Below are 57,671 nucleotides of genomic sequence, written 5' to 3'. Positions count from 1 at the left end.
TCCATGGCAGCTTGCTAAAGAAGTTCCAGATTGGGCCATGTGCAATGGTGTTGGCCTGCTGTGTTTCTTGCTGAACGGCTGGCAGTGCATTGGTAATGGTTGAGATTTGCGAAATGTCTGTTGTGGAGCCTGCAACGGCGCTCAGTGAAGAGAGCGCTTTTTTCTTCGTGAGCTTTCACCTGTTTGGCTTGAGAATAGAGCTGGGCACCAAGAATACCAAGCACAATGGCGAGCACGGCAATAATGCCAATGATTATGCCAATGACTTTGGGCCATACGGAATATTGTTTGGGTGCGCGGTGCGCGTGGCGACTGCTGTGTTGTGGCATGAGCAAGTCCTTAGAGTATTACGTATGAGGGGATAGATGTGAGAGGTATGAATGAGTGAGGAGTGACGAGCAGACGAGCACGTTAACGCATTAGTGCGTTACATGAGAAAACGGGCCGCTTGAGTGTAAGCGACCCGTATTCATGCACGTTTAGTGCTTATCTTTACTGTGTGAGGAGTGGCGTTCCTTGGATTGTGAATCGCTGGAACTTGTGTAGTAGTAATAGCTGCTGCCAGCCAGCTTCTTGTCTAGCTTTGCGCCGTTGAACACAAAGCCCGTAACGTCTACGTGCAGGTTGGCAAGTTCTGCTGCGGTTTCCGAAAGCTGCTTCTTGAGCGTTACACCGCGGCGAGAGACCATAACGAGGCCGCCACCCTGCTTAGCGAACAGAGCGCCATCGTTAGCTACCACGAGTGGAGCCGTATCAATAATCACGTAATCGTACTGATGCAGTGCATTATTAATAAGCTCAGACATTACTGGAGAGTTCAGAAGCTGTGCAGCGTTCGGTGGCTTAGGACCAGCAGGCATAATATGCAGGTTTGCCTTCCAGAAGCGCTGAACTACGTCCTTAACAGAAGCCTGACCGGAAAGTACGTGAGCAAGACCGGCCGAGCCATCAATGTCCAGCTTCTTAGCAACCGATGGGTTACGCAAATCGGCATCAATAAGCAATACAGCAGAACCGGTTTCAGCAAGGGCCGTGGCAACATTCACAGCCGTAGTGGTCTTGCCTTCATTAGCACCAACAGCGGAGACAACAACCAAGCGAGAATTGGTTCCAGAGATTGGAGCAATGAACGAGAGGTTTGTGCAGATACGGCGATAGTCTTCAGCAACCGAGCTGCCTGGTTCACTGATAATGACGGAGGTGTTAGAGTTCACTGCTTCGTCTTCAGGTATACGGCCAAGGGTCGGAGCATTGATATATGTAGTGAGCTCGGAATCATCTTGAATCTTGCGAGACAGTACATCTTTAAGAAGTGCAGCAATGATACCTACAATAAGACCACCAACAATACCAATAAGAAGGACTAATGGAGTCTTTGGAGCACTAGGAGATTCCGGGACCATTGCCTTTTGAACCACCGTAATCTTAACAGGTGATTGCTTATTATCCATATACAGCGAAGACTGCACCACATTCTGGAAAGAGTCTGTCACCGCATTGGCAATTTTGGCTGCTTCATGCGGATCTTCGGAAGAAGCAGAAATATTAATAAATGCTGTATTAGTTGGATTTACCGCAGTAATAGTTTTAGCTAGTGTAGCTATCGACTCATCAAGATGCATCTGGTCAATAACTGGCTGAAGTACCACATCTGTTGTAATCAACGTAGGATACGATTTCACCTGAGTACTAATGTATGAGGCGGCACTACCTAATGAAGAATAATTCTCGTTTACATTTGAGGTATCACTATATGTAGTAAAAGCTTGAGCAGTTGCAGTATATTCCGGAGTCTTAACTAGAAGATAAACACAAGACAATCCAAATACCACAATAAAACCAATTACCACTGTAATTAGATGCTTTAAAACTATATGGAATAAATCAATAAAGGTTAGATCATTATGATGATTGTCTCGACCTACCATATATGATTTCTCCTCATTTGGCGCTTGTGCCACAACGACTCCTCACAACATCAACCACAATCTGTTCTTCATATATAGAACTATGCATTAGTCTACATTGGATTGCCAACTATTTAAGAAAAATAAATATTATGCAGAATAATATATTTACATAATTATTTTTAATAAGGCGATATGAAGACTCTCGATTATTTTAGTTCTAGATTAAAAAATTTCTTCTCAAGCACATTTAATAAGTGCTTTCCATAAGCACTCTTACCATAACGTTCTGCAGTCTCAGCAAGCTGTTCTTTACTAATCCATCCATTATCGTAGGCAATCTCTTCAATAACAGAGATTGGTAAGCCTTGCGCCTTTTCTACAGTACGCACGAATTCCCCAGCCTCATATAGTGAATCCATTGTACCCGTATCAAGCCATGCATAACCGCGGCCCAATGTCTGAACATTCAATGAACCATCTTCAAGATACATGCGGTTTAGATCTGTAATCTCTAACTCCCCACGAGGAGATGGCTTAATTTGCTTAGCAAAGTCACACACACGATTGTCATAGAAATACAGACCGGTTACTGCATAATTTGATGCAGGATGTTCCGGTTTTTCTACAATATCAATAGCTTTTTTATTCTCATCAAATTCAACTACGCCATAACGTTCAGGATCATCAACATAATAGCCGAATACGGTAGCACCATGATGCACAGAAGCAGCCTTGCGTAATAATTGTCCTAGCCCATTGCCATAGAAAATATTGTCACCAAGGACTAGAGCACACGGATCTCCATCGATAAACTCTTCGCCTAAGATAAAAGCCTGAGCTAAACCATCTGGACTTGGCTGTACCTTGTAGGAAAGATTAATACCATAATGCGAGCCATCACCAAGCAATTTTTCGAAGTTCGGAAGATCTGTTGGCGTAGAGATAATAAGGATATCGCGTATTCCTGCCATCATGAGTACGCTCAATGGGTAGAAGATCATAGGCTTATCGTATACAGGTAACAGCTGCTTAGACGTCACAGTCGTTAACGGATACAAGCGAGTTCCTGAACCGCCCGCTAAAATAATCCCCTTCATACGTAATATCCTTACTCTCACAAATTAATTCTTATAAAATAATAATAAAATGATTTATTTTCACCTTATAGTAATTAATTCTTTTTCAATATAGGTATGAAGATCTCGCTCCCAATCAGATGGCATAAAACCTGTCTCCTCAATCCTGGCAAGATTTAAATCGCTATTCACTGGACGCGGACTAATCGGATTTGTAGCATGTGCAAAGTATTCAGCAGTAGAGATTGGTTTTACTGCTTCGCCATTGCCATTCGTTTGATTAAATACGTCTCGGGCAATATCTGCCCAGCTCTTCACTTCACCAGAGCCAGTGAGATTGTATGTTCCATATGGCACATGAGAATCAAGCATATAGAAAATAGCTCGAGCCATATCATCAGTAAACGTGAGACGCCCAAATTGATCATTAACCACAGTTACTTCGTTAAGATTATCTTCCGGATCCGTAACACGGTTAGACAGATTCATCATGGTCTTAACAAAGTTATGGCCATTTCCAATAACCCAGCTTGAGCGAAGAATGTAATGTTCTGGAGCATTAGCTACTGCAATATCACCGGCAGCCTTAGTCTGACCATATACACCAAGCGGAGAGAACTCCTCTTCCTCAGTGTGCTCCTTCTGAGTACCGTCGAATACATAATCAGAGCTAATATGAACGAGTGTAATGTGATGCTGAGCTGCTACACGAGCCAGTAGCGCAGGGCCTTGAGCATTGGCTTTCCACGCAATCTTACGGCCTTCTTCAGTTTCAGCCTTATCAACTGCAGTAAATGCACCCGCATTAATAATGGTGCCATAAAGGCTCCAGTCAAACTTTTCATATGCTGCAGGATTTGAGAAATCAAACTCATCAATATCCGTGAATTCAAAGCCTTGCAAATCATGCTCTTCAACATATGCGCGAATCGAATGGCCAAGTTGGCCATTGCATCCAGTTACCAAAGTACGCTTTGGTTCCATTGGCTTAGCGTCTTTCAGCATGGGATGATGCAAATCCGCTTCACTCAATTCACATTCGCTTAACGGAATTGGCCATTGAATATTAAGTTCTGGATCAGCAAGATTCACAAATGTATAGTTCTTCTTCTGGTCTAGTGACCAATGAGCATTGACTAAATACGTATAGGCAGTACCATCTTCAAGCGCTTGGAAGCTATTGCCTACTCCACGAGGCACGAAAATAGCCTTTGAAGGATCCAGATGGGTGGTAAATACTTGGCCGAAAGTCTTACCTGGGCGTAGATCAACCCAAGCTCCAAAGATTTCACCGGTTGCTAGAGAAATAAACTTATCCCATGGCTCTGCATGGATACCACGAGTCACACCCTTGGTAGCATTGAAGCTAATATTATTTTGGACAGGACCGAAATCAGGCAGTCCTAAATCCATCATTTTTGCACGCTGCCAGTTCTCTTTGAACCAACCACGATTATCGCCATGTACCGGCAAATCAAAAACAACTAATCCCGGAATATTAGTCTCATGAGCAACGAGTTCTTTTTCAAATTCCACGGTAAATACGCTCTCTTTATAAGAGGTCTGCTATTCCAAGGATTTATTAGCAATAACAGACCATCATCAGATCAATCTATTAAAGTCGGTCTTCTCACTGGCCTTGGGCTTTATAACGAGCCTCAGTCGCAGCCTTCGCAGGTTCCCACCATTGCGGATTATCTACATACCATTGAATCGTTTGACGCAAACCGGATTCGAAGTCAGTATGCGTTGGACGCCAACCCAATTCAGTTTGAAGCTTTGTAGAATCAATGGCATAACGGCGATCATGACCAGGACGATCTTTTACCCAATCAAACGCATCCTCCGGTTGTCCCATAACACGCAAAATGTCTTGCAAAACAGTCAAATTATTACGCTCACCATTAGCACCGATTAGATAAGTCTCACCAATCTTGCCACGAGTCAGAATGGTCCAAACTGCAGAAGAATGGTCCTCCGTATGGATCCAGTCTCGAACATTCTTGCCATTGCCGTACAGCTTTGGACGGATGCCTTCAATAATGTTCGTAATCTGACGAGGAATAAACTTCTCTACGTGCTGGTACGGACCGTAATTATTGCTGCAGTTAGAAATGGTCATGCGCAAACCATACGTACGGAACCATGCGCGAACCAGCATATCCGAGCTAGCTTTAGTAGAGGAATAAGGGCTAGACGGATGATACGGAGTTTCTTCAGTGAACTTGTTTGGATCATCAAGAGCAAGGTCACCATAGACCTCATCCGTACTTACATGATGGTAACGAACATCATATTTACGAGCAGCTTCAATAAGACGGAATGTTCCTTCTACATTCGTCTTAAGAAATGGCTCTGGATCTGCAATGCTGTTATCATTATGCGATTCCGCCGCATAATGCACTATTGCATCATGCCCAGGAACAATTTCATCAAGCAAAGCAGCATCACAGATATCGCCATGAACAAACTCGACCTGGTCACCGAGCAGCGGACGAATATTCTCTAAATTCCCCGCATACGTAAGCTTATCTAAAACTGTTACATGCGTTTCAGGATGGTTCTTAACAATGTAATGAACGAAGTTAGAACCAATAAAGCCACAGCCACCTGTAACGATTATATTTTTAGGCATAAATAATTCCATTGTTAAGACCCTTGGATAATTCTTTGTAGACCTATCTTAAATAGTATCCATAATAGTATAAATTAAAGAATGAAAATAAAAAATATTTGTCCTAGTAGCCTACTCAGATTCCCCTTGAAGATTTTATATTTGAAAAGGGTTAAGACCCGACATAGCCTATTCCTTTCTGGAATGGAAACATATTCTTCAAGCATCGATATCTGTTCGGCAGTCATCCGTTCGTGGAAGTTATCCAATAAAATTTTTGCTTGAGAGATAGATCCTTCAATAGATCTACGGTTATCTTTTAATAAAAGTGATATTATGTTGTACTTTGATGCACCTACTGAGTTATCACCGTGTTGCCTATATAAGTTATATGGCTTTCTAACATACTCTATACATCCACAGGTAGAGGCTACAAGAGCGAGCATCCAATCATGCATTACAATTCTCTTTGGATCAATACGCCCCCTAACTAATTGTATTAAGGCTTGATTGACCATCATAGCGCACCCAGTTACAACATTTTGTGCCAGCAACTGATTAAGATCCGTCTGCGCATAATCAATTTTCATATAGTCGTAGTATGAAGGAGATATTTCATTAAGCGACTCATCAGTTACTATTAAATCCGAATAAAGAAGAAGTGGTTTATCGCTATTATTTTCTTGGGCCTTCGCAATGAAAGAAGAGATCTTATCTGGCAGCCATACATCATCTTGATCACAAAAGAAAACAAATTTATTCTTAGCATATTTCAACATAGAAATAAAATTGCTACAGGCCGACCCGAATTTTTTACCGGATGATACTATTACTATTCGATCGTCATCCTCAGAATATTTTTTTATTATATTGAGAGTATCATCTGATGAGCAGTCATCACTAATTAATAGTCGCCAGTTCTTATAATCTTGCCTCTGAATAGATTGTATTTGCGCGGCTATATAGTCTGCGCCATTATAAGAGGCCAATAGAATATCAACAGTGTCCCCATACATAAAGTTATCCACTTAGCTATTCTCATTTCATAATCTAATTTGTACGCTACTAAGACGAAGACATTAGAGTAGGATCTGGAACGTTTTCTGTTGATGTCTGCTCACAACAATTCTTGTCCCACTATTTCAACTCGCACCTTACCAGCATTCAATCGCCTCCTTATAAGCATAGATAAAATGACTAAGAAATAAATATCTAACGATAAAGCGGCAGTTCTCAAAGGATTAAAAAAGAGAGTTGCCATTGTTAGGAATGAAAGTACTGCATCGCATAATGGGAGAATAACCCCTTGTCTCTTAATAAAAGTTCTAACTAGCAAGAAAATTAAAAATTCTCCTATAAAGAATACATACATCCCTATAATGCCATCAGCACAGGCAGAGCTTATAAACCCAGTCGATGCATTTAGATATTCACGAATATATACAGCATTTATAACTGTTCCAGAACTACCAAACATCTGTGGAATGAACTCATAGAATACTGAAGCTAGGGAATTTGCTGAATTTCCTAATACAATATTGAAATTAAGGTTTGCCAAAGGGCTCGTTACATAAGTATATGCCCACATAAATAGTTTTGGCAATATTTCAGGATATTTATTATATAATCCTATCCTCTGTATATAAGAGCTATCATTCCAGCTATATCCTGAACGGATATTCCCTAGCACACCAATAAAAAGTAAAACTCCTATAGCAAAAACAAAACTTAATAAAAGTACTCTTACAGAGGCACCCTTGCTTGTTTTTTTTAAAGAATAAGAATAATAATATAAAAATCAATAACAAAAATGTGCAGTATCCCCTGCTATTATTAAATATAAACAATATAAAAATTGTTAGAAATTCAATAAACAACCTTAGTTGTCTATTGGAAAAATAAAGATATATAAGATAAAAACCATAGAATAAAGTAAATGATATCAGAAAAACATGAAATCCTGGGATTCCTACCGATACTTTAGTTTGCTGATCTCCTACTTGAAAACCAGAATAACTTTGTGTAACAGGTACTGCTCCCTGATAAGCCCAATCTAGAAAAAATCCAAGCGCAATCAAAATTGTTACGACTGGGTTATGTTTTCTTGTGAGTACTATACGCGTTTTAATTGTAGGACTACTTAGAATTCCTAAAATTAAAGAAATTGTACACGTAACGAAAAAGAACCACAAAAGCGGCGCAGTCATTGTCTGATTTAGAGCGGACCAATGTAATGAATAAAGCACTAGGACAAGTACCCACGTAGCAAAGTACCAGTTTCCGAATTTTAACATATACTAGCCTACCTAGAAATAAAAATTAAGGCAATCAATTATTTTGAATATATCCAGATTCGTAGTGATTATCGAAAACCTCTAGAATTTTTTTACGCCACACTAAAATTAATCTTGAATTAAGTAGCTTTTCTAACATCTTAACCTTATTATCTAAACCGAGTAAATGGAAGATAAATTGTCTTAATAAATCTAGCAAAGATGCAATAATAAACGTAATAACTATCGCGGCAATGGAATAGATTACCGCAAAACGAGAATTATATATCGTACCAATATTAAACATATGCGCAAATAACTGCACCGACAGTGGATATTCTGTCGCCATATAAACACCAAGAGTTGTCGAAGCCAGCAAATTAATAAAACTGTTATGGAATTCGAAAGTTGTAGCTAGTTGCACCATTCCAAATCCTATAAGAACCACAGGAAGCTTTGCACCAATCTCGTATATATTTTGTAGTGCCTTAAATATAGAATCTCCGGTCAGTGAATATAACATACCACCAGAAACATCCACCAAAATAATCAATGAAAAGCCGATAGCAATCATACTACATGCAATTTTATTGGAGATTTTATTCATATACCATCGATAGTAGGATATTAAGATAAATAGATAAATAAATTCTCCAATATTATTTGAGGGGAAACCAAATAGATTTTTAGGAAATAATCCATATATCATTCCCCATACTACAAACAGAATAGAACATAATGCTAAATGCATTTTTTGTCCTATTTTTCTTAATCCTGTTAATAGGAATGGAAGTATAAGCAAAAAAAGTATATAGCTAGTTATATACCACCATACGCCCGTTATAATAGGGAAAAGGGATTTAATAATTACTGCACCCGATACCTCAAGTTGTGTATTTCCAGGATAAAAGCAATCAAAGATTGTATAACCACATAAAAGCGTAATTCCATAGAAAATTCCCTCTCGCTCTAATTTCCACGCCCGTTTAATAGACGTTCGAACGCTAGGATTCCTATCCATGCATAAAAACCAAGCAGATATTCCAAAAAATATAACAACTCCGATTTTCCTCAACGATGCCAAGAAAACATAAGCCATTTGTTTTAGCGAAGGATCTTGTTCTAGTGGGTTAAAAGGATTATGAAGGATATGATGATGCGCAATAATCATCAACATCGCAACAACTCTTAATAATTCTATACTTGAGTTATCGTTTTCTTAAATTTTTATTCTGTCGAATTTTTTCTTCAACCGGCATAAGAATCCTTTTATAAAATATAAGCAATTACTAATTGCTTTGTCCTTACCTCATCAGTAGGGTAATTAAGGAGAACAACTTAATCTTAAATAATAAGATTTTTATATTTTCTTTAAACCTGAGAATATTCCTAATATGAGCATTTTTCCTTGCCCATATAAACATCCCGTTATTAAAGCATAACCGTAAAATTCTAGTCCGATTTTCCCAAGTAGGATCTTTACAAGAACGAATACTCGCCTGAATAGCTAGATTCAATATGAAAATCGCAAAATCGTTATTAACCAGACTTGAATCAAGGGGAGATATGTCTTTATTTACGGCATTAATAAATTGGTTATAGTCTGCCAATAATTTTGGATTATATCTGTGACTATGAGATCCTTCTATTACATTGTATGTGTACACTGTTTTCTTTAGATAGCCTATACAATGCGATGCTAAGAGACAGCGAATATTAAATTCAATATCTTGAGATCTCGGTAAATTGGTATTAAAAAGCAGATTATTTTGCTTCAAAAATTGAGAATTGTAAGCCTTCGCCCAAACCGACCCTGATAATCGCAAGGTGTCATGTCCTCTATTAAAACCTTGACCTTCCAAGCAACAAGATACCAATGGAATTAGGTCTTTGGGTGCATAATATAAGGATCTATCACTATTAAGTGCATCACAACGATAATTTGTATCCGCACTTTTTATTATTGAATTAGCAAAAATAATTTCTGCATCTTCATGTTGCGTGAGAAAATTATGAAAATCTCGCAGTGCTGATTTTTGAAGATAATCGTCCGCATCAACAAAGAGAATATACTCGCCGTTGGATTCGCGCAAACCATGATTTCTCGCTGCGGAAGGTCCAGCGTTTGCTTGGCAAATATATTTAATACGTTGGTCATTCTCTGCTATTTTTCGACAAATATTTCCTGTCGAATCTGTACTTCCATCATCTACAATGATAATCTCAAAATCTGCATAATCTTGATTTTGAACTGAGCTAATAGTGTCCTGAATCTGCTGCTCACAATTAAATGCTGTCACAATTACAGAAAATTCCATTTTATCTCTCTCTTAAATAATTATTTATTCTTCAAAAAACGGTATTTTTTCCATAACTGGATTTTCCAATATAAAATTTGTATCTCGCAAAATAACCGCTCTTTAATATTCTTAGAATAATAAACTCGATTATCCCGCGAGGAAAGTTCGAGTCGTTTATATTGTCGTTCCTTATCAAAAATATCTTTTGAATAATTTTGCGAAAGGACGATATCTTGCATAATTGATATCTTCATGTGATTCTTGCGTGCGGAATCCATGAAAGCATGATCCACCATATCCACTTTTAAGCGCTCATCATATGAAATAGAGCTAAATATCGAACGCCTTATAATCATGCCTGAATTGATGGCGCTAATGTTCTCTGAATTAATTTGCGAGAGATCTTTAATAGATTTAAAATGCAACCCATTTTTTTTTGCAAGGACTTAGAGTACCATGCAGTGATTGCACGATGGGAAGATATATATCAGAAGAAGGGTGAGATAGTATAAAATCAGTTGATAACTGGAAGAAATCTTCAGGCAATGGAGTATCATCATCGAGAATTACTATGAAGTCAGATGTCGATTCTGATACGGCTCTATTATAAGCTTTAGATAGACCCACGTTCCCATGCATTTGTATATATTTAATTTTTACCTTAGATTCAGAGGTCTCTACATTATCCCTAATAATGCCAGCATCTGTACTGTTATCACAAATAATAATACGATTAATATAATCACTTTTTTGTAAAAGAGCGAGTGAAGGAATATCTTTTATCTCATGGTTATAAACCACTATTACAGCATCATATATTTTAGAACTATTCATCGCTATTTATTTCCTATCTGACATTTTGTCTTATATTATCCGTTCCTTCTCCCTAATCTATTCCCCATAAATCGGAAGCCACATTCACCGATAAAACGCACTGCCTCTATAGGATGGCCTTCTTTTAGAAGATTACCAACAACATATTTAACCAATGAAAATCCTTGGCCTGTCTCTGAAGTATTCATGAGCAGTTCTTTATGGCGTTCGATTTCCATTCCTACCACGTAATTTCTACGATACTGCTGCATATATGTGAAATTGTGAGAATGAAATACTTCAGCATCTCCTTCATAGGCGACTGCATAGCCTTCTTTCAAAAACTTCGCCGCAATAAACATATCCTCATTAGTCAGAACATCTCGTTCAAAACCGCCTACAGCTAGATACGCAGACCTTCTGTATGCAGAACAAGTATCACTTGCAAAAAATGCATCCATCCCTAATCGCTCAATGTCAGCAAAAGTAGTCACTCGGGAATTCGGTGTATATCTTTTCAACCGCACAAGCCGTTCAGAAGGCCTAGCATCGTCTCGAGGGTATTGACGTCCTGTTACCATCGCCACTTTGGTATTCCTGAATGGTTTTAGCATATTTTCAACATAGTGATCTGACTTTGGAAGAGCATCTTGTGTTAGGAAAAAGACGAAATCTCCCTTTGATTTACGTAAAGCCCAATCCCTAGTTCCACCGTGATTAAAGTCTTTGCGATCAATTTTCAGCACTGAAACATTGGGATAGTTTTGCGCAATCTCACGAGTTTTATCTGTAGAATCTGAATCAATAACGATTATCTCTGATAATTCAATCGACTGGGATTGTAATGATTCAAGTTGCTTCTCAATATACTTTTCTGCGTTAAGGGTTGGAATAATAATAGAAATATTATTAAAAGAATCCGTCATAACATATCCTTATAAGAAAACGAGGAGTTCACGGTATGTATGGCCGTATAGCTCCTCGTCAGCAATAAATCTTCTAGTCTCGCTTAAACAGATCCCTTGTAAAGACCTTATCTTCTACATCTGCAAGATCATTATTCCAGCGGTTAGCAACAATCACGTTCACGTTCTTCTTGAAGTCTTCAAGATCATGCGTCACTGGGCTTCCAAAGAACTCTTTCTCATCTAATGTTGGTTCATATACAATAACCGGAATGCCATTAGCCTTAATGCGCTTCATAATGCCCTGGATAGAGGACTGACGGAAGTTATCCGAACCACTCTTCATAGTCAAGCGGTAAATGCCAACTGTTGGGTGATCTTCATTAGCAATACGGTCAACAATCTGCTCAGCAATAAAGTCTTTACGAGTACGATTAGACTCTACAATTGCCTCAATAAGATTCTGCGGTACATCAGCATAGTTAGCAAGCAGCTGCTTCGTATCCTTAGGCAAGCAATAACCACCATAACCGAAGGATGGATTGTTATAATGTCCACCAATACGTGGATCAAGGCAAACACCACGAATAATCTCAGAAGCATCAAGATTACGAGATTCTGCATACGTATCAAGCTCATTGAAATAAGCCACACGTAGCGCAAGGAACGTATTAGCAAACAGCTTGATTGCCTCTGCCTCAGTCAGACCGCAAATCAGCTCCGGGATTCCAGTACTACCATCAGGATTCACACGATCATGTTCTGCAGGATCAGCACCCTGAGCAAGCAAATGAGCAAAAGTACGAGCAGCCTCTACCGCTTCCTCATCATTCATCGGCGCACCAACAACAATACGAGATGGATGCAGATTATCGTACAGTGCTTTACCTTCACGGAGGAATTCAGGAGAGAAAATAATACGATCGTCATTCAGTTTGGCACGCAAACGTTCCGTATAGCCAACTGGAATCGTGGACTTAATAACGATCCAAGCAGTAGGGCTATATTCACGAATAGCAGCAATAGCAGCCTCGACACTAGAAGTATCGAAATAATTCTTCTTCGGGTCATAGTTAGTCGGCGTTGCCACTACAGCAAAGTCGGCACCAGTATATGCTTGAGCTGGATCAATAGTAGCCTGGAAATTAAGATCCATGGTCCCATCGCGCTTACCGTCTAGAAACCGAGTGATCTCTGCATCTACAATCGGACTGACATTATTGTTCAACAGCTCAACTTTTTCAGGAACAATATCTAAAGCATGCACTTCATTATGCTGCGACAATAACAATGCAACAGACAAACCTACATAGCCAGTACCGGCAACCGCAATCTTCATAAAAAAACTCTTCCATCTAAAATTTATAATATCTAAAAAATAATTATAAAACTCACCCTGCTAATATAAGGAAGATACCCTTATAAAGAAAAGATTTTCCAGAACTTCCCCTAAGATATTCACTTGTCATACGGAGTTTATTGGATTGCGTTTGTGGAGTAGGGATGAAACATAAGGAAATACAACAGCCAAAAATCCGATCCGTAAAATTCAATGTCGTTATGAATATGATATTAACGACCTCATCATTTCTATTCCCTTTAATCACTGTTCCATATGTATCCCGAGTACTTGGACCATCGGGAATGGGTATTGTCTCATGGGTACAAACGCTTATCACATATTTCTCGCTCATTGCAATGCTAGGTATGACATCGTATGGGACACGAGCTTGTGCCGAGGTACGTGATGATAGAGAGAAACTTAGCCAAGTAACTCAAGAATTAATTCTTATTCTTGTAATTTCCACAACAATTACCTATTGCATATATCTTGTAGCAATTTTCCTAATTCCAAAAACACGAAATAACCTACTACTTGCATTTATTTTCAGCCTTGGCATCTGGCTTACATCATGTGGATGCAATTGGTTCTATCAAGCTATTGAGCAATACGGATATATCACTGTACGAAACATTGCATCGAAATTTGTTGGACTACTTTTAATGTTCATCCTTGTTCGTACGGTACACGATTACGTCTGGTATGCTGTCACCATTGTCGTAGGAAGTTACGGATCGAATATATTCAACTTAATAAGGTTACATAAATTCGTAGATTTTAAACGACACCGAAAATATAATTTGAGACGGCATTTCAAACCTATGGTGTCTTTTACCATCTCAAGTATTTCCGCAGGAATGTATGCTCAAATAGACATGTTATTATCAGGCTTTTTCTTATCTAATACCCTTGTAGGCGTCTACCAAATGGTGGTGAAAATAAAATCTATTTGTAGTTCCGCGGTCAATTCAGTAGGAGCAGTGATGCTCCCACGCTTAACTTATTATGAAGCAAAACAAGGTCATGAAAAAACTCGTCAGCTAATTGGCAAAAATATCAATTTTATTATGATTCTTAGCCTAGGCATGATGATTATACTTTGTATCTGTGGCGATTCAATTATTCAAATCCTAGGTGGTTCTCAATACCTCAATGGTGTAGTCCCCCTTGCATTAACATCCCCTGTTCTACTATTCTCCGCCACGAATGGCATGTTAACGCAATATCTTAATGCCACTAAACGAGAAAAAGAGAGTGCATCAGTTAATCTTTTTGGACTTATTGTAGGAGTGATTTTCGGTTGTATTTTAATTCCAAAATATAATATTATTGGTGCTGCACTAAGCGTCCTTCTTTGTGAGGGATGTGCTCTAATCGTTAGAGTTTACCTACTCCGAGATTTTATAAGGACTTTACGAGGTCAAACAGATATCTGGAAAATTGTTATTGCTGCAATATTTGCTGGAGTAGCAGTAGGAATCTGCAAACAGCTTTCACCTGCAAATCCCCTTATTCTGTTGATTATCTGTGGCACAGTCCTTGTTATAGTTTATTTACTAGCCCTACTAATATTGAAGGAAAAGTTTATTCGCCAAATACTCCATAAACAATGATATGCGGGTAAATATTTATATGCATCTGCTTCTAAATACTTGTGTGGAGAGTAGAATATCAGGCCTCTCCACACTGATAGATCCAGTATCCTTTGATTGGTTTTGTATGAAAATAAACAGTCAACTAGCGAATAATAGCTTTGACTAAATTTTTAATACCTCGTATGCCTTTCTTGATATGATACCTTCTCAGTCCACCTCTAGTAAACCGCTCAGTTAATCCTTCTTCGATAGTGTAGGTACATGGATTGCATTTTCCACACGGTTCTCCATTAATAGGTGAGTAGCAGAACCATGTTAAATTCATTACATCTTCATAATGATGCGTCCTATACCACTCTCGCATTTGAATCTTAGTTATCATGGCTAATGGCAAATGATAATTCCTGAAGAGAGTATTAAGATCTTCTGGCGACTTATCTTGGTCGAGTATATAATTCGTACCAATTGTAGGGATCTCTATCTTCTTGATCGCACCATATTTATTAATTAATTCTATAGCCTTATCATCATGATGAATCGAAAGTTCAATACCCTTATGTTCTGTTGCAAACCGACCAAGCCAGTCATACTGAGAGCCAAAGAAATCCGTTGCACGAGTTCGTTTATATGCAGCACTAATCAAGTTATCCTGCACTCGTTCTGCTTTACTAATAATTATAAGAGGGCGGAAAACCGCTTTTGTTGCTGACCGAGTACAAAGATTCTTAGTTATTTGTTTAATTGCATTTAGTTCATTTGGCTCAGACTGACGATTATCTGAAAGATAATAAGGCTGGATTACTACTGGTAATAACGAAAGTTCCGTTACTCGAAACGTTGAATCAAAACCACCGGTCCATAAGATCTCAACCACAGGAAAATTATTTACTTTATTGTTCATGCCATACACCCTAAATCCTGTATAGTGTCAAATATAATTAATATTCTACCGGTAGAATTATTCTTGAGCCAAGCCACCTGTCATATTTTTCATCCTCAAATTTAAAGATCCCGGCAGCAGGAGTAAAAGTCATTTCACCAAAATAAAGCTTATTATTTGTTTCATACCAATCTACGCGAACAAATGAGAATTCCTCAGCGAGCTTGGCCGAATAATCAAGCATCTCTTGAAGGAAATGTGGACGCGGACAATCGAAAGTTCGCGGCTGATCATTCCTATGTAGATCTACCGGTTCCCAGTTCTCGTCATAATATGCGACTTTAAGACGTCCACTAGAACGATCACGCATTACTTCAATGATATCTGGACCATTATTGAAGTGAAATACCTTGTAATCAATCAGATCGCCAGATTCAAAGCCATCTAAATATGGCTCGGCAAAAACTCGTGGATGATTATATTGATAGTGCATTTCAAATGCTTCATACGAGAAATCTAAGGAAAGCCAGAACTTTAGCTTTTCAATTATCTCTTTCCGATTAATCCTGCTCTTATCGGTAACAATAATATTGAAACCGGAACCGTGTGATGCCTTTAAAGCGAACTTCTCAGGAAGAGCATCAAAATCAATATCTTCGGGATTATCCCAAATTCCGAGTACAGGGAGAAGAACCTGATCCCCTACCCTCTCCTCAACATAATCTCGTACTAATAATTTATCGGAAAGTTGACCTTTTAGTGGGGTGGAGTCATTCAACTTCATCCACTGAATTTTTTCATTAAAAGACTGCGGATCCTCCAAATTAAGATCCTGATGCATCGCCCTTCTAAACCATATTTTTAAAGCCATCTCAGGTTTTACATTCCACAAGATTTTATTCGCTTGATAACGTGCTTGTTTTTTTTATACGCTGATAATCCATTAGCTCTCCTCCAATACCCAATTCAGAATACTCCCATGTATCTCATTAAAAGAGTGTAATATTAGCTATTTATATCTGAAAATTAGTTTAAACGCTCTTTTTGAGAGTAAATATTTCATTAAATACAATACGTAAGTGATTATTTTAATGTGGCATTTATTCAGAGCTTTATATTATAAATATAACTAATTAGAATCAGGCGTGTTAAATAAACACTAGACAAGACTTTGTTTTACTAAATAAATCGGCTCAAGTTATCCTTCTGGAATATATAATTTATGGAAGTAAATATAATTTTACTATGAAAGTAAATCAATTAAAATCCATAAAACAATTACTCTAAGCAAAAATTGTCAGACGCTAGTATATTACAATTTATTATCAATAGTATTTTTTTTGGATTTCGCTATCCTGCTACTTAACTAATTCAGTGAATAATAATAAACAATGCAACTAGTAATCATACTGAATGTACATTGATACTAGATAACCACACTCTAATACAGAGCTTAATCTATATAAATCTTTCAAGGAGCATATGATTACAAGATACTGCCTCTATTGAATACACTACTCAGGTGGTGTATGCCTAATATAACTAAAGAGATTAACCATACGGAATTTATTATGATAGAGAAGATTTTTACCAGTAAGAGAGAATCTACAATTGAAATATTGAGAATACTCTCCATGCTAATGATTTTGATTCAGCATATCGTTGTAAATAATCGCGATTTTTTATACACTCAAGAAATATCGATTAAAAAAAATTGCATTCTTATTCCCAGGATCTTTCGGTAATATAGGCGTTGGTATTTTCTTCATCATTACTGCATGGTTCCTTAGTATGGATAATACTTCCTCGCTAAAGAAAAGCTTTTCTCGAATATGGACATTAGAACGAGAAGTGCTCTTTTATAGTCTATTTCTTTGCATTATATCTTTTATTTTTTTGCGAAGCGATCTTAGTCCAGCGACTATATTCAAGTCAATTCTTCCTACAATGTCAGGCTTGTGGTGGTACATCACAGCATATGTAATTACTCTTATTTTTATGCCATTTTTAACAAAGGCGTTAAAACTATTAGGACGAGATATGCATAGGAAGCTTTGCATAACAATATTAATTATGTGGGGCTTATGTTATGGAGTGGCGCCATTTTTAGGCTTATGGGGTCGGTTAGGTCTTAATGCCGTCGAACTTATCTTCCTTTATATCTTAATTTCCTATTACCGTTGGTATATAAATTCTTGGACCCGAAAGACCGGGTGGACGCTATTTGCTATCGGTGTTATATGGATATTTGCCGTTATGATAATCGCCTGTATTCTGACAGATGTTACAGGACATGTGCTTTTTATGAATGTTTACCATAGCTATACACGTACATTCACATTGCCATCTCTACTAGTTGAATTCGGATTAATTCTTGTCTGCACGAATCCTAAAAGGGAGCATCATAGCCGTATAGTGAATGCAATAGCTGGGTCCGCATTAAGCGCTTATTTAGTCACTGAGTATCCTGCGACTAGAACTTAGCTTTGGCATTTCCTTGATTTACATAAGTTTTATAATGAAAGCTGCGCTTGGTTCTATGCCATCGCATGTATCCTAGTGGTCTTTATTGGCTGTATTGTATTTGATCTTATTCGTCGTCTTCTTTTTGGTTTAACGATAGATAAGAATCTACATACATCATTTGAAAAAGTATGGTGTAAAATCAGTCAGCTATGTCGTCAGCCACAGGGGTCGCACAAGGCCCACTAAATTCTGAGTATTTCCGAGGCTTGCTAATTACTTCTTTGTGGGTCTCGGAAAATATTTTCTGATTACTTGGAGTCGTTGTCTGTCTGAGCCAAAACCTTCGCAAATGGCATTATCTTTTGCCGTTGCCTCCACACCTCATTGAATAGGTAATGGAAAACAGACCAACGTAAAATATTAGTTCCATAAGTGACCGTATGAATTATCCATTGTGTTTATTTTGACTAATTGGAAATGAACACTCTAGATCATGCTCGTTACTAGTATATATCCCTATGTCTCTTGTCACTGATTAGAACGCAAGTACATACATAAATATCTTTAATATGCAAAATATTGCCATTATTGACTGATTCAAAGTAGTACTTGACTGCATTAACTAGTAAAGCACGAGTATATAAATCAAATTTTGTTGATACTGTTTAGATAATTAATTTTCCCATTGCAATCCTGTATTCTTAATAAATCACATAGCCTATTCACCGTTGAAAGAGCCGTATATGGTTGATGTCAATTTCTCAGAGAATCCAGAAAAGCAAACTTCTGCATCTCTCATAAAGAAAATCGACATTTCTGAAACTATTCTGAAAGCATGTCAAGTTCCTGGAGTGAAAATTAATCGCGCTAGCTTCCTCCGAGGGGCATTTCGTAACCATTTTGATGAAGAAACTATTGAACGTGCTATAGAGTCGACACCAGCTAAAGCTGGAATTCATGTTGATGAGTTAGATCCCATTGCAAAAGGCGCAATTAATTACGAAGCTCTAAAGACCATATCACTCTCAGCCGCAGCAGGCATTCCCGGAGGGTTAGCCATGATTGGCACAGTCCCAGGAGACGTCTTACAGTATTTTGCTCATGTCCTTCGTATTGTTCAGAAACTAGCCTATCTTTATGGTTGGCCGGATTTCTTTGAACTCAATGAGGACAGAATCGAATTCAATGAAGATAAAATTGACGATGCCACAAAGAATGAAATCATACTTTTCCTCGGTGTAATGTTCAGTACTGTTGGAGCAGAAAACGGCCTTGCTAAAGTTGCAGAGATGCTTGCCAAAAATGCGGCAAAGAAACTGCCGCAGCAAGCATTAACCAAAGGCGTGGTCTATCCGATTGTTAAGAAGGTGGCCGGAATGCTTGGCAAGCAAATGACGAAACAAATTTTTGCTCGTAGTGTCTCTAAGGCGATTCCATTAATCGGCGCTGCAGTTTCCGGAGGTATGACAGCAGCAACTTATACGCCTATGAGTTACAAACTTAAGAACTACTTAGCGGAATTGAAGATTGCAACGCAAGTAGATGAATCATGGCCAAGGTGAAGCTTGTGAAGGAGAATCATAATAATGCAAGTATCCTATTAATAAGAGTCAAGAATATATAAATATCTTATGAGGTAAGATATCATCACCTTTAAAAGTAATATTCCATGAATCTTTTTTAATGGCAACCCATATTTTTCTGCCTACACAAGGCACTTTCAATAACTATATTTCCTAGTATTTTGGGCCTCCATCGAATAGAGACCCAAAATACTAAAAAACTAAACAATAATCTTATTTACCTTGTAGTATTCACAGATATCTTGTTTAGGAATGACTATATTACAAGAATCATAGGGGCTGAGTCCTTTACGCGCATCTTTCCACGGATTCTCCATATGTATGCGCTCACTCAGCTCGTTTCCTGTCAAATCACCTAGATATTTACAAATCCTTTCAATAGTTGTCTTCTCAACTCCATTTAGACGAGTAATATCCGGTTCACCTGCAAGTTCCCCATCATGAATTAGAAACATACCACGATGTCTATTAAAAAGTTCCGGAGCCACAGGCCCATTCTTCCAAGCTTCAAAATTCTCATCGAACAGAGGGGTTTCGTACAGACTTAGGTAAAGAGCTTGCGAATAATAAGTAAGCTTCTGCAGCTTCATTGTAGTCATAGTAGAACGTTGCTTAAGAATATATGCAGCGACATCAATAATCCTAGCCATATACCTCACCACCTTCCAGTAAAATGAGTATATTATTGTCTCATGACCCAGACATATGATTTATCTCACCCGCTTAGTCGAACACAGGCAAATAAAATCGGAAAGCTTCTTAAAGAGGTAAATCAAGGGGATGTGGCCTATTCCGAAATACGAGAGCAAGTAAGTCAATGGAGAGCCCAGCATACATATTCCACTGAATGTTGCTTTAAGCAGCTCATAGATTGTTCTCAGAGTATACACGGCGCTGTTGCTTCGTATCGTCTTAAACGATTGGTTTCCATAGAGAAAAAGATATGCCGTCCTCATACAAATCTCCGTCTAGGAGAGCTAGATGATATAGGTGGATGCCGTCTCATAGTGCCAAAAGTAGAAGATGTCTTTAATATCGCACATAAGCTAAAGGAAAGGCTAACTTTTAAGAACGGCAAAAGTATAAAGGATTATATACATAAACCACCTCAAAGTGGATATCGATCTCTTCATCTACTTGCCCGCATGCCGGATAGTACTGGTAAATCTTATAGGGTCGAAATCCAGTTAAGGACGCAATTAGAGCATCTATGGTCTACTGCAATAGAAGCAGTTGGAGAAATATATGGAACTGAATATAAAAGCCCAGAAACTCTTATAAATGCTGCAGGAAAAGACCAAGAACGTCTCCGATTCTTTCTTATTATTTCTGATCTCTTTGCATTAGAAGAAGGAACCCCGCGATGCTTAGCAGAATACGCTACATATGACGATCTTATTTTTGCACTACGTAATATAAATTGTTTAAACCGTCTTATTGATGACTTAGAAGCCGCATCTGAAGGAGTATGGGACATCTTCGAATCAGATAGCCAGAAAGAACTCCATTTATTAGAGTTTAACCGCGATCAGCAAACTCTTGAAATTCGTTCCTATACTATGAAAGATGTCGGAGTAGCACTTGATGAGTACAAGCAAATGGAGAACCAGATAATTAGTCCTAAATCCACTGCAGGAATCTCTCCAGAATCACAATTGAATACGGTACTGGCATTTGCTCATTCTAATGAAGAACTACAGCTGGCCTATCCAAATTATTCTGCTAACGTTCGAAAATTCTTAGATAAGATTAAAACTTATCTATAACAAAAGATTCTTATACCTTACAGAATTAAGAAATTTCTATATATCTATTTATGAAACTCTTAATAGATAATTAGGTAAAGAAGGCAAGTGGGTTCAAAGCCCGCATCTATATATCTCAGTATTTTCTATAGAGAACAGAATGCTGATGTCTCCTCTATTGCATATTTATGAGGCAAAGGGACAATATATCTAACCGTTCTTAATATAAATACGTATTAAATGAGATCCCTACCCTTTGTTATAGAAGAGCAATACTGCCTTCAACCAATATCTAATTCTAATAAATTCCCCTATTATGCCTACACACGCAAATATAGAAAGAAAAAGACATACTCTTCGTGTAGGGGAAACTGGTGCCAGTAATGGAACAAGCGCATATATAATTAAGTACGAGATTATTCCTATCCAATTCTTCGATAATGTGGTTCCATATCGTTTTCGAGCTTCTTTACAAAGAGGATGATCGGACTGATAAAGCATTGAACATATAAAAGTCGCTGCTGCCATGACTAGGCCCGACAAAGTAGATAAACCTATAAGGAAATCTATCGTTATTAAGTAATGTAGTCGATCTAATGGTATAAAAGATATTAGACCGATAGCTATCAGACCAGAAATAAATAAATCAATTCCGGGATTTTCCACCAACCCATTCCTAATAGTGATTTTAGGCATAGTTGTGTTCATATCGTACCGAGAGAGAATATAGATCTTCTCTCTTATTATTACAAGTATCTACTAGACAATTAATCAATTCAGAAAATTGCAGACTCTGATCAGGCGGAACATTTATCTCAGCCCTCTCTACTACATCATGCTCTACCAGATTAAGTTCTAGAAGTGCTGTATTTAGATCCTCACCACGAATTTTTAGCTTCTCTGAGGAATCTTGAATGTTCGGTATAAAACTTTCAACAACTCTTTTGAGTCGCTGTGGAATATTTGAATCGCCATTTTTAGCCGTTAAATGTAATTCAATATTTATATCACCGGACAACTCTTTAGTAAGTTTCTGAACAAAATCATCTATAGTACTTGCAGATACTCCATCGAAAAGCGATCTATTCGCCGTAGAAAAACTTGCTTCAAAATGGTTGACTGACTGCATCTCATTAAAAAAAGCGATCAATACTATCAGTCGTAGTTACTGCTCGTAATATCCAAGCGAAGGCATCTCCTCCACTCCAAAAATAATTGAGACAAGCCTCTATCGGCTTAATAGTACGACGTTTGGCTGAACTACTGATATATGCTACTAGCGAGTGTTCAGGGAAGAATGCAACAACCGAGGAATTCGCTAGTTCTTGTTCATCAGAATTTATTGTGTAATCTTCGATTTTCTTTGTCTTAGAATTTTTAATTTGAATAAACGCAGGATCAAATGCATCTAGGACCGTTAAAATTGGATAGTCCTTATCAAGAATCGCATCATAATGTATACTGCCATGGTCTTTTTCTTCCCATGTCTTTCGAGATAATTCATGGAGTCGAGAATCCCAATCAATATCTGTTGCGAGTTCTTCTTCACCATTGGAAAACAGTCGCTTAATCCAATAGAAAGATACAGTTCGATTTGCTGTAGCCAAAGGACCTCCATAAATCGCTATATAAGCATGAATATTTCCATACCACTAAGTCTTTAACAAGTATCTACAGCGATCCCATGGATCTTTAAAATATTCAAGATATTTGTTGAAGTCTACAAAGTAAATAATTAAATCTCTTACATATATTCTAACTACTTCTCATCATGGAAAATAAAAACTCCCCCTCATAGCGGTTAGTATCCCTATAACCTTATCTTGGAGGGTATAAGGGTTACTATCTTTATGTTACCAACTACTTACCCGCTCATATGACAGTTACAATCAATGCCTAAAATAAGCCAATACTATTAACAATTCTCATAAACTCATTCTCCTGATACAGCTATCCAAAAATACTTCTGTATGGCACTAATGAGTAATGATAGTTAGAGCTTATATAGTTATGTGCTTTCATCGCATTAACAAAAATTAAATGCCATAAAGGCCAGGAATATGGCAGTTCACTAATTAAGACTTAAATGATGCAGATGGAATTACTCTTCTAAGAGGTATGCACCAAGCATCTGGTAGCTATCCTATAAAGACTCACATATCTTTAATACTTTGGACTCGACCAAATCAATTACTAAGCATCGTACTCAATTATATGTTTATTGCTAGTTGGTCTCTGTGCAATATATCGAGATTCTTTACAAATAGAGCTACCTACCCTAGCATTTTTACTAAGCAATAACTATGTACACAGCTGTATGCATAAGCTACTTTTCTACTTCATATGGTGACCGTGGAATAAGGGTAAGATGCCACGTAAATCCACCCTCGGTAGGTTGGGCCATCGCTATAAGGGGATTCAATTAATTTGATGAATCGGAAGAGGCCACTGGTGGGTCGTCGCATTTTAATATGCATTTCTTCCTTTGATAGATTATATGGCCAGTTTGGGAATAATCGGAGCATGCCAACCAGATGGAAGAAGAAGATGTAGCTTCTAGAAATGAGCCATATAAATATGCCGCGCTGAGTTGAGGTAATGACTTGACTCCATCATTTTGCCTTTTCGATGTAAAGGGCAATAGGGGGCGCCATCTAGGCATCGCCCCCATATCTAATTAGTCATTTGGTAGAGATTATTTTCCCGGTGACGTACTGGACTAGGAGCCGACCATGAAGAATGTGCTTAGTCTTGCAATAGTTCCGAGAATTATTTTCTTACCCACTATTATCCTTCTGTGTTATAGAAGTGATAAGCATAGGCAAAAGAAAACATTTCATTCACTACGAAAGCAGATGACATTACATAGGAAAGATATAAAAATAACAATGATGATTCCTTTCCTTATAGGCCGGCCATCTCTCTACCGCCATTGCCTATTTACTGGTAATAAGACCAAAACGGACTTCTACGAAGAAACAAAATCATCACTCAAATAAACGTAAATAGAAGTAAAACTTGGTATGCCATCTGCAATCTGCAGGTGACATACCTTCTTTCTTTGAGAACTTAAGCACTAGTATCTGTTAAGAATGGATCCCTTTAGAAAGATCTACGCTCCTTATAAAACAAGTATTCTAAAAGTCTCTTTTATGAATACGTCCTTCCTCTGCCATCTTAACTATGCTGCCTAAATTATCTTGAGGAATACGCTGTTTCATCGAATCTAAATTAGCACCTAACTGTAGGCCTAGCCATACTCTCATTAACAGAATTGCCTGATAAGTAGCATGAATAAAACTAACTGGATCAACGCCCTCTCGATCAGGATGCTTATTACCTTTATAAGCATTATTGAAGTATTTCGGAAAGTCCCTTGGCTGTAGAAAGTCAATTTCCCCAGCCTTCTGTACTTCAGCAAGGATTACCTTGACACCTTCCACAAATGTAACTTGGCCGTTCTTCTTTAGATTGCCATACTCAGCTTTCTTTGCAGTGTTAACCAAATACCAGCCAAGCGATTCAAGGGAATTTCCTACGAGCCAGTTTTGTTCTTGTGCCGTTATTCGGAATAGCTCTCGTGAGAGCCTATCGAGGAATCCAATCATTCTTGCACAGTCTTTATCATGACAAAGCTCTAGCCATATATGCAGCCAATCTTCATCTAAGTCTTCCATCGAGAATAAAAACCCACTCGGTATATTTCTCATCTTTGGCTTAACCGTATCTACTACAGACCACGCTGGATGCCAATGAATCGACGATGTACCGCTCTCAATAGAGGTCCGCTCAACATCTCTAGCAACCTCCATCATATTAAATGTGCTAGCGAACCATCCTGAGATTGATACCAGTTTTTTTATTGCTCTATGAACTGATAAAAGCTCGCGCCAAGCATGTTGATCCCTTTCCCATGTTTCGATATAGGCCTTCTCTCGTATCTGGATATGTAGCGAATCACTGGCCCATTGTTGGGATATATCTCTCACCTTCGATAGCAATATTTTCCGTTCTGAGTCTAGAATCTTTTCTGCTGTATCGCGCTCCTTCAGAGAAATATCGGTAAGAGGCTGATGGCGCCTTTCCTGCTGGAGCAGAAGCGCATTGCTCCACTCTGCAAGCCCACTAAAGGAAGTACGCATACATGATACTGATTCAAACGATAAGGAATCCGTATTCTGTACAGCATAAGAAGCGTACAAATTCATCTCACCCATGGTTTCATTGCCATGAAATGCTCCGTGCTGATAATCATAGTCGCACTCTAGCAATACATAAGATTTATTCAGACTACGGAATTGTATATTCCTAGATAGAGTTGCATCATCCTTAACATCATGCTCAGATCGTTTCCAAGCATTATAAGAAGCCTCTCCGTGAAATAGTACCTTTAATTGGCAACCATACTCGGTCTTCTGTAGTAGTGCGGGAAACTCTGGAGATATCCCATTCAGTGATGCCCATCCATGTATAGATACTTCTGGAAAGAAATTATTTAAATTCTCTTGTTGCATATAGCGGTAATCCTTCAAAATAAGTTCTTGTATGAAAATTTTCCTCTGACTCTTCCTCGAAAATATGAAACAAATAAGTACAGAGAATGAACAGCAGTGTTATTCCATATCCACATTGAAATTGAAGATTTTAGTAGATCCTATTGCTTGTACGGACGATATCTCGTCAAAGTGACATCTAACACTCAATGGCCAACTATGGAGAAAAGAACCTTTATAAGATTTACCCATATTTAATAAGGCTAATGAGAAAATATCTTCGTCACAACCCATACGATTCCAGCAATCATAAGCAAATACACTGCCACTCTAAACAAGAATCGCAACAATACAATCGCCACCACAACGATCAGAATCGTAACAATAATTCTGCTAATCCTAGGATCAACCATTTCCCACACCCACTACTCAAGAATGTAATGTATTCATATCTTAATGAGGAAGATTCCTAAGAATACGTAACGTATTAGCTCGCGAATCTATTTCGTTACGTTAATTACCTCTATTTTCGTAACAGGAATGACAGATTGGTTGAGAAACGTTACGCAATTTGCCTGATTTCCGTAATAAAAATGACAGATTGGTTGAGAATCGTTACGCAAATAAGCCAATTTCCGTAACAAAAATGATAGACCGGTTAAGAAACGTTACGCAAATACCCCAATTTCCGTAACAAAAATGACAGGCCGGTTGGAAACCGTTACGCAAACAGACAAGCAGGCCACAATTCCCATAACAAAACCCTCCTCATTCCTTATATAAGGAACATTCCTATATATAAGGAGCAAGGAGGGCGTAACTAGAAGAGCAAAGCGGAACTGTTATGCATTCATAATCTGTACCAAGCGCTGCAGGCGGTCGTTCGAGAACAGATCCTCGAGCAGAACGACATTACCGTTCTCATCGGCCAAAGGAATACGCCAGTTCGGGTACTCATTATTCGTACCTGGCTGGTTTTCGGCACGATGCTCGCCCACCGCATCCACAAATGCCACGGCCTTGAGCTTGCATGGAGAAGCCTTCAACGCCTTGTGCAAAGCATCAATAATATCTTCGAGTCGGCCTTCTTCATTGCCAAGAACCTGCGGGTCAAGGAAACCTTCGTCGCACAGCATTTGCAGCATAGCCTGATGCTCCGAATGGGCGCTGCTTTCGAACGCGATGGCGCTCTCCCCCAGCAGTCCCAGGCGTTCACGGATCTTGACATGCTCGTACTCCAGGTATCCGGCAGCCGGCGGCAAATCATGCGTATTGACGGAAGCCAGCGCATACGGACGCCAATGCTTGGGCGGAATGAACACGCCGTCCATCTGCTCGAACCATTCCACGGCGCAGCCCAAAATGCCGTGGTCGGTAAGCGCCTGCGCCACATTCGACGGCACGACGCCCAGATCCTCGCCGACCACCACGCCGCCGGCGCGCGTGGCCTCAAGCGCGAGAATGCCGAGCATTACCTTGTGGTCGTAATACACGTAGGCGCCGTCGACAGGTTCCTTGCCTTCCGGAATCCACCACAAACGGAACAGGCCGAGAATATGGTCGATGCGCACGGCGCCGGCATTCGTGAACATGGTGTGCACCATGTCGCGATACGTCTTGTATCCCGTACGTTCAAGCTCGATCGGGTTGAGCGGAGGCTGGCTCCAATCCTGGCCCTGCTGGTTGAACATGTCCGGCGGAGCGCCGACCGTGGCGCCTTTGGCGAAGCGTTCAGGATTCCACCACACGTCGGATCCCTGCGGATGCACGCCGACAGCCATGTCCGCCATAATGCCGATCTTCATGCCCACCTGGCGTGCGGCGTTCTGTGCGGCCTGCAGCTGCTCGGTGGCGATCCACTCGAGCCAACGGTAGAATTCCAGCGTTTCGGGGAACTGTTCGCGAATCTTGATGACTTCGGGCGAATCGCGGTTGTACTTGACTTCCCAATTGTCCGGATTGTTCTTCGGAGCGCCCCACTTGTCGTAGCACAGGCACCACGTCGCATACGCTTCAAGCTCGTTGCCGCAATCCTGCTTGTAACGGTCGAACTGCTCGCGGCGGTCCTCGCCCATGCCCGTCTGGAAAATGATCCACAGCGCGCGCATCTTCGCATGCCACATGGAATCGCGGTCAATACGGTGCGCGTCAATATTGTGTGGAGCGACGGACTCGTGCAATTCGCGCACCTGCGCCTTGAGATCGTCGGAAAGCGCGTAATATTCAGGAATATTTTCCGGGCAAATGTACGTAAAGTTCACGAACCTGCGCGACACGGGCAAATACGGCGACGGCGTCAGCGGGGACACGGGCTCGCCCGCATGCACGGGATTGATCAGCACGAAATCCGCATTCGACTTCATCTTGGCTTGCGTAAGCATCTCGCGCAGGTCCTCGAAGTCTCCCACACCCCACGATTGCGAGGAACGGATCGAATACAGCTGCGCCATCCAGCCCCACAATGAATGGTCCGTCATGGAATCGAGCAGCGGAATCTTCGCCGGGGCGCAGATAAGCGTGGCGTCCTCGGTACGGTCCGCCGTGCTCACATGCAAGGTGTGATAACCGGCCGGAAGATCGGCGGGAATTTCCAGTCGCTGCGTGGCCACGAAGCCGCCATCCACCGAATGGGCTTTGGCACCCACCACGGGCTCGATATGCAGCATGCCTGTATATGGCGTTCCATTTTCCAGCGTGATCGATGCGGTGGGCACATCCATGATGCCGATATGCACATCCACTTCGCTGGCTTCACCAACCGTATGGAACACTGTGGGCGACACGAGACGAGCATGCTTTTGCCGCAGAATCGACGCTATTGCCTCTTCAATAGCCTGCGGGGTGGATGCGTCGACGCCAAGAGCCGCCAAAATGTCCACGAGGACATCGTCGTCAATCTCGTGGTAGTCATGAGACATGCCCATGTAGCTGGTTCCGATAGACAGCATCTTCGCTAGCCGAATGAGCGGGCGCGCCAGACGCTGTGGGGATTCTGTTTGCTCTTCAGTCATATTGCCTAGTGTAAGCCCTTGGCGGTGCTTGAGAGCTCAGAAATTCGCATGAAGACATGCCCCTAGCATAATTTTGCGCACATGCGCGCCACAATGAACCGCAATGTCCGCAAAAATTATTCGCCAGCCGGCTCACAATGTGGATTGCTACGCGCGGCTTTCGCCACCTCTTCCACAGGATCCTGTGCCAAGCGCTGCAACGTCTGCGCGGCAGTGTTTTCGTTAAGCGCCACGGCCCTGCGCACCATGGTCGTCAAAATGGCGGGAGCCTTCTCCTCCATGCTCACACCCATATTCGCCAAAAAGTCAAGAGTCTGCGGATCCATCTGCGGATCCTGGGCGCCTTCCAAACGCATTTTCCAAGAAGTCCGGGGATTCTTCAGCGCCGCGTCGCGCACACGCGCCACAGGATCCTTCGTAAGGCGGCCGACAAGCCAGTTCTTGTCGTTCTCGTTGGCGGCCACGGCCTCACGAACATCGTCATTGGCGTCCTGCGAGAGTTTGACGAGCACATTCGGGAACGGCATCGTCTGTGCCAGGAACACACGGTCTTCAACAGGCGTGTGCTCATTGCCGGACACGGCCTCCAACAGTGCCGTCGCACGGGAAAACGCCGCCTGATCGGCACGATCCGGCAACGGACGACGTGCGAAACCGCTCAGCTCCTGCGCGTCCGTGGAATGGCGCAACCGTTCATAAGCGGCCGTCAACGGTTCAAAATGTTGGGTTTGCGCGGACTGGTCCGCTGGTGCTTGCTGTTCCTCGCTCATAATTCACCCATATTAGCGAAGCGCTCACCCACGGGCATGCGCATGTCATGAAGCGCAACTTGCGGATCGGCGGCGTCATCCCACGTCACCAACGCCGATTGATATCGCTCCGCGCTCACTCGACAGGGACGGGCTGGCTCATCATCGTCAATGGTTCGGGTACAACACTCGCATTGAAGGTTTCGCGAATACGCGACTCGAACTGCGCCGTCCGATCCTCGGGAACGGCCATCGTCAACGTGACGGTATCGGTGTATTGGGCGTCCGTTTCCTCCACCTGCATCACGCTAAGCAACTGGCGCATGTTGCCAAGCTGCGTGTACGACAGCGGCACCCGATAGATCTGGCATCGCACGATACACGCCAAACGCGCCGCTTTCACAGCCATCGCCGCGCCTGTCGCATACGCACGGATCAGGCCGCCGGAACCCAGCAAAATACCGCCGAAATATCGCGTAACCGTCACCACACAGTCGGTCAGGTCATTGGCACGCAACACATCCAAAATCGGCTTGCCCGCCGTACCGGACGGCTCGCCATCATCACTCATGCGCTCCATGAGCCGTCCCGATTCGTCCGTATACAGCGCCGCATACGCGACATGACGCGATTTGGGATGCATCTCGCGTATCGATTCGACGAACAGCAGCGCATCATCCATCGAATCGATATGGCAAGCGTCACCGATAAATTCGGACTTTTTCTCCACGAACGAGTCGTGGGCCGGCTGGGAAGCTGGATTCAGTAACGTTTGCATGCACACCTACGTTCCGCTGGAATGGAGACTTACTCCACTACATTAAACTCCTTGTTTTCGAAGAACGCAGCGATCGCACGCACCACTTGCTCCGTAATGCTCGCATACGCGCCATCCGTACGCCACGCGACATGCGGCGTAAGAATGAGCCCCGGAATCTTAAGTAGCGGACTGTCCATTGGCAGAGGCTCTTCGTCATACACGTCAAGAGCGGCGGGAATGTCACCTTTGGCAAGTCGCGCCTCAAGCGCGCCCGGCTCAATGATTTCGGCACGCGCCGTATTGATGAACATGGTTCCCGGACGCATGGCCGCAAGATTTTCCGCGGTAATGATGCCGCGCGTGCTTGGCAACAGCGGCAAATGCAGCGACACGATATCGGCCTGGGCCATCAACTGATTGAGGTCCTCCACAGGCGTCACGTCCATCGCCGCATAATCCTTGTTCGACGACGGCGACTTCCACGCCATCACATTCATACCGAAGCCCTGCGCAATGCGCGCGACAGTCTGCCCGATGCCACCCAATCCCACGATGGCGAGATTGCGGCCGTACAGTTCGGTTTCGGCCTTCATCGCCGTGTCCCACTCGCCTTCGCGCAGCTCATGGTCAAGCTCGCCCACATGGCGCGACAGCTCCATCATGAGCGCCACGGCAAACTCGGCGACGGCATGATTGCCGTAATGACGCACATTGCACACGCGGATCCCCAACGCATGCGCCTTGGGCAGGTCGATATAGCTCTGCACGCCAGTACCGCCAAACGCGATGCACTTGACATGATTGGCGGCCAAAGCTTCCAGCGCCTTGTCACTGATATGGAAATTGATTGCCATGACGGCGCTCGCGCCTTCGCAGCGTTTGACGAATTCATCGTCATCGAACGTGAAATCTTCATACATTTTCACGCGCGCAATATTGTTGAGCAGCGCAAAATTCTTTTTGAACGGCGCGATCATGCCAGGCATGACGCAAGGCATCGCGACAAGCGGCAGATCCGTACGATCCTGCTGGGTCTCATAAATTGTGGTCATACCGCCCACTGTAAGTGCGCGAGTCTGGAAAGTTGCTCAAAACTCCATGGGTGGCGTAATGGAACATACAAGGGGTGGCGTAACGGAACGCATCATAGGGGCCTAATGAAACGATGTCACGGAACACATGAAGGCCCGCTCATAAAATGCGCGCGACACGCAGGGGGTTATGCACTTCGTACCCCCGTTCTCGCATTCTTACGCTTACCTTTATGCCCCCAAACTAAATTGTTTGGCTTTCGTGAAGAAAGTTGCTCTTGTCAAGAAGACCTGCGTATAGTGTGAATCACGAAGCGGAAGACAAAGGCGTACCTCCGCTTCCGCTACGTACACAGGTCTCCTCCCAACGATGCGGGGAATACTGTGATTTTTTGTTATATACGCACGTTTGATGCGTGAAAATACGCGGTTTACTCGTTATTTGCAGTTTTCGTGAGTGAAAATCCGCGGGTTACTAATTAGTTGCGTAAAAATACGCAGATAATGTCTTACTTGCATTTTTCGACCGTTAAAATCCGCGGTTTCCTTCTTATCCGCACTTTTTGTGCGTAAAAATCTGCAATTTACTAGTTAGACGACGATTATTCACGTGAATTTTTGCAGATTACTAGTTAGTTGCGGTTTTTAGTCGAGACACGCCGCGGAACGCGAATGAAACTTGCGATTAAGACATTATTTGCAGATTTTCACGTGAATAATCGTCGTATTAGTCGTTATTTGCAAATATTTACGCGACAAAACTGCAGTTAACACGTAATCTGCGTATTTTTACGCGGTTAAGTAGCAAACCGCAAAATTTAACGGTCAAAAACCGCAGATAACGGGTAAACCGCGTGTATTTACGCAACTAACAAGTAAACCGCGTATTTTTACGGTCCAAAATAAAATCAGCATGCAAACGGCATGAAAAAAGGGTTCTCGCACAACCGGCAAGAACCCTATGGGCGGAGTCAGAGGGATTCGAACCCTCGAGCCGCATAAAACGACTAACACCTTAGCAGGGTGCCCCTATCGGCCACTCAGGCATGACTCCGAGTTACGCAAGCACATTCGTGCAGGCACAACAGTGAATGAGCATAGCACACTTCAAACGGCAAAACACCGTCTTTTCAAAAAAAATATTCTTGTTTTACCGTGGATACATGAGTAACGCGCCACGCAACGCAGCCGCGAACAGGGATTGGGGACACGACGAAACGGGTTGCACCGTGCTGCATATTGACATGGACGCATTCTATGCTTCCCTTGAAATTGCAAGGCATCCCGAGCTTTCCGGACGTCCCGTGGTCATTGGCATGGGCAACCGCGCCGTCGTCTCGGCAGCCAACTATGAAGCGCGCAAATTCGGCATCTATTCTTCTATGCCCAGCGCCAAAGCGCGCCAATTATGCCCGCACGCCGCGTTTCTTCCCGTAGACATCGCGTATTATCGCACGGTCTCGCACCAGATTTTTACGGACATTTTCAGCAAAGTGACCGACCAGATCGAGCAGGTGTCCGTCGACGAATGCTATATGGACGTGTCGGGCGCACTGTTGCGCTGGCATAGCACCACACAGATCGGCGCCTGGCTGCGCGCGCAAGTCGCCAACCATTTTCATATCACGTGTTCGGTGGGCATCGCGGCCAACAAACTCGTGGCAAAAATGGCGTCGACGAACGCCAAGCCGAACGGCATGCTGCTGATTCCGCGCGCACTCAGCGCCGAATTCCTCCAAATGATGCCACTTCGCGCCATTCCCGGGATCGGCCCGTCCATGGAACGCAAATTGTTGGGGTGGGGTGTCACTTCCGTCACGCAGCTCGCGCAGCTCAGCGAACTCGAGCTGGCGGGCATCGTGAAATCGCCCACACACGCACATCGTCTCTATTTGGCATGCCGCGGCATGGACGAGCGGAAAGTGACGCCATATACGCCCGAAAAGTCGATAGGCTGCGAGCGCACGTTCGACGAGGATACGCGCGACGAGTCCCGTGTGGCGGGATTGTTGCGCCATTGTTGTGACAAGGTGGCGCATTCGCTACGTGATCGTGGTCTGCTTGCGCGTACGGTAAGCGTGAAGCTGCGGTTCGACGATTTGAGTTACGCCACGCGTACGCGTCAGTTGGATGCTCCTACCGACGCCGCGTCGAAGCTGTTTCCGTTTGCGGTGGAGATGTTGCATGCGTTGCTGGGCATGGATCCGTCGCGCGCCGCCTATCGTGAGTTGCCGCGCGCGGTGCGGTTGGCGGGCGTCAGTGTCAGTTCGTTGACGGAAGCGTCACGTACGGCGGTGCAGTTGTCGTTGGACGACATGTTGGACGAGCAGCAGGATGAGCACCATAGCGAGGCCCAGTCCCAGCGTTTGCGTGAGGCTGAGCGTGCGCTTGATGCGGTGCGCAATAAGTTCGGTTCGGGCGCGGCCCATTTGGGCGCGTGAGTTCCGCGGCGGCCGCGTCCGTTTCCCGCAGACCGTTCGTCCGCGCCCGCGTTCCGACTGTCTATCCGATTATCCGATTGCGAGCCGTTGCGCCGCCTGCCTGATCTGTTCATCGGTCGCGGTGACGGAGAACCGCAAATATCGCGCATCCCCGTAGAATTCGCCGGGGCTGGGCACGATGCCGAGGTTGGCGAGTGCGCGCATGTCCTCCCAGCAGTCGCCGCTTTTCGCCTTGACCCATACGTAGAGCGCGCCTTGCGGCATTGTGGTCGCGTATCCGTAGGCGCGCAATCCTTGGACGAGTTCACCCAGACGCTGGCAGTAGCGTTCATATTGCTCGGCCACGGCCTGGCTGTCTTGCAGGCCCGCGACCATGGCGGCTTGTACGGGACCGGGCACGATCATGCCGATCTGTTTGCGCATGGCGCTCATATGGTCGAGGATCTGCTTGTCGCCGGCCAACAGCGCCGTACGGTATCCGGCCATGTTGGACTGCTTGCTCAATGAATAGAGCACAATGATGCCTTGCGCGCTTCCCGAGCACACTTCGGGTTGCAATGCGCATGGTGCGGCGTTGATGCCTCCCCCGCGCGCAATGCGCCGCACGTCGTTATGTTCCCAAGTCATTAGCGCGTAGCATTCGTCGGACAGTGTCACGGCGCCGATCTGGCGTGCCGCTTCCACGATGCGCGCCATTTGTGCGGCCGTATAGACGGCTCCCGTGGGATTATTCGGGGAGTTGACCCATACGGCTTTCACGCCCGGGTGGTGCCGCCATGAGTCCACGTCGGCCACATCGTCCACTTTCAGCACTTCCGCACCAGCCAGTTGCGTGCCGATTTCATAGGTCGGATAGGATACGCGCGGCTGGACGACCACATCCCCGGTCCCGAGCCCCAACAGGGACGCCATAAGCGCCACGGCCTCTTTGGAACCGACGGTGGGCACCACGGCCGCATCCACGGCCGCGAGGTCCACATGACGGCAATCATGGAACCATTGCGCCATGGCCTGTCGCAATGCGGGCGTGCCGATGGTCAGCGGATAGCCGCTCGCGTTTTCGTCGCCCGCGGCATTGGCGAGCGCCCGCTGGATGGAGTCGGCCACTTCGTCCACGGGAGATCCCACGGACAGGTCGATCAGGCCTCCGGGCACTTGGCGCGCGATGCGTTTGTAGGCGCCGATGCGCGACCAGTCGTATGGCGTGCTGAATTCGTGGAATCCCATGTGGTGCATCCTTCCTTTGTCGTTGCGTTGTCGTTGTGTCGCGCTCGGCCGCCCCCTACCTGACGCCAGGCAGGAGACGCCATGCGAGCGATATGAGCAATAAAAAAAGCGCTCGCACGAATGCAAGCGCTTGTGGATCAGTCCTGGTTTTGCGGAGGCAGGGCGGCCACTGCGGCCGGATCCTTGCCGAGCGGACCCGCGGCGGTGGCGCCGCCCAGGTCGCCGACCTCGTCGAAGAACTGCACGGCGGCATCCTTGTACCATTCCCACTCTTCGGGCAGATCATCCTCGTAGAAGATGGCCTCCGTCGGGCAGACCGGTTCGCAGGCGCCGCAGTCCACGCACTCGTTCGGGTTGATGTACAGCGAGCGCACGCCTTCATAAATGCAATCTACAGGGCACTCGTCCACGCAGGCCTTGTCTTTCACATCCACACACGGCTGTGCAATGACGTATGCCATGGGCATCTCCTTCTTACCTGAGTCTCGCGCGGACATCGTGTGCCCGCGCGTTCATACCAGGTTCCAGCCTACCGCGTGGCGTAATCAAGCGCATGTGCCATGTCAGGAATTTCGCAAAAGCTGCTCATCGAGCTCGCCTGTGCCTAGTCGCGCATGATTGTATCCGTAAGCGAAGTAGACAATCAACCCGATGACGAGCCATACGAGGAAGCGGATCCACGTGAGCACCGTGAGGTTGAGCATGAGGTACAGGTTGGCGATTGCGATAAGCACGGGGATCCACGGGTTGCCCGGCATCGTGAAAGAGCGGTTGAGGTCGGGACGCTTCTTGCGCAGCACGGGAATGGCGATGGCCACGAGCGTGAAGGCCGACAGTGTGCCGATATTCACCATGTCGCTCAACACATTGACGGGGAAACAGGCTGCCACAATGGCGACCACCACGCCGCATGCGATTTGCAGGCCGGCCGGCGTGCCGCGCTTGCCCGTTTTGGAGATGCCTCGCGGCAGCAGGCCGTCGCGGCTGATGGCGAAGATAACGCGCGTCAATCCGAGCAGCAGCACCATGACCACCGTGGCCAGGCCCAGCATGATGGCGAAGCTGATGATCTTGGCGGCCCAGGAAGCGCCTACGAGTTCGAAGGCCGTGGCCAGCGACGGGTTCTCCACGGAGGCGAGCTGCTTGTAGGGAACCATGCCCGTGGTCACTACGGCCACCAGCACATACAGCACGATCGTGATACCCATGCCGGCGCCAATGCCGAGCGGCACGTTGCGCTTGGGGTTCTTCGTCTCTTCCGAGGTTGTGGCGATCACGTCGAAGCCGATGAACGCGAAGAACACGAGCGCCGCGCCGGACAGGACGCCCGAAATGCCGTAGATCGACGGTTCGTGGTGCGTGAGCCATTGCACGAGCGGCTGCGTCATCGTGCCCGTGGTGGTGGCTCCCGGCACGTCGGAAGCGGGTTCGGACGGCGGAATGAACGGCACGTAGTTGGAGCTCTTCACATAGAAGAAGCCGACCACGATCACGAACAGCACCACACCGATCTTCAGGATGGTCATGGCGCCGTCCACGCGCGCGCCGATCTGCGTGCCGAGCACGAGCAGGATCGTGAAGAACGCCACGATCACAATGGGCGCAAGGTCAAGCGTAAACGAGCCGATATGGATGTTCGTGTTCCATTGCACACCGATCAGGCGCATGAAATCGTTCAAATAGACGCCCCAGTATTTGCTGATCACCGAGCTGGCCATCAGCATTTCCAGAATGAGGTCCCAACCGATGATCCAGGCGAGGAACTCGCCCAACGTCGCGTACGTGAACGTGTATGCGGAACCTGCCACGGGCATGACCGACGCGAATTCGGCGTAACACATGACCGCCGCTCCGCACACGACGCCGGCGACAATGAAACTGATGATGACGGCGGGTCCCGCGTGGAATGCCGCCGCCTGCGCTCCTACCGAGAAAATGCCGGCGCCCACGGCAACGGCTACGCCCATTACCGCAAGATCCCACCAGCCGAGATTACGTTTCAGCGAGCGACCCTCTTCTTGCGTCTCCGCAATCGTCTGCTCTACCGATTTCGTTCGAAAAATCTGCACGAGAAAACTCCGTTTTTCCACTGCTTCATACCTCATTTCGGGCGCAGTACGGCCTGAATATGAGGTTCGTTTTGGTGTGCCATCGGGCACGGCAAGACGATTATTCGAGGATCTTGTGGATTCGAGTGCCGCCGTCTCGTGAACGGTAACGCACTATAATCGACTTATTTATCTGACATACAAGATTGGCAATTGTTTGTTACATTGACAAATTGAAAAATGGTCATGGACAATCGACCGTTTGTGAAAAACGCTGAAATTGCAGTGGAATACGAAATTATTTGTGAGATACAGAAGTCCATATAATGAGATGTCCCGTATTCCGCAGGTCGAAGACCACGGGATACGGGACTGTTAACGTGCGTGACACACCATGACGGCCGGTCAGTCGATCGAGAGGCCGATCAATACGGGTTCGGGTACGAGGCGCACGCCGAACTGGACTTCCACGCCGTCACGGACCGTGCGGGCGAGGGCCATGATGTCGCCGCTTGTGGCGCCGCCACGGTTCGTCAATGCCAACGTGTGCAGCGGCGAGACGCTTGCGTGGGCGTGATCGTTGATGCGGTAGCCTTATGGAAGCCCGCATGGTCGATAAGCCACGCCGCGGACGTCTTGACGCCCTTGGAACCGTCGGGCAGCACTGCCTGGAAGCGCGGAGCATCCTCGGGAAGCTTGTCGGCCTGGCCCTGCGTGAGGATCGGGTTCATGAAGAAGCTGCCGCAGCTGTGGCGGTTGTAGTCGTAATCCTGCTCACCGTCGAGCGCTTCGACGTTGGCGGCCACGCAGGCCTCACTCGAGGCGCCGGCGCAATCGGCGTGCTTGACCTGCTGCTCAATGGCCTCACGCACATTCGCCGGACGCTTCGTGTCTTGCATGGCGGGCAGACGGTAACGCGTGGCGTCCTCGAGCATGCCCTTCTGTCCGCGCACGTGCAGCACGGCGTTGCGGATGTCGCGGATCGGAAGACGGGCTCCCAGTTCCACGCCCAGCGCCTTGGCGAGCTGCGCATAGGAGACGGTGCCCTCATTGCTGTGGTGCAACGCGAACGTCACAGACAGTACAATGAAACGCGGGGACGGGAAGAAATGCGCGGCGGGCACGGCCGGCGCCACATACATGCTCGACTTGAGCGCGCTGGTACGGTATCCGAAATGCAGGTCCGCATTGGACAGTTCCTTCGTCTTCTTGTCGGCGCGGTCCCACACTTCGACGGATTCGACGGTTCTCGAGACGTCCTGTCCATATGCGCCGATGTTCTGCACCACGCTGGCGCCAACGGTGCCAGGGATGCCGGAAAGGCCTTCCACGCCCTCCAGGCCGAGGCCGACGCAGAAGTCCACAAAGTCGTCCCAGTTGCATCCCGCTTCGGCGTTCACATGCACGGTGGTGTCGCCGCCCTCAACGGGGGCAGCCTCATCAGGAACGGTAATGTTGCGGCGCGTATCGCGCACCACCACGCCTTCGAAAGGCTCGTCGGAGGCGAGGATGTTCGATCCTCCGCCGATCACGCACAATGGCAGGTTCTTGCTGTCCGCCTCCTCAATAGCCTCAATAACGCCGACACGCGTGGTCGGTTCCACGAACTGTTCAATAAATCCACCAACACCCATGGTGGTAATTTCTGCAAATGATGTCATAACGCCTCAGAGTAACAAAAAACCCGACCGTTGTGGTCGGGTTTTGAGTTCAGCAGATACTGATCAACGAGTTTCGCGGTGAACCGTCTGCTTGCCGCAGCGCGGGCAGAACTTCTTGAGCTCAAGACGGTCCGGCGTGTTACGACGGTTCTTGGTCGTGATGTAGTTACGCTCCTTGCACTCGGTGCATGCCAGCGTGATGCCCGGACGAATGTCGGCGCTCTTGCTTGCCATTGAATTCACCTCTTGTGTTCGATTTCCCCCGGGCCATTGTGGCCCGGTCTTTGTAGCGAGAAAGAGACTCGAACTCTTGACCTTACGATTATGAGTCGTACGCTCTAGCCAGCTGAGCTATCCCGCCAGAGAGCCTCGAGTGAGAATTGGACTCACGACCTCTTCCTTACCAAGGAAGTGCTCTACCACTGAGCTATCGAGGCGTGGCGGATAGTGGATTCGAACCACTGAAGCATAAAGCGGCTGATTTACAGTCAGCTCCCTTTGACCGCTTGGGAAATCCGCCAAGCTACCCTGCTGAGAGGCTGACCTCTCAACCGGCAACTTGGCTAGTATGCCACGCTCTGTGCGATTTTGGCAAATGTCGGCGTGTCGCACGCTATAAACAGGCCCAAAACGGCTCAAAATGGCCGCTGCGACACACACCCCCGAAAAATGCGAAAAGCCAATTGTTCCAACGAACAATTGGCTTTCCGTTTACGCCATGCGCCATTGCGGACGCAAAAACGGCGCTCAGTTAAGGATCGCGAGCACGTCGCGAGCGGAAACGATCAGGTAGTCTTCGCCCTTGTAGCTCACCTCAGTGCCACCGTACTTGGAGAACAACACCTTCTGGCCGACTTCAACGTCCATCGGGATGCGCTCACCCTTGTCGTTGCGACGGCCCGGACCCACGGCGAGCACTTCGCCCTGCTGCGGCTTTTCCTTGGCGTTGTCCGGAATGAACAGGCCCGAAGCGGTTTGCGTCTCCGGCTCAGACTGCTTGACGATGATCTTGTCTTCCAACGGTGTAAGCGAGATCGACACTGTGAACCCCCTTTAAGAGATACGAATACAGTTACCGCGCAGGAACTGTGCCATTAGGAAGCTGACGAATTACCCGCTGACGCCTTTCCGTTGCGCTGTTCGCTATGGTAGCGCGATTATTAGCACTCTGCCAACTCGAGTGCTAACGCTCTGAGAGCAATTTAGCCCCCGCGCGCTTGCCGTTCTGGGCAGGGCGCGGGGTTATTGCCGTATTGGCCGGGTATCAGGCGAGTTTGCGCTTGCGCGCAACCAGCAACCCCACGCCAAGAGCCAGCGCCACAATGCCTGCTATGGCGAGGCCAAGCACCGAGGAACCCGTTGTGGCAAGCGGCGATTCCTGGCCGTTTGCACCATCATGCGAACCGTCGTCAGCGCCCGTTCCGGCATCCGGATTATCTGGCGTCTCGCCCGGAGCCGCCGGCTCGGCCGGATCGGTTCCCGGGTCGGACGGATCCACCGGCGTGTCCGGCGTATCCGGAGTGTCCGGATCATCGGGCTTCGTCTCCGTGTTCGCCACGCGCCACAGCTGCGTGCCGTAGAACGGGTTGGCCGTGCCTACCAGCAGGTAGTCGTCCGTCGGGCAGAAGATGCGCAGACCATGGTTGAAACGGTCGCCAAAGCCGTCATCGGACACGGTGCTTATCTGTACTCCGTTACCGTTGTCGGTAATTTCGAACAGGTTGAAGCCGCGCTTCGACTTGGCCAAGTACGGCAGCGACTTGAAGAAGGCCGCGAGATTGCGTGCGGATGCCAGTTTGAGCAAGGTCTCCATCATCTTGGTGAAGCTCTCGGGAACACCGTCGATCGAAGCCGCAAGGTCCACGAGTTCGCCATAAGTGTTGGAGAAGTCTTCGCTCGCCGTTTCGTCGAGAGCGGCGGACAACGAACCAAGCGAGTCGTTGATGCGGTACAGGTCGTCAATGGTCTGGGCGTCTCCAACACTGTCGGGGACAATGCTGCCGTCACGGATGCCGTCGACAAGCGTGGCGCGGTCGGCATCGCTGAGCGTCACGGGTTCAGCTTCCTGCACGCTGAACATGGACGCGCCGCTCTTGCCGGCGTTGTCATTGGCGCGCGCCACGGCCCAATCGACCAGGGCCTCGGGGTCGTCAGCCGAAGGCTTTGCCTCAGTCGCTTCCACAGTCTCACCCGTCTCACCTTCACGCAGCGAATACACGGCGGGCTTCTGAGCGTCCTTGATAAGGATTTCCACAAACGTGCGCAGCGCATTGAGCGTGGTAGTCCATTCCTGCTTGCTCATATGCAGAATGTCGCCATTCGTGAACTGGGCCATGGGCTCGAGCAACGTGGTCGTGTTCATGGTGGACAGGTACATCTTGCCCTCATGTACGGTTGTCTGCCATGTGTACTGGTTCATGTGGTTGTCAAAACCGCTGCCCAGGCCGGTGGAACCGCCCTGCGGGAACTGCTCGGTCGGGTCTCCAACGAGCATCTCGACATTCTCGTTGGCGTCCATGCGGTAGAGGTTGATCGACTGCTCCAGGTTCGTGGCCTGCGTCACGAACTCCTGATGCGTGGCGAATCCTTGCAAAGCGCTGGAGACGTCGTTGTAGTCGCCAATGTAGAGATGATCGCCATACACCTGCAGCGTGCAGGCGCCGGCCGCGATACGCTCAGGATCCAAGCCATAGGAGTAGCGTGCGCCCTTTTGCGTGTCACCAGCGAGCGCCCTCCACGACCAATCGGCCGCGTTGGTGGCGTCGCCATGGTTCTCGCCCACGTAAATGGCGAAGGAACGCTTGGTGCCCGTCTCCTCGTTTTCCGTGTCCGCGGAGCCCATGCAAATTACCACATACAGTTTGCCGTTGTATTCCTGCACTTGGTAGATGCCGCCACCGCCATTGACGTCGGAGCGCTTGACAGCCGGCAGGTTGTCGAAGGTCGCGGAATCGGCGATTGTCTTCCAGGAGGAGGGGTCCGACGGATTGTTGGAGGGCCACGAGCGATGCGTTGCCGCCATCGGCGGTAGCTTGACGTCGCCCGCGATCAGCGTGTTGCCAAACGAGCCGAGGGCTCGCGTGGAGGTGAACACCTTGTTGTTCACGAGCTGACGGAACCCGTTCACATCCACGCTGTTGTACACGCGCGTGAGCTTGTCGCCATTGTTCGGATCGATTTCATATACGCAGGGGAAGCCGTTCTGCATGGCCATGGCCATCTGGATTTCTCGTTGTGTCAGCTCCGGATTGTTCGTATCCATGATCATGCCGACAAAATAGAGTTTGCCGTTCATCTTGTAAGCGCTGCGGAACGTGGGGATAATGCCCGTTCCTCCATCAATGCCCTGGCTTTGGGACATGAGGATTTTGGTTTCGCCCGTTTTTACGTTGAACTTGAACAGCACACCGCCGGCACTTTTGCCGTCCGGCTCACCCTTGTACATATGTCCCGAATACATGGCGTCAATAAGCGAGGAGGCGGCTTCGGGAGAAATTCCCATGCCGCCAATGCCCGAGTTCAGGATGGCGTTGACGCCCAAGCCGCCATACATGGTGCCAATGTAGACCCAGTCGCCTTCCGACTGCGCCGCATAGCTATACGATTGGCCGCGGTCTCCCTCGCCGTCAGCCAAAGTGTCAATATTGCCGCCGCCTACATAGTCGACCACACCGTCGGTGGTCTCAAGACCTTTGGTGGGGTGGCTCACTTTTTCAAACGTCATGCCGTTCCCATTCAAGGCAACATAACTATTGGTAATAAGATTGTTGAGATCAGTGGCTTCCCGGGCCGAGGCACCCACCGCGCCGCTCATAAGCATGGCAACCGCGGAAACTATACCTACGGCGGAAGCGAACCGCTTCTTCATACGTATTTCCCATCTTTCCAACCTGTATGCACCGCCGGACGGTACTGCATAGTTGACGAGGCATGTTCATTTTCACTAGCGGGTAAACCATCACTGCGGGCAACCACGCCCGAGCATGACATCATCGCCCGTCATCTACTCACTACAGTAATGAAAGAGCGTTGGGAAAGCACGAAAAAAATGTCCATATTGCCGACGCTTCTTACGAGACCTCCACATAAGAAACGTCACAATATGGACAATAAGACATTATTGGCACAATTGTCGCATAAATGCGTATCAGTTGCCGCGTCGGGCGAGAATGGAATCGAGGCTCGTTCCCAGCGAGTCAGACGACTGGGTCGGCGCATCCACGGCGCTCGCGGATTCGGCTTCATGGAAACCGGCAGAATCATTGACGCCTACTTGGGAAGCGTTCTGGGAAGAAGCCGGTTCAGATGCAGTCTGGGCGGCAGCGTTGCCCTTGGAGGCGCCTTCCGGTACCAGCAGCTGTTCATGCTGCTTGCGTTCTTCGGCTTCCTTGCGTTCGCGGGCTTCGCGCGCCTTGCGTTCTTGTTCTTCGGCAAGACGTTTGCGCATGGCGGCGGCTTCCTGGCGTGCACGCTGGGCGGCTTCGGCGAGTTCGCGTTCCCTCGCCTGGGTCTCTTCCTGCTGCGCCGCCGGCTCTGCCTTGGACACTTGCTTCATCGACTTGATTTCGAGGCTTTCCATGTCCACCGCAGCATTGTCCGGCAAAGGACGGGCCTCGCCAAGCGAGAATGAAATAAGATCCTGCGCAATATTGTCCGCCACGCTGTCTCCCGTGGTAAGCGTCTGGGAGCGCGGTGCCAACGTACCGGCCTCGGGCTTGGGATCTTGGTGCATGACGAGCTGGGCCTGTTCATTGGTCTGCTGCTGCATGGCCACATGCACGTTTTCCACCACCACTTCGTTCACCACAGGATGCTGCGCCTGCTGCTGTGCCTGGCGCATCGCCTGCTGCAAGCGGGACCGTTCCTGCATGACGCGCATCTTTTCACGCTGGGTGTCGCGGATGGCGCGGCGAATTTCGCGCACTTCCATCACGTCCGTGGCCTGTTCCTGGGAGGGGGCGGCATGAACCTGCGGACGCTTTGCCGCTTCCTTGGCTTGCGCGGCCTGCTGGGCAAGCTTGATGCGTTGCTTGGTGGCTTCGGTCCGGCGCTTGTGACGCTGTTCTTCCTTCGCCATGCGCTGGGCCATTTTGCTTTCCCATGCGCTGGCCTGCTTGTTGGCCTGCACGCCCATGACGAGGGCGGCCGCGAGCAACGCGGCGGGAATCAGCGCGAACAACGGGCTGAAATGCAACACAAAGGCGAGTACGAGCACTACAACCGCGATGGCGAACAGCACTGCACACAATACCTGACGGCGCCGAATGGCCGCCCTGCGTTGAGCGCGCACCTGAGCAATATACGCGCGGTTTTTCTCCAAGCGCGTCTGCGTCGATGGCATGATTGCCCCTTTCACCTTCGGCGTGCCTTCATCGGAAAAATTCGTGCCGCTCTCTTCATCCACCAAATGCAGGGATGATGAGTAGCGATCCTCCCGATGTTTGATTACCTGCTTCATGCCTTTGACCGTCCGCCGCGGCAGCCAAACAGCTAACAGAATAACGAGAATCGCCACCACTACAAGCGCGCTGAGCGATTCATATCCCATAGTCTTCAAGAATAAAAGAAATCATGACAACATGTGTGACTTTTCTCCTCGCGTGTCGCCCAATAATCTGGCCGTAAACCCGCCGGGAGCATCACTCGAGATCAAGCTGTAACACTCGTGGCCTTTCCACTCGCCCCGTATATACATATATTGCCGTCGCACCCCTTCATATATCGCCCCGACTTTATGAGCAACGCTTTGAGAGCGCTGATTACTAGGCACAATATCAATTTCCAGCCGGTGCAACAAAGGTCCTGTCTCATAAAACAGCGCCCAGTCGGCCACTATGCAGACAGCCAATGGTGTCAATCCCCTGCCGGCATGATTGCGGTCGATCCAATACCCCACAATTCCCTCGCGCATGGAACCGTAAGATATCGCACCCAGTGAAATTTGACCGATCAAACGCCCTTGCTGGAACATGCCGAACACCACGCCCGTTCCCTCACGTTCCCCACGGCGCAGCATACGGATCCACTGCGCGAACGTCAGCCCCGGCCCGTGCAACGGATCCTCGGATTCCCAGGGGGCGAGCCATTGCGCGTTGGCCTCATGCACGCGCATCCATTCGTCTTCGTCGGAGTACCTGAGCGGACGCAACATGAGTTCGGGAGCCAAGGCTGGCGACATGAGCCGTTCGGGAACAGTGAACATGGGCATATTGCGGCGTTCCCACGCATCCCGGACATATTGAAAGATTCCCACCGTTGTATTGTGCCACGGATCGGCTGAAACTGTCATGGCAGGTACTAGGATAAATGAGGATTATCCAGATGAGGCGGAACCGTTGGCGGAAGGATTGGAAGTGCCTAACTATCACTATCGTTGCAAGGCTTGTGGCTACGATTTCACAAAACATCAGGATTTTAACGACGAGCCGATCCATGTATGCCCCGTTTGCGGCAAGGAGGAAGTCCGCAAGGTCTATTCCGCGGTTCCCATCAGCTTCAAAGGCTCGGGCTTCTACCGTACGGATTCGGGAAAGTAAGACCAGTTTTCCACACAAGCCCGTGCGCCTAGACAAACAAGGCGTTGCAAGGTCACCATATCGTTATGGTGACCTTTTTTCATAGTGAACGGGAACGCAATACCGGCGCCACTTCCCGTAACGGGCGCAAGCGCATGCTATTGCGCCAGTCCTTGGTGGCACAGCGAAGGTTGCGCCGCATAGTGGCCAGCATATGCGCCATAGGCGCGCTGCTAGCAGCGCTGATCACGGTGGAATCGTCCACGCGCATGATGCCCGCCTTGGTGACGACCAATGCCGTACACCAAGGCGAAACCATTGACGCCGCCGATGTGGCGCAAACGCGCATCCCCTACCATATGGCGCTCGAAGACGCCGTCACCGCAAGCGATGCCGTTATGGGCATGGTGGCTACAGTAAGCATTCCCGCACACAGCGTCGTGACGTTCTCCATGGTCCAAAACGCCCCGCTGCCCCAGTCGGACGCCACCATTGTGGACGTGAAATTGGCAAGCGCCACCGATTCATTCCCCGTCGGCTCGCGAGTAGCGCTTGTCACGGGAACAGGATGCGAGACCCAGCAAGCGCAAGAATCCCAACAAACACAAGGCAAGCAAGCCGCACAAAGCGCAAAAACGCAGGCGTCCGGCCAAAATTCCGCCTTCGCCGGTTCCTGCACGCTCACCACGCAGGCGCTTGTTATGGGAAAAGCCCATGTCGATGACATGGGCTCTCCGCTGACACCTATGGCGTTACCGGCAAGTGACGCGCTTGCCGTGATCGGCGCTTCGGGGCCGATTATCGCGGTGCAACAATAATCGGCGGCCGCACCTATTCGCGCTCTTGGAATACGCCCCAGTGCGGCGGCAATTCCCCAAGAATGCGGCGGTCGTCGTCCGCATTGCGCTGGTCGCGCGTTTGCATGTCCGAGGGCTCGAGTTTCACGCCGTCGGCGTCGAAACGTTCAGTGCCTTTCATGACCACGCGCTTGTGGACGCGCGGCGTATGGCGTTGCGGGTTGTAGGCATGCGTTTCACTCATCGTTCCGCGCTCCCGTACAGTTCGCCCAGACGCGCCACAATGCGGTCCACTTCCTTCTCGGGATTCACGAACGCGGCCACGCTCCACACGTCCATGACGGACCAGCCGAGCGATTCCATGCGCTGCGGCAAAATGCGGTGGCGTTCGCGCGTGGACGGCATGCTCATGAAGTGCGCATCGTCCGTGAACACGGCCAGCGTATATGGCTGTCCCTTGACGCCCACCACCAGCGGAATGCGAGCGCCGTCCTTGTAACCGTAGTTGACTTCCGCTTCCAGTCCGCGCTCACGCACACGTTGCGCCAGATCGTTGAACAGCACGTTGTCGAAGTTGCCATACGACTTCGGCTTGGGTTCGGGCTGCTCGTCCAGGTGCTCGGCCCATGCGAGCAACGTCTTCAAGGTCTTGGGACCTTCCTGGTGCAGGCGGTCGCTTTGCATTTCCTCACTGCTGAAGGCACTCACAATGTCGAGGGAACGGTCCGCCAACGCCAGCGCGTCAAGCAGCATGCCGCGGCCGCCGTCGGACTCGATGACGCCGAACTGCTGGAGCAGACGGCCATGCGGAGTCTTTGCGTAGCTCATGGACAGGATCACGTCGGTAGCCTGGGCGCCGGCGACATCCGTAATGTCCACAATGCGTACGTGGCGCAGGAAACGGTTCATGAACTCGTTCTTGGAAGCCAGGAGCTTGAGTTCCGCGCCCAAACGGATACGGAACGTGGTGGTAAGCGTCACCACGGTAAGCACGTATTGCGACGGCACAATCGTAAACGAGTTGGCACGCTCGGTAATGAGCTGCACAATCGCGTCGATCTCCTGCTGGCTGCTTTCCACCAGTCCGCTGGACGCCATCGACGGGATGGCGCTGGCCTCGATGTGGTGGTACTTGACGTGGCCTTGCATGCCTTCGCGAATGATGTTGAACGTCACATCGCCGTAGCCCTGTTCCTTGAGGAACGTGCTGACGCGCGGATCCCTGCGGCTCGGGCGCGGCTTGACGCCCACGCTCGGCAGCATGTCGATCAGCGTCTTGACGCTTTCGCTCGTAATCGTCTGGCGATGCGAGAGCACGACCACCTGGCGCGCGCGGCACAGGATGCTGAGCAGCAGAATGGACGGCAGGTGGGCCGCCGCGTCCACAATGGCCACGTCGGCGATCGGCACGGGGCTGATTACGGAAGCGAGCGTAGCGGGCGTCGCGATAATCACAGGTTTGGCCGCGGCCAAGATCTCGGGATGGTCGTGGTGGATGCGGTCCAGCGACACGGAGGATTCCGAGGCGAGCGCCGTATGCAGCATGTTGGCTTCCTGCGTGCGCGAGAACAGCAGGTCGCACAGCCTCTTCATGGATTCCTGCATGATCATCGGACCCACCGAGCGTACATGCTCGGTATCCACCTGCACGAAGCGGTCGGACGCGTTCTGCAGCACGGAACCGTCCTGGTTGGAAATAATGGCGGAGGAATGCACAATGTCGTCGAACACCGTGGTCCACCATGCCAAGCGCAACTCGTCGCCCACAGCGTCGGTCTTCACGTGGCGCTCGTGCAAGTCTTCCACGAGTTCCGTCAGGCCGGCCTCTTGGAATTCACGTTCGAGCACGGAGCGTTCCGGCAGCGAGTCGAGCGCCATCTGATCGTCATACAACGCCTTGAGACGCGTTTCCACGTCGTTAAAGCTCAACGATTCGAGATCGCCACCCTTGGGCGTGGTGGCCAGCAATGCGTCGAGGGCCGTCATGTTCGCAAGCAGCTCGTCTTGCGTGGCGATAATGTTGTCGAGCTTGGGCGGCAGCACGGGCCATCCGCCGCGCGGCACAAACATGCGCCACTGCTCCGCCTGCTTCTGGACCACGAGCAGCGCGTCGTGGAGGTCTTCCACTTGCGCGCCGACGCGCAGCATGCTCTTGGCTTCCTTGATATGGCGACGGCGCTCCCAATAGCCCATGTCGCTGTTGGAGGACTTGCGCTCGGCTTTGGGAAGCGTGGCTTCGAGCATCGCGTCAATATCGCGTTCGAAAATCTCGGGCTGGAACACGTCGAGCACACGGCGCAGGTTCTTGAGCACCATCACCTGGCGTCCCCATTCGGACGCCGTGTTCGGTACGGGGAAGCCGCAGGTTTCCACGGTCGACGCCACTTGGCTGCGTGTGGCGGGAAGAATCTTGTTGAGCAGGTTGACCACGCGCTGGTATGCGCCGATGGCCTCCTCCTCGGTATAAATGGACGCCTTGTACCAAGCGGTGTCATCCGGGCCAATCGTGTATTCGCCCAGTTCGCCGGCACGCTTGAGTTTCGCGGACCATTCGTCCATGTCGCGGCCGATTTTCTGCGCCACGGGCTTGGACAGGCGCACGTGCGTGACCGGATGCGTGGGCAGTTCGGAAATCTTGGCCAGATTCTGGATCGTCTGGTATGCGGAAACATTCCATGTTTCGTTCATGCCGTGCAGATCGCCCAGATATCGCGTCAGTCGCGCGCGTACGCCCACGAGTTCGTCGGCGAGCTGGTCGAAGCGCGAAGCCGCCACGGACTGCTGGAATCCCACGGCGCTGATGAGCTGGTGATCGATGGCCGCGTTCGCGTTCATGTCCGCCGCGTCCAGAACCTGTCCGTCGAGTTCGTTGGCGCGCATATTGCGCAGGAAACGGCGCCTCTGGTCCGCCACGCACGGCACGTAGAGGACGGACTTGCCCTTCATGATGCACCGCGACGCGATGGCCGCGGCCTGCTGGGCCGTATCGGTGCCCAGCGTGGCGTCGACGAACAGCGAGTGGCCCGCGGCCGTCATGTTGGCTGCATAACGCACGGTATTGTCCACGTCGCCCACTTCGTATTCGGAGTGCGGGTCGCCGTCGAACGGGCTGTATTCGTCGAGCTTGTCGTGGGAAAGCTTTTCGCGGGCGGCCTTGTCGCCGGCAAGCGCGTCGAGCAGCGTATTGCCCGTAGGGCCTTTTTCGAGGTCTTCAAGAATGACTTGGCTTTCCACAAGGATCTGCGCCGACGGGTCGATGAAGCAGCCCAGAATCACATGGTGTTCAATATGGAAGTCCTCGAACTGGGTACGCGCGGCCTTGGTGATGGCTTCCAGCACGGCGGTCGTCGCCGGGGATCCCGACGCGTAGTTGGAACCGTCGAACAGTTCGCGCTCGTTGAGGATGACGCCGTTTTCGCGCATTACGGCCACCAGCGAGGCGTTCAGGCGCGGATGTCCCGTAAACATGATCGTGGTGTGCTGTTCCACGGGATTGCCGTCCCTGCGCACATCGACGGGATACAGCAGCACAGGCATCTGGTTGCCATGCCACATGGCCACGCCCACCACCAGCGACAGTTCGGCCACACCGCTCATGCGACGCTTGGCGCCTTGGTCGTCCAAGACGCGTTCGAGCCTGCGCGCCATGGCACGCAAGGTTCCCGCTTCCTTGAACATTTCATGCAGCGTCTCGCTGCCCTTGGAAAACAGGCGCGCGATGGCGTTCGGATTGGCGCGGGACAAGTCGAGCTTGGCGGAAAGTTGTGTCAAATCTTCGAGCGGAGAGGGCACGAGATTCGCCTTGAAGTCTTGGCGCCATTGACGGATGCGCTCAAGGGCTTCGTTGGACTGCGGTTGTTCTTCAGTCATCAATGCTCACTTTCCCACTGCTTTTTTGTAATCCTCGTAGCCAGGATTGTTGGTCAATGCTTCGTCAATATCCGCGTCGCCTTGAGCCGCAAGCCATGCGTACAAGTCGTCGTACAGCGACGGGTTCATAGCCAGGAACGGCAACAGTTGCGGATGGCGCGCCATTTCGAACTGTTCGGCGAAATCGTCGCTTTGGCGTGCGTCATTCGACGTGTAGCCGTCCACTTCCACGAGTTCCTGCGGCTGGTCAAATTCGCCTTGCGAGACACGTTCAAAAATGGATCCCGGTTCGAAAGCCGGTTCATAATGAGGTTCTTCCACCGGCTGCGGCTCTTGCGCGGGGCGCTGGAAACGGCTGTAATCCTCCTGCTCGTCCGCGAACGACAGATTCATGGCCTGTGTGGCTTCCAGCGATTCGTGCGATTCGATCGGAATATAGTATTCGCCCGACTCCGGTTCCGCGGATTCCTCATCCAATGCGTCCACTTCGGATTCGAACAGCGTTGCCGTCTCATTCTGTGCCGGAATTTCCTCGGATGGCGCCGCCTTTTCGGACACTTCCTGTTCTTCGAGGACTTGCGATTCGTCTGCTACTGCGGGCTCTTCCGGTTCCGCCACCGTCCCGAACACCTCTTCAGACGCCGTTTCGGCCTGCTCGGCAGGTACATGTTCAGCGGCTTGAGCTTCTGGTTCCGGTTCGGATTGCGGTACGGCATCTTCCTGCGGCTGCGCCGACTCTTCAGGCTGTGCCGGTTCGGTATCGGCTTCGACCTGCGATGCTGCCACCACCGGTTCTACGATGACGGCTTCTTCCACCACTTCGATGACTGGAGCAGGAGTCGACTGTTCTACGGCTACCGTGGCGTCCGCTTCCGGCACTTCAGCGGCCTGCGCCGGTTCTGCCACAGGTTCCGGTTCTTGTGCCTGCACGGGTTCTTCCACGGCATGGCGAGCTTTACTCGTCACCATGCTTTGCGGTTGGAAACGCATGGCCTGGGCCGCGGCCTGTACAGGATCTTTGGGCGCGGGCATGGCAGCGCGCGGCGTGCGCACTACAGGGGTCTCGGCGCCCTTGTGTCGCGGACCCGAAGTGACACGCGGCACGAATTCCTCAATCTTGGGAGCGGGCTCTTCCATTTTGCCGGCCGCAATGTCTTGCGCGTCGGCGAACAGGTCGCGCGGATGCTCCTCGGGATCGGCTTCCTCCTCGCTTGTCCACGATTCGGATGTCAGCGGCGCGGCCAGCGGGTCGAATGGCGTAAAACTGCGCTGCTGGGCTTGGCGCAACTGCTGAGCGCGGCGCTTGACCGATTCCGCGTTGAACAGGTTGGTCGGCTCGCCCGCGCGCAAATTGAGAATATTGTCGACGGAGATCTGCGGATCCGCCTCCTGGGACGGCTGCGCCGCATGATCGTCGGTCGCATAGTCGAACAGGTTAGGCACATGGAACTGCTGGCTTTGCATACGCATGGGCTGGGCGATCAATTCGACGGCCACATCGCCGAGCATAAGGCGCGCGGACGCGCCATGAATGCGGAAATCGCGTCCCGCCGGCAGCGCGTCAAGCTGGCTGCCCGTGTGCACAAAATAGGTTCCGTTTGTTGAATTGAGATCGCGGATGATCGCGGACCCGTCAGACTTCACTGTCAATTGGGCGTGCTTTTTGGACATGGAACGCGTATCGTCGGTAATCTCCACGCGCCGGTACAGGCCTTGCGGCAGCGGACGAATTGGTTTGCGTCCGATTTCCACAGTCTCCCCGGGCTCCACTACCGCCGTGTTAGATCCATCAACACGAATCACCCACTGCATTGCCGTTCGCTGGTCACCGCTCACCGTACCGGCCTTCCTTCCGCAATGTAGCTACCGCTACTTTCCATTACAAGGTTCACCGCAGAAAACGCGTGGTGGATCGATTCGCCCCGCGTGCTGCCCATCCCTTGTATTCTACGCTACCGTACAACAACCCGGATGCGCGCCATTACGCCATAATTCCTCAAGGTTTTCCTCGACTATAACAAAACCCCTGCAAGCGATAGCTCACAGGGGTTTTGTTCTTAAGCTAATAAGCGATAGCGGCTCAAGCCGCGATTATCACTTGAGCTCGACGGTAGCGCCGGCTTCTTCGAGCTGAGCCTTAGCCTTCTCAGCGTCTTCCTTCTTAGCCTTCTCCAGGACCGGCTTCGGAGCGCCGTCCACGAGAGCCTTGGCGTCAGCCAGGCCGAGGTTGGTGATAGCGCGCACAGCCTTGATGACCTGGATCTTCTTGTCGCCAACGGCGGACAGGATGACGTCGAACTCGTCCTTCTCGTCCTCAGCAGCAGCGGCCGGAGCAGCAACAGCAGCCATGGCGACCGGAGCGGAGGCTTCCACGTCGAACTTCTCTTCGAAGGCCTTGACGAACTCAGAGAGCTCAACGAGGGTCATTTCACCGAAAGCTTCGAGCAGCTCATCGTTGGTGAACTTAGCCATTATGGCTTCCTTTCAATCGTGGCGCGGATTGGGTAATTAATCGTTTCCGCACCGAAAATTTTATATTGTTTTCCGAATTGATTCTCATGCGGCGAGCCGCAGAACAATCAGGCAGCCTTTTCCTGCTTCTCGCGCAGCGCGTCGACGGTGCGAACCATCTTCGTCGGCAGGGCGTTGAACAGACGAGCAGCCTTGGACATGGTGCCCTTGAGTGCTCCAGCCATTTCGGCAAGCATTTCTGGACGAGACTTGAGATCTGCCAGCTGCTTGGCACCCTCAGCGTCGTACACGGTTCCGTCTGCGAAACCGCCCTTGACGATGAGAGCCTTGTTTTCCTTGGCGAAGTCACGCAGAACCTTGGCAGCGTCGATGTAGTCGCCCTTCACGAAGACGACTGCGGTCGGGCCGGCGAGCATCTCATCGAGACCCTCGATGCCGTTTTCCTTAGCTGCAATGCGGAACAGCGTGTTCTTTGCCACGGTGTAGGAAGTATCGCGGCCTAGCTTTTCACGCAGATCGGAAATCTGCGGAACGGTAAGCCCGCGGTACTCGGTCAGGTAGATTGCGTCAGCGCCACGGAACTCATCCGTAAGCTGAGCGACCACCGCTTCCTTTTCGGGCCTCTTCATGGCGTTCCTTCCTAAGTCGGCCGTTGACTTTGGAACTCGCGCCTAGGCAATAAAAAAGCCCTGCACACAGGCAGAGCACACTCGCACATCCAAAACATGGACTCATATGTTCAACCTGCGCTGGCTTGGCGAACCAAACTTCGGAAAATCGTAACGATCTTCAACCAACGGTCTGTGGTTTACAAGATATAGAACCTACCAATATGATCGGACGGACGTCATGTATGCGGCGTGTCGTCTTATATATTCCCAAGTTTCGATTGAAGGGGAATCCCCTCCCCCTACATATCGGGAAATCTTTATAGTAATAGACAAGCACTAGAAATCAGTACCATCTTGCAAATTTGAGAAGGGGTGAGCCTTCATGAAGAAAATCGTTCGCATGATCACGGCGATTGTGGCGGGCGTGGCCATGGTCGCGGCCGTAAGCGCGTGCGGATCCTCGGACTCGTCGAAACAGTCCTCCGGGAACGCGTCCGGCGACAAAGTCATCACCGTGGTGGCGTCCACGAACGTATGGGGATCGTTGGCCAAGGAATTGGGTGGCAAATATGTGGACGTGACGAGCATCCTGAGTTCCACGGGAGTCGACGCGCACGACTACGAACCCACCACCAGCGACATTGCCAAATTCGAGAACGCGCAGGTCGCCATCGTCAACGGCGCGGGATATGACGCGTGGGCCAGCAAGGCCACGTCGAACAAGCAGATCGTGATCGACGCCGCCCAGGAAGGCGGCAAGAAGACGGGCGACAATCCGCACGTCTGGTTCTCCTCCAAGGTCCGCGTCTCCACTGCCGACGCGATTACGGCCGCCTACGAAAAGCTCATGCCCGAGCACAAGGCCGAATTCCAGAAGCTCAACGAACAATGGCAGGCCAAGGAGCAGGATCTGGAACAGGAAATGAAGGAAGTGGCCAAGGACGACAAGCATTTGTCGTATGCGGCGACGGAATCCATCGCCGACTATCTGGCGCAGGACCTAGGCCTGACCGACAACACCCCGGAAGGCTACAAGAACGCGACGGCCAACGAAAGCGAACCGAGCTCCGCGGACATCAACAACTTCATGACGCTGCTCAAGAAGGGCGACGTGAACATGGTGATCGAAAATTCGCAGGAGCCGTCAAACGCGACGGACGAGATTCTCAACGCCGCGGATTCCGGCAACATTCCCGTAGTGGACATTACGGAACAGATGCCGGGCAAGTACAAGAGCATGACCGACTGGATCAAGGACATTGTCAAGCAGGTCCAGGAGGCCCAGCAGAGCGACAAATAAGCGGTACCCGCTTATGAAAAGAGGCCCGTCGCTGCGGCGACGGGCCTCTTTTTTAATGTTTACCACACCAATGTTATGCAAGTTTTCCTTACATAACAGCCACAGAGATGAAATCAATGATAAACAGGGCCGAGACAATCCATACGATCGGATGGACTTCCTTGGCGCGGCCCTTGACGGTCTTGACGAGGCAGTACATGATGAAGCCGCCGGCGATGCCGTAGGAGATCGAGTAGGCGAACGCCATGAAGACCGCGGCGAAGAAGGCCGGGATAGCTTCGGAAATGTCGGCCCAGTCGATATCCCTGAGGGACGCGATCATCATGCAGCCCACGATCACGAGCACGGAGGCCGTCGCGGCGCCCGGAATGGCGGAAATGACGGGAGCGAAGAAGATCGAGACGACGAAGCAGGCCGCGGTGACCACGGAGGTCAGGCCCGTACGGCCGCCGGCCGCGATGCCCGCGGAGGATTCCACGTAGGTCGTGGTGTTCGACGTACCGAAGATGGAGCCGATGGAAGTCGCGATGGAGTCGGCGAACAGGGCCTTGTCCATCTTGGTCTTGAAGCCGGAACCGTCTTCCACGGATTCCTCGTCAGCCTTGGAGAAGATGCCCGTGCGGCGGCCCGTGCCAATGAAGGTGCCGATCGTGTCGAACACGTCGGACATGGAGAATGCAAAAATCGTGACGAGCACGAGCGGCAGGCGCGCCGGGTTCGAGAACAGCGCGACGAAGCCTTCACCCGAGAACAGTGCACCGAACGTTTGCGGCAGCTGGGCGAAGGTCTCGCCCAGGGACACGGAGTCGCCCATCGTGGTCAGGCCCATCGGGATGCCGATCAGCGTGGTGACGACGATCGAGATGAGCATGCCGCCCTTGACGTGCAGCACGGTGAAGATGATGGTGAGCGCCAGGCCGATGAGGAACAGCCAGATGGTCGGCGTATTGAACACGGCCAGTCCCGGGGTGGCGCCCGTGGCGAAGCCCTGGGCCGCGGCGTCGGCGTCCTTCGTAGTGAACTGGAAGAAGTCGACGTTCAGGAAGCCCACGTAAGCCACGAACAGGCCGATGCCGGCGCCGATCGCGTGCTGCAGCGATTCAGGAATCGCCTTGATGATCATTTGGCGAATCTTCGTGACCGTGATGAGAATGTTGATCAGGCCGCACAGGAACACCATGGCCAAGGCTTCCTGCCAGGTGAAGCCGAGACCGAAACATACGGTGTAGGTGAAGAATGCGTTCAGGCCCATGCCCGGAGCCAATGCATACGGAACATTGGCGAACAGGCCCATGATAAGCGTGCCGATAACCGATGCGATGATGGTGGCGAGGAATACGCCACCCCAAGGCATGCCCGTTTGGCACAGGATTTGCGGATTGACAATGATGATGTACGACATCGCGAAGAAGGTGGTCAAGCCGGCCACGACTTCGGTGGATACCGTAGTACCGTTCTTTTTCAGCTGGAAAAACTTCTCCATTAGAACCCGATTTCTTTCCGTAATTCTCTGCTGTACCCTCTAATTGCCGTCTTGCGCCTCCCCAATAGGAAAAGCCACCTTGAAAAGGCTTGGGGAATTTCGAAGACCCTTTGAACCTAACAAAAACCCGTTTACAAAAATCGGGCCGTTCCACAGTAAGAAATCGTTGAAATTCCGCCGTTTACAGACCTGTAACACAGGAAAGAACCGGCGCATTGCAATAGGTAAAACGTTACCCCAGTCCATTCGCGGTTCCACAATGCGAACAAACGGCGTCCGTATAGCAAGAATGTGAGAAAAATCCGGCGTGGCGCGCGTTTGAGCATAAAAAAGCCGGCCATGGCGTTGCCATGACCGGCCAATTTCTGGTCCGTTGCCGATCAGCCGAAGCGGCCCGAGATGTAGCGTTCGGCTTCTTCGTTCTGCGGGTTCGAGAACATCGTGGTGGTGTCCGCGAAGTACTCGAGATGGCCGGGCTGGCCCACGGCCTTGAGGTTGAAGAACGCCGTGTAGTCGGCGATACGCGCGGCCTGCTGCATGTTGTGCGTGACAATCACGATCGTGTAGTCGCGCTTGAGCTCGTTGATCAAATCTTCCACGGCCAAGGTGGAGATCGGGTCAAGCGCCGAGCACGGCTCGTCCATCAGCAGCACGGACGGATGCACGGCCACGGCGCGCGCGATGCACAGGCGCTGCTGCTGGCCGCCCGACAATCCGATGCCCGGGTTGTCCAAACGGTCCTTGACTTCATTCCACAAGTTCGCGCCGCGCAACGCCCATTCCACCAAGTCGTCGGCGTCCGACTTGGCGATTTTACGGTTGTTCAGGCGCGCGCCAGCCAGCACGTTCTCGCGGATCGACATGGTCGGGAACGGATTCGGGCGCTGGAACACCATGCCCACGTCACGGCGCACGGCCACGGGATCGACATCCTTGGCATACAGGTTCTGGCCTTCCAGCAGCACCTCGCCCGTGCAATGGGCGCCCGGAGTGATCTCGTGCATACGGTCGAGCGTGCGCAACACGGTGGATTTTCCGCATCCGGACGGCCCGATGAAGGCCGTCACCTTGTTCGCGTCGATATGCATGTTGACGTCTTCCACGGCGAGGAAGTTGCCGTAGTAGATGTTCAGATGGTTAATGTCTATACGCTGTCCCATATTCGTTCCTCTACCGTTTCGTCTCTACCGAGAAGATCTTGGCCACGATTCGTCCGATGAGATTGAGGATCAGCACGATCACAATCAGCATCAATGCGGCCGACCACGCGCGTTGCATAGGAATGGCCGCCACGCAGGAAGCGCCCGCATCCTCGGGGCAGTACGCGCGGAACTTGCTGTATTCCTGATACACATACACTGGCAAGGTCGTCATTTGTCCCGAGAACAGGTTCATGTTCGTGGACACGATATATCCCGCGGTAAGCAGCAGCGGCGCGGTCTCGCCGATCACGCGCGCAATGGCCAGAATCACGCCGGACACGATGCCCGGCAGCGACGTACGCAACACCACTTTCGTAATCGTGCGCTGCTTGGTCACACCCAATGCCAGCGACGCTTCGCGCAAATCGTTGGGCACAATCTTGAGCATTTCTTCCGAGGTCTTGACGACGGTCGGAATCATGAGCAGCGACAACGCCACAGAGCCTTCAAAACCGTTGGCCGTGCCCGGGCCGCCAATAATCGTGAACACGGAGAACG

General features: G+C 49.0%; 46 protein-coding genes, 4 tRNA genes and 1 pseudogene (1 of these 51 only partly in view). 8 read left to right on the top strand and 43 right to left on the bottom strand.

What is annotated here, in order from left to right; all coding sequences use genetic code 11:
• Positions 1–14: 14 nt before the first annotated feature.
• The 12 genes from BMAGN_RS08535 to BMAGN_RS04960 form a co-directional block, all read right to left on the bottom strand.
• Positions 15–329, bottom strand: a complete 315-nt coding sequence (locus tag BMAGN_RS08535; protein ID WP_238548762.1) for a hypothetical protein — start codon at positions 327–329, stop codon at positions 15–17.
• Between the two features lie 150 nt (positions 330–479).
• On the bottom strand, positions 480–1,961 hold the full coding sequence (locus BMAGN_RS05005) for a tyrosine-protein kinase domain-containing protein (RefSeq protein ID WP_238548761.1): 1,482 nt from the start codon (positions 1,959–1,961) through the stop codon (positions 480–482).
• Positions 1,962–2,116: 155 nt separating this feature from the next.
• A complete protein-coding gene (gene rfbA, locus BMAGN_RS05000) occupies positions 2,117–3,007 on the bottom strand; it encodes a glucose-1-phosphate thymidylyltransferase RfbA (protein ID WP_022860073.1) in 891 nt (296 codons plus the stop codon).
• Between the two features lie 60 nt (positions 3,008–3,067).
• Entirely contained in the window at positions 3,068–4,522 is a 1,455-nt protein-coding gene (locus BMAGN_RS08125) for a sugar nucleotide-binding protein (RefSeq protein WP_081640912.1), read from the bottom strand.
• Between the two features lie 94 nt (positions 4,523–4,616).
• Positions 4,617–5,633: a dTDP-glucose 4,6-dehydratase gene (rfbB, locus tag BMAGN_RS08120; protein ID WP_026502079.1), complete on the bottom strand. Its 1,017-nt coding sequence runs from the start codon at positions 5,631–5,633 to the stop codon at positions 4,617–4,619.
• A gap of 62 nt (positions 5,634–5,695) precedes the next feature.
• Positions 5,696–6,628: a glycosyltransferase family 2 protein gene (locus tag BMAGN_RS04985; RefSeq protein ID WP_022860068.1), complete on the bottom strand. Its 933-nt coding sequence runs from the start codon at positions 6,626–6,628 to the stop codon at positions 5,696–5,698.
• An 89-nt stretch (positions 6,629–6,717) separates the two neighbouring features.
• The gene (locus BMAGN_RS08300) at positions 6,718–7,158 is read right to left on the bottom strand and encodes a hypothetical protein (RefSeq protein ID WP_156095735.1); all 441 of its coding nucleotides are present in this window, start codon (positions 7,156–7,158) and stop codon (positions 6,718–6,720) included.
• A gap of 770 nt (positions 7,159–7,928) precedes the next feature.
• Positions 7,929–9,074, bottom strand: coding sequence for an acyltransferase family protein (locus BMAGN_RS08115; RefSeq protein ID WP_274518198.1), 1,146 nt, complete (start codon positions 9,072–9,074; stop codon positions 7,929–7,931).
• A 103-nt stretch (positions 9,075–9,177) separates the two neighbouring features.
• The gene (locus BMAGN_RS08110; RefSeq protein ID WP_160257203.1) at positions 9,178–10,173 is read right to left on the bottom strand and encodes a glycosyltransferase family 2 protein; all 996 of its coding nucleotides are present in this window, start codon (positions 10,171–10,173) and stop codon (positions 9,178–9,180) included.
• 414 nt (positions 10,174–10,587) lie between these two features.
• Positions 10,588–11,007: a glycosyltransferase family 2 protein gene (locus BMAGN_RS08105; protein WP_081931556.1), complete on the bottom strand. Its 420-nt coding sequence runs from the start codon at positions 11,005–11,007 to the stop codon at positions 10,588–10,590.
• Between the two features lie 35 nt (positions 11,008–11,042).
• Entirely contained in the window at positions 11,043–11,912 is an 870-nt protein-coding gene (locus BMAGN_RS08100; protein ID WP_081640909.1) for a glycosyltransferase family 2 protein, read from the bottom strand.
• 73 nt (positions 11,913–11,985) lie between these two features.
• Positions 11,986–13,230 (bottom strand): nucleotide sugar dehydrogenase, encoded by a 1,245-nt coding sequence (locus BMAGN_RS04960; protein ID WP_022860063.1) that lies wholly within the window; start codon positions 13,228–13,230, stop codon positions 11,986–11,988.
• Positions 13,231–13,394: 164 nt separating this feature from the next.
• On the opposite strand from BMAGN_RS04960, the gene BMAGN_RS08095 reads away from it, so the two are divergent.
• On the top strand, positions 13,395–14,846 hold the full coding sequence (locus BMAGN_RS08095) for a flippase (protein WP_081640908.1): 1,452 nt from the start codon (positions 13,395–13,397) through the stop codon (positions 14,844–14,846).
• A 124-nt stretch (positions 14,847–14,970) separates the two neighbouring features.
• Here the strand turns inward: BMAGN_RS08095 and BMAGN_RS08295 are convergent, their stop codons facing one another.
• Together BMAGN_RS08295 and BMAGN_RS04955 are read right to left on the bottom strand one after the other, a co-directional pair.
• Positions 14,971–15,729, bottom strand: a complete 759-nt coding sequence (locus BMAGN_RS08295; RefSeq protein ID WP_152593244.1) for a 7-cyano-7-deazaguanine synthase — start codon at positions 15,727–15,729, stop codon at positions 14,971–14,973.
• 37 nt (positions 15,730–15,766) lie between these two features.
• Positions 15,767–16,549, bottom strand: a complete 783-nt coding sequence (locus BMAGN_RS04955) for an ATP-grasp fold amidoligase family protein (RefSeq protein ID WP_162176174.1) — start codon at positions 16,547–16,549, stop codon at positions 15,767–15,769.
• 827 nt (positions 16,550–17,376) lie between these two features.
• On the opposite strand from BMAGN_RS04955, the gene BMAGN_RS08750 reads away from it, so the two are divergent.
• Together BMAGN_RS08750 and BMAGN_RS04945 are read left to right on the top strand one after the other, a co-directional pair.
• Positions 17,377–18,192, top strand: a complete 816-nt coding sequence (locus BMAGN_RS08750; RefSeq protein ID WP_420796435.1) for an acyltransferase family protein — start codon at positions 17,377–17,379, stop codon at positions 18,190–18,192.
• Between the two features lie 725 nt (positions 18,193–18,917).
• A complete protein-coding gene (locus tag BMAGN_RS04945) occupies positions 18,918–19,736 on the top strand; it encodes a hypothetical protein (protein ID WP_022860061.1) in 819 nt (272 codons plus the stop codon).
• Positions 19,737–19,957: 221 nt separating this feature from the next.
• Here the strand turns inward: BMAGN_RS04945 and BMAGN_RS04940 are convergent, their stop codons facing one another.
• Positions 19,958–20,407, bottom strand: coding sequence for a Panacea domain-containing protein (locus BMAGN_RS04940; RefSeq protein ID WP_034250358.1), 450 nt, complete (start codon positions 20,405–20,407; stop codon positions 19,958–19,960).
• Between the two features lie 42 nt (positions 20,408–20,449).
• Here BMAGN_RS04940 and BMAGN_RS08090 point away from each other — a divergent pair, with 42 nt between their 5' ends.
• Entirely contained in the window at positions 20,450–21,523 is a 1,074-nt protein-coding gene (locus BMAGN_RS08090) for a nucleotidyltransferase family protein (RefSeq protein ID WP_081640943.1), read from the top strand.
• A gap of 667 nt (positions 21,524–22,190) precedes the next feature.
• Here the strand turns inward: BMAGN_RS08090 and BMAGN_RS08290 are convergent.
• The 8 genes from BMAGN_RS08290 to BMAGN_RS04900 form a co-directional block, all read right to left on the bottom strand.
• The gene (locus BMAGN_RS08290) at positions 22,191–22,631 is read right to left on the bottom strand and encodes a hypothetical protein (RefSeq protein WP_162176173.1); all 441 of its coding nucleotides are present in this window, start codon (positions 22,629–22,631) and stop codon (positions 22,191–22,193) included.
• 4 nt (positions 22,632–22,635) lie between these two features.
• Positions 22,636–23,109: a hypothetical protein gene (locus BMAGN_RS08285; protein ID WP_156095729.1), complete on the bottom strand. Its 474-nt coding sequence runs from the start codon at positions 23,107–23,109 to the stop codon at positions 22,636–22,638.
• 1,530 nt (positions 23,110–24,639) lie between these two features.
• Complete coding sequence (locus BMAGN_RS04925) at positions 24,640–26,016, bottom strand: ApeA N-terminal domain 1-containing protein (RefSeq protein ID WP_152593296.1); 1,377 nt, start codon at positions 26,014–26,016, stop codon at positions 24,640–24,642.
• Positions 26,017–26,837: 821 nt separating this feature from the next.
• A complete protein-coding gene (malQ, locus tag BMAGN_RS04920; RefSeq protein WP_022860418.1) occupies positions 26,838–29,006 on the bottom strand; it encodes a 4-alpha-glucanotransferase in 2,169 nt (722 codons plus the stop codon).
• Between the two features lie 116 nt (positions 29,007–29,122).
• Positions 29,123–29,776, bottom strand: a complete 654-nt coding sequence (locus tag BMAGN_RS04915) for a hypothetical protein (protein ID WP_022860419.1) — start codon at positions 29,774–29,776, stop codon at positions 29,123–29,125.
• Positions 29,777–29,891: 115 nt separating this feature from the next.
• Complete coding sequence (locus BMAGN_RS04910; protein WP_022860421.1) at positions 29,892–30,533, bottom strand: IMPACT family protein; 642 nt, start codon at positions 30,531–30,533, stop codon at positions 29,892–29,894.
• A gap of 29 nt (positions 30,534–30,562) precedes the next feature.
• Entirely contained in the window at positions 30,563–31,567 is a 1,005-nt protein-coding gene (locus BMAGN_RS04905) for a D-2-hydroxyacid dehydrogenase family protein (protein ID WP_026502154.1), read from the bottom strand.
• Positions 31,568–32,512: 945 nt separating this feature from the next.
• Positions 32,513–32,600, bottom strand: a tRNA-Ser gene (locus BMAGN_RS04900).
• Between the two features lie 109 nt (positions 32,601–32,709).
• On the opposite strand from BMAGN_RS04900, the gene dinB reads away from it, so the two are divergent.
• On the top strand, positions 32,710–33,987 hold the full coding sequence (gene dinB, locus BMAGN_RS04895; RefSeq protein ID WP_026502077.1) for a DNA polymerase IV: 1,278 nt from the start codon (positions 32,710–32,712) through the stop codon (positions 33,985–33,987).
• 69 nt (positions 33,988–34,056) lie between these two features.
• Here dinB and dapC read toward each other — a convergent pair whose 3' ends face one another.
• From dapC to BMAGN_RS04835, 12 genes and pseudogenes are all read right to left on the bottom strand, one after another.
• On the bottom strand, positions 34,057–35,214 hold the full coding sequence (dapC, locus tag BMAGN_RS04890) for a succinyldiaminopimelate transaminase (RefSeq protein WP_022860059.1): 1,158 nt from the start codon (positions 35,212–35,214) through the stop codon (positions 34,057–34,059).
• Between the two features lie 137 nt (positions 35,215–35,351).
• Positions 35,352–35,675 carry a ferredoxin gene (gene fdxA / locus BMAGN_RS04885; protein WP_022860058.1) on the bottom strand — a complete coding sequence of 108 codons (324 nt, stop codon included), beginning with the start codon at positions 35,673–35,675 and terminating at the stop codon, positions 35,352–35,354.
• A gap of 102 nt (positions 35,676–35,777) precedes the next feature.
• Entirely contained in the window at positions 35,778–37,283 is a 1,506-nt protein-coding gene (locus BMAGN_RS04880; protein ID WP_022860057.1) for an APC family permease, read from the bottom strand.
• 384 nt (positions 37,284–37,667) lie between these two features.
• Positions 37,668–38,923 (bottom strand): annotated as a pseudogene (locus BMAGN_RS04875) (FAD-binding protein).
• 63 nt (positions 38,924–38,986) lie between these two features.
• Positions 38,987–39,157, bottom strand: a complete 171-nt coding sequence (gene rpmG / locus BMAGN_RS04870) for a 50S ribosomal protein L33 (protein WP_003814458.1) — start codon at positions 39,155–39,157, stop codon at positions 38,987–38,989.
• A gap of 53 nt (positions 39,158–39,210) precedes the next feature.
• Positions 39,211–39,284 (bottom strand) — tRNA-Met (locus tag BMAGN_RS04865).
• A gap of 4 nt (positions 39,285–39,288) precedes the next feature.
• Positions 39,289–39,360, bottom strand: a tRNA-Thr gene (locus BMAGN_RS04860).
• Between the two features lies 1 nt (position 39,361).
• Positions 39,362–39,443: transfer RNA gene (locus BMAGN_RS04855), tRNA-Tyr, on the bottom strand.
• Positions 39,444–39,670: 227 nt separating this feature from the next.
• On the bottom strand, positions 39,671–39,964 hold the full coding sequence (groES, locus tag BMAGN_RS04850) for a co-chaperone GroES (RefSeq protein ID WP_022860055.1): 294 nt from the start codon (positions 39,962–39,964) through the stop codon (positions 39,671–39,673).
• Positions 39,965–40,187: 223 nt separating this feature from the next.
• The gene (locus BMAGN_RS04845; protein ID WP_162176172.1) at positions 40,188–42,647 is read right to left on the bottom strand and encodes an LPXTG cell wall anchor domain-containing protein; all 2,460 of its coding nucleotides are present in this window, start codon (positions 42,645–42,647) and stop codon (positions 40,188–40,190) included.
• A gap of 423 nt (positions 42,648–43,070) precedes the next feature.
• The gene (locus tag BMAGN_RS04840) at positions 43,071–44,264 is read right to left on the bottom strand and encodes a hypothetical protein (RefSeq protein ID WP_155802536.1); all 1,194 of its coding nucleotides are present in this window, start codon (positions 44,262–44,264) and stop codon (positions 43,071–43,073) included.
• A gap of 228 nt (positions 44,265–44,492) precedes the next feature.
• Positions 44,493–45,176, bottom strand: a complete 684-nt coding sequence (locus BMAGN_RS04835) for a GNAT family N-acetyltransferase (protein WP_022860053.1) — start codon at positions 45,174–45,176, stop codon at positions 44,493–44,495.
• 100 nt (positions 45,177–45,276) lie between these two features.
• On the opposite strand from BMAGN_RS04835, the gene BMAGN_RS04830 reads away from it, so the two are divergent.
• A complete protein-coding gene (locus BMAGN_RS04830; RefSeq protein WP_026502075.1) occupies positions 45,277–45,459 on the top strand; it encodes an FmdB family zinc ribbon protein in 183 nt (60 codons plus the stop codon).
• A gap of 65 nt (positions 45,460–45,524) precedes the next feature.
• Entirely contained in the window at positions 45,525–46,256 is a 732-nt protein-coding gene (locus BMAGN_RS04825; RefSeq protein WP_081640903.1) for an SAF domain-containing protein, read from the top strand.
• A 13-nt stretch (positions 46,257–46,269) separates the two neighbouring features.
• Here BMAGN_RS04825 and BMAGN_RS04820 read toward each other — a convergent pair whose 3' ends face one another.
• From BMAGN_RS04820 to rplJ, 5 genes are all read right to left on the bottom strand, one after another.
• The gene (locus tag BMAGN_RS04820; RefSeq protein WP_022860050.1) at positions 46,270–46,479 is read right to left on the bottom strand and encodes a hypothetical protein; all 210 of its coding nucleotides are present in this window, start codon (positions 46,477–46,479) and stop codon (positions 46,270–46,272) included.
• A complete protein-coding gene (locus BMAGN_RS04815) occupies positions 46,476–50,105 on the bottom strand; it encodes a helicase (protein WP_022860049.1) in 3,630 nt (1,209 codons plus the stop codon). Before BMAGN_RS04815 ends, BMAGN_RS04820 begins: the two co-directional genes overlap by 4 nt.
• Positions 50,106–50,111: 6 nt before the next feature.
• Positions 50,112–51,941 carry a variant leucine-rich repeat-containing protein gene (locus BMAGN_RS04810; protein WP_026502073.1) on the bottom strand — a complete coding sequence of 610 codons (1,830 nt, stop codon included), beginning with the start codon at positions 51,939–51,941 and terminating at the stop codon, positions 50,112–50,114.
• A 258-nt stretch (positions 51,942–52,199) separates the two neighbouring features.
• Positions 52,200–52,577 carry a 50S ribosomal protein L7/L12 gene (rplL, locus tag BMAGN_RS04805; RefSeq protein ID WP_022860047.1) on the bottom strand — a complete coding sequence of 126 codons (378 nt, stop codon included), beginning with the start codon at positions 52,575–52,577 and terminating at the stop codon, positions 52,200–52,202.
• A gap of 107 nt (positions 52,578–52,684) precedes the next feature.
• Entirely contained in the window at positions 52,685–53,206 is a 522-nt protein-coding gene (gene rplJ / locus BMAGN_RS04800) for a 50S ribosomal protein L10 (protein WP_022860046.1), read from the bottom strand.
• A gap of 364 nt (positions 53,207–53,570) precedes the next feature.
• On the opposite strand from rplJ, the gene BMAGN_RS04795 reads away from it, so the two are divergent.
• On the top strand, positions 53,571–54,488 hold the full coding sequence (locus BMAGN_RS04795) for a metal ABC transporter solute-binding protein, Zn/Mn family (RefSeq protein ID WP_022860045.1): 918 nt from the start codon (positions 53,571–53,573) through the stop codon (positions 54,486–54,488).
• A gap of 88 nt (positions 54,489–54,576) precedes the next feature.
• On the opposite strand, the gene BMAGN_RS04790 is transcribed toward BMAGN_RS04795, so the two are convergent.
• From BMAGN_RS04790 to pstA, 3 genes are all read right to left on the bottom strand, one after another.
• The gene (locus BMAGN_RS04790) at positions 54,577–55,971 is read right to left on the bottom strand and encodes an NCS2 family permease (protein WP_022860044.1); all 1,395 of its coding nucleotides are present in this window, start codon (positions 55,969–55,971) and stop codon (positions 54,577–54,579) included.
• Positions 55,972–56,351: 380 nt separating this feature from the next.
• A complete protein-coding gene (pstB, locus tag BMAGN_RS04785; protein WP_022860043.1) occupies positions 56,352–57,131 on the bottom strand; it encodes a phosphate ABC transporter ATP-binding protein PstB in 780 nt (259 codons plus the stop codon).
• Between the two features lie 10 nt (positions 57,132–57,141).
• Positions 57,142–57,671, bottom strand: the 3' portion of a protein-coding gene (gene pstA, locus BMAGN_RS04780; RefSeq protein WP_022860042.1) for a phosphate ABC transporter permease PstA. The gene runs 475 nt beyond the window's last position; 530 of the gene's 1,005 nt are visible here — the last part of the coding sequence; the start codon falls outside the window, past its right edge; its stop codon occupies positions 57,142–57,144.

It is taken from the genome of Bifidobacterium magnum (genome assembly GCF_000741255.1).
In the GTDB taxonomy this organism is placed as follows: Bacteria; Actinomycetota; Actinomycetes; order Actinomycetales; family Bifidobacteriaceae; genus Bifidobacterium; species Bifidobacterium magnum.
Note: the sequence above shows the minus strand (reverse complement) of the source record. Positions and strands in the feature narration are given on the sequence as shown.

Bases quoted from the DNA above. Each gene is read 5' to 3' on its own strand.
- BMAGN_RS08535 (WP_238548762.1), bottom strand. From the start codon at position 329: ATGCCACAACACAGCAGTCGCCACGCGCACCGCGCACCCAAACAATAT.
- BMAGN_RS08100 (WP_081640909.1), bottom strand. From the start codon at position 11,912: ATGACGGATTCTTTTAATAATATTTCTATTATTATTCCAACCCTTAAC.
- BMAGN_RS04815 (WP_022860049.1), bottom strand. From the start codon at position 50,105: ATGACTGAAGAACAACCGCAGTCCAACGAAGCCCTTGAGCGCATCCGT.
- pstB (WP_022860043.1), bottom strand. From the start codon at position 57,131: ATGGGACAGCGTATAGACATTAACCATCTGAACATCTACTACGGCAAC.
- BMAGN_RS04915 (WP_022860419.1), bottom strand. From the start codon at position 29,776: ATGAGCGAGGAACAGCAAGCACCAGCGGACCAGTCCGCGCAAACCCAA.
- rpmG (WP_003814458.1), bottom strand. From the start codon at position 39,157: ATGGCAAGCAAGAGCGCCGACATTCGTCCGGGCATCACGCTGGCATGC.
- BMAGN_RS08090 (WP_081640943.1), top strand. From the start codon at position 20,450: ATGACCCAGACATATGATTTATCTCACCCGCTTAGTCGAACACAGGCA.
- BMAGN_RS04795 (WP_022860045.1), top strand. From the start codon at position 53,571: ATGAAGAAAATCGTTCGCATGATCACGGCGATTGTGGCGGGCGTGGCC.
- BMAGN_RS04820 (WP_022860050.1), bottom strand. From the start codon at position 46,479: ATGAGTGAAACGCATGCCTACAACCCGCAACGCCATACGCCGCGCGTC.
- dapC (WP_022860059.1), bottom strand. From the start codon at position 35,214: ATGGGATTCCACGAATTCAGCACGCCATACGACTGGTCGCGCATCGGC.
- BMAGN_RS04840 (WP_155802536.1), bottom strand. From the start codon at position 44,264: ATGCCATCGACGCAGACGCGCTTGGAGAAAAACCGCGCGTATATTGCT.
- BMAGN_RS04955 (WP_162176174.1), bottom strand. From the start codon at position 16,549: ATGCATCAGGATCTTAATTTGGAGGATCCGCAGTCTTTTAATGAAAAA.
- BMAGN_RS04845 (WP_162176172.1), bottom strand. From the start codon at position 42,647: ATGACGTTTGAAAAAGTGAGCCACCCCACCAAAGGTCTTGAGACCACC.
- BMAGN_RS04910 (WP_022860421.1), bottom strand. From the start codon at position 30,533: ATGCAAACGTTACTGAATCCAGCTTCCCAGCCGGCCCACGACTCGTTC.
- rfbB (WP_026502079.1), bottom strand. From the start codon at position 5,633: ATGGAATTATTTATGCCTAAAAATATAATCGTTACAGGTGGCTGTGGC.
- BMAGN_RS08095 (WP_081640908.1), top strand. From the start codon at position 13,395: ATGAAACATAAGGAAATACAACAGCCAAAAATCCGATCCGTAAAATTC.
- BMAGN_RS04790 (WP_022860044.1), bottom strand. From the start codon at position 55,971: ATGGAGAAGTTTTTCCAGCTGAAAAAGAACGGTACTACGGTATCCACC.
- BMAGN_RS08295 (WP_152593244.1), bottom strand. From the start codon at position 15,729: ATGAACAATAAAGTAAATAATTTTCCTGTGGTTGAGATCTTATGGACC.
- BMAGN_RS08105 (WP_081931556.1), bottom strand. From the start codon at position 11,007: ATGAATAGTTCTAAAATATATGATGCTGTAATAGTGGTTTATAACCAT.
- BMAGN_RS04960 (WP_022860063.1), bottom strand. From the start codon at position 13,230: ATGAAGATTGCGGTTGCCGGTACTGGCTATGTAGGTTTGTCTGTTGCA.
- rfbA (WP_022860073.1), bottom strand. From the start codon at position 3,007: ATGAAGGGGATTATTTTAGCGGGCGGTTCAGGAACTCGCTTGTATCCG.
- rplJ (WP_022860046.1), bottom strand. From the start codon at position 53,206: ATGAAGAGGCCCGAAAAGGAAGCGGTGGTCGCTCAGCTTACGGATGAG.
- rplL (WP_022860047.1), bottom strand. From the start codon at position 52,577: ATGGCTAAGTTCACCAACGATGAGCTGCTCGAAGCTTTCGGTGAAATG.
- BMAGN_RS04945 (WP_022860061.1), top strand. From the start codon at position 18,918: ATGGTTGATGTCAATTTCTCAGAGAATCCAGAAAAGCAAACTTCTGCA.
- dinB (WP_026502077.1), top strand. From the start codon at position 32,710: ATGAGTAACGCGCCACGCAACGCAGCCGCGAACAGGGATTGGGGACAC.
- BMAGN_RS04905 (WP_026502154.1), bottom strand. From the start codon at position 31,567: ATGACCACAATTTATGAGACCCAGCAGGATCGTACGGATCTGCCGCTT.
- BMAGN_RS04825 (WP_081640903.1), top strand. From the start codon at position 45,525: ATGGTGACCTTTTTTCATAGTGAACGGGAACGCAATACCGGCGCCACT.
- fdxA (WP_022860058.1), bottom strand. From the start codon at position 35,675: ATGGCATACGTCATTGCACAGCCGTGTGTGGATGTGAAAGACAAGGCC.
- malQ (WP_022860418.1), bottom strand. From the start codon at position 29,006: ATGACTGAAGAGCAAACAGAATCCCCACAGCGTCTGGCGCGCCCGCTC.
- BMAGN_RS04925 (WP_152593296.1), bottom strand. From the start codon at position 26,016: ATGCAACAAGAGAATTTAAATAATTTCTTTCCAGAAGTATCTATACAT.
- BMAGN_RS04940 (WP_034250358.1), bottom strand. From the start codon at position 20,407: ATGGCTAGGATTATTGATGTCGCTGCATATATTCTTAAGCAACGTTCT.
- BMAGN_RS08290 (WP_162176173.1), bottom strand. From the start codon at position 22,631: ATGCAGTCAGTCAACCATTTTGAAGCAAGTTTTTCTACGGCGAATAGA.